The following is a 57,671-nucleotide window of genomic DNA, read 5'->3' as shown; positions in this document are numbered from 1 at the left end:
GGACGCGACGATCAACGAGCTTCCCATCGACGCGCCTGGCCACGTGCCATGGTGGTCACACCCTGACGTGAAGCTGCTCAACATCATGATCCACGTCCTTCAGGAGACCACCCGGCATGCCGGCCACGCTGACATCCTGCGTGAGCAGCTCGACGGCCGGACCGGGCTGAGGGCTGAATACGAGGAAGAGATCGACACGGCGGCCCGCGCGACACACCGCGCGAAGATCGAGCGGGCTGCGCAGGCAGCGGCCGGCGGCGCGGGCCATGCCGGCCTATCTGCCCCACACGGCGCAGTCGAGACTACGCCCTGATCAGCCCGATCACCGGCGCCCTGGCTGGCTGATCGACATGCTCGCGTTCACCTGCCTGCGCCTGCAAACCGTCGCAAAACCCGACCCAGCCCGCGACGGCGGACGGAAGTGCGGTCAAAACTCGCGGAGATTGATCAAGAGCCGAACCGATCAATGGATGGTTTGATGTTCCCCGGGGCTTGACAAACCGTTGCCGCCTCCCACACCGCGACCAGGCGCTGATCGTGGTGCTCCCCGTCATCACCCGGCCCGAACAGGTAACGCAGTACCTCACGGACACTCGTGCTGCGAGGCTGCACTCGGGGGATCACGTCGACGCCCGCTTCAACAGCCCATGCAACCGCTCGGCGATCGCGTCGAGCCGCTCGACACCAGCCACACCGGCCGTGACGTCACCCAGAGCCGGATCCCCAGACGTGCTGGTCGCCACCTGCAGGGCGCGGACCACGGCCGCCCGGGCGGTGAACACCTCACGCTGAACCGCTGCCAACTCCGCCCGCGTCGCACCCGCACCGCAACCGGACACATGAGCCCGAGCAGCAGCGACCGCCGCCTCCCCGGCGTACCCGGTCGGTCTCAGCCCGGAACGAGCGGCAGCCGCCGCGATGTCGCGCCACTCCTCGCTCGTCAGCCGAACATGCACACGGTATGGCCGACCGGACGTCCGTTCCCGGTTCCGAGCAACCGGCCGCACCACCCCTACATCCATCGAGGAGTCGACAGTCATGCCACGGCATCTTTCACTCCGTCGATGCCCGCCTCGCGTTACCAACTCGGCACGTACGGGTGAATCCGCAACCTAGATCCGGACTCTGCAAGATCATCCGCAAGGTAAGTCCGGACTCCGCAAGGTTGGCGCGGACGCGACAAACGATACGACCCTTTTGGGCTGGGCGCAGCGGCGAAAATCAATTAGAATGTGTGTACTAAAACGGCTTCTGAACTGGGAGGACAGCCGTGCCAGAGTCCGTCGCCACCGCGCCCACTGCCACCCCCCTCCCCTACGCCACCCTGCTCGCCTTCACCCGTTACGTCGACCGCACCGGCCCGGCCAAGGCGACGTTCGTCGGCGGCCTGCGCAAGCAACGTGCGAGCCGCTCCGGCTTCAACCCGCACGGGCAACTCGTCAAGGCGCTCAAGACCGACATCGCGTTCCGGACCGGTGGCCGCCACCTGGCCGAGATCGCCGGAGTGGTCAAGCCGCGCTGGCGCCCGCTCTACGAGGCGCTCGTTCCGGGCTCGGTGAGCTACCTGCACTCGCTCGGCGACCTGTCGACGGTCGAGCTGGCCCAGACCCACGACGCGCTCGGGATGGTCGGCGACCTGCCGGTGAAGGTCAACCCGCACCTCGGGCTACGTTACGACGACGGCCGGCGGGAGGCCGTCCGGCTGCACTTCGACGAGCAGCCGCCGAGCCAGGAGGCACTGCTGGCCACCCTGCACCTGATGGGCCGGCAGATGGACCAGGTGCTGCCCGGCGCCGAGCCGGTGCTGGTCGACATACGCCGGGGCGTCGCGCACCACCGTGACCCCGCCGTCCGCCCCGACCAGGTCGAACGCTGGCTGGCCGGTGAGGCGGCAGCCTTCACCGCCATCTGGTCCACCGCCGCCTGATGAAATAGCGCGATCTCTCCCCGGCGCAGGTGCCCCGGCCGGGGCACCTGCGATCCGGTCAGGTGGTCAGGGACCAACCGTCCAGGCGACCGGTGTACGGGGAGGCCGCGTCCTGCACGCGTAGCCGCCAGGTGCCGTTGCGGGGCTCGGTCGACAGGTTCACCAGGTAGGTCTCGTTGATCGGTGAGGCGCCGACGACCCGGTTGCGCAGCAGGTAGGAGCTACCGTCCGGGGCGACCAGTCGCAGTACCAGGTCGCCGACCCGGCCGTGCGAGATCCGCACCGCGACCGCGCTGGTCGTCGAGGCGTTGCCCGTGCAGCCGGCGAGCGCGATCGGGCTCTGCACCGTACCGAGGTCCGGGATGGCCACGGCGGTGGCGTTGCCGCCGGCGCAGGCCGTCGGCGTACCGGCGGTCAGGTTCAGCGTCCAGGTGTCGAGCTGGCCGACGTCCGCCGGGGCCATGTCCTGCACCCGCAGCCGCCACCGGCCGTTCGCCGTCTCGCTGGACAGGTCGACCCGGAAGGTCTGGTCGATGTTGTCCTCACCGCCGCCGGTCCGGTTGTGCAGCACGTACGCGCTGCCGTCCGGCGCCAGCAGGCTGACCACCAGGTCGGAGCGGAACGTGTGCAGGATCCGTACCCGCACGGTGCTCGACGCCGACGCCCGGCCCGGACAGCCGGAGATGGTCACCCCGCTCTCCACGGTCGACAGGTCCGGGATCGCCACGTCGGTGTTGTTGGTGCCGGTGCAGCCGACCGGGTTGCTGACGGTCAGCGTGTACCGGGCGGTCCGGGTGGCGTACGGGCCGGTGCCGGTGACCGTCACCGGGTAGCTGCCGGGCACCGCCGCCGAGCCGACCCGGATCGTCAGCACCGACGACCGGCCGGCGACGACGGAGGCCGGGCTGAACGTGGCGGTGACACCCCTGGGCAGTCCGGCGGCGGTCAGCGCGACGGTCTGGGCCGAACCGGCGGTGATCCGGATGGCCACCGTCGCGGTGACCGCGCCGCCCGGGCCGGTCGAGCCGCTGGCCGGGGTGACGGTGAGCGCGAAGTCGTGGGTGGGCGGCCGTACGTCGGCGACGTAGAGCAGTACGTTCGGCGAGCCGGGGCCGGGATTGGTGACCAGCCCGGGGGTGCCGTGGTTGACCAGGGCGTCGCGCACCTGCTGCGGGGTGTACGACGGGTTCTGCGCCAGCACGAGCGCGGCGGCACCGGCCACGTGTGGCGAGGCCATCGAGGTGCCGTCCGCCGCCCCGCTGGAGGTGTCGCTGGCGATGGTCGACGAGACGATCGCCACCCCGGGAGCGAAGATGTCGACGCAGGGGCCGTAGTTGGAGAAGGTCGCTCTGGCGTCGCTGCGGCCGGGGCCACCCTGGATTCCGCCGGTGGCCGCCACGGTGATCGCGGTGGGAACGCTGGCCGGTGAGCCACCGCAGGCGTCGACGTTCTCGTTGCCGGCCGCGACGGCGTAGCTGACGCCGTCGGCGATCGAGTTCGCCACCGCCGCGTTGGCGGCGCTGTTGGCCGGACCGCCGAGGCTCATGTTCGCCACCGCGCGCTCGCCGGGGTCGTGGTCGCCGGTGACCCAGTCGACGCCGGCGATCACCTGTGCGTAGGTGCCGCTGCCGGTGCAGTCCAGCACCCGTACCGCGACCAGGGTCACGTCCTTGGCGACCCCGTACTCGGCGCCGCCGACGGTGCCGGCGACGTGGGTGCCGTGCCCCTGGCAGTCGGTGGCGGGCCCGCCGTCGATCGCGTCGAAGCCGGAGACCGCCCGGCCACCGAAGGTGCGGTGGGTGAGCCGGATCCCGGTGTCGATGACGTAGACCCGGACTCCGCTGCCGGTGCTCGGGTAGGTGTAGCTGTTGTCCAGCGCCAGTGGGCGCTGGTCGATCCGGTCGAGGCCCCAGGAGGGGGTCGGGGTCTGCGTACCGGTGAGCCGGACCCGGTGGTTCTGTTCGACGTATGCCACCGAGGGGTCGGTGGCGAGCCGCCGGGCCGCCTCGGCGGAGCCGGTGAACTCGAAGCCACGCAGCGCGTGCCGGTAGGTGCGGGCCACCTTTCCGCCGGCCCGGGCGGCGAGTACGCCGGCCCGGTCGGTCACCGAGGCGGCGCTGACGGAGGCGTCGTCGAGTACCACCAGATAGCTTCCGCTGACGGCGGTGGCGCCGCCGGCGTGCCGGATCGTGCCGCCGGCCGGTGCCGCGGTCGCCGGTGCCGGCACTGCCGCCGTGCCGACCAGGCCGGCGGTGACCGCGACGGCCAGTCCGGCGGCGAGTCGGCCCGCCCGCCGCTGACCTGTTGTGCTGGCAATTCTCATCGCCATTCTTCTCCCCTCCTGCCGATGGCCGGGGCCCGCGCGACGGTGCCGCGACGCCGACCCGGAAAACGGCTAACGGGACACTACGAGGGGTACTTGAATCCTGGCGGACAGTAACCGACAGCAGGTCAGTCGGCATCTGGACCTGGTACGGCCGTTACCTGCGGAGGGTCGGGGCTATCGGCGGAGGGTGAGGATCAGGTCGGCGACCAGCGCGGTCCAGCCGGTCTGGTGCCAGGCGCCCAACCCGGCCCCGTTGTCGCCGTGGAAATACTCCGGGAAGGCGATCAGGTCCTTCCAGTCCGGATGGGTCTGGAACAGTTCGGCGATCCCGTAGATCGGGCGGCGGCCCCAGTCGTCCGGTACGAAGAGCGCGATCAGCCGGGCGGAGAGGTCGTCGGCGATCTCGGTCAGGGTGTGCTTACTGCCGGACCGGGTCGGATACTCGACCAGCAGGTCGTCGCCGAAGAACGCCGCGTGGTCCCGGAGCGCGGAGATCAGCATGAAGTTGGTCGGCATCCAGATCGGGCCACGCCAGTTGGAGTTGCCGCCGAAGAGCCCGGAGGTCGACTCGGCCGGCTCGTAGCCGACGGTGAACTCCTGGCCGCCCAACTCCACCGCGAACGGCTTCGCCAGATGCCGCTTGGAGAGCGTACGCAGGCCGTACGGGGAGAGGAACTCCTCCTCGTCCAGCATCCGGGCGAGCAGTCGGACCACCTGGTCCGGGCCGACCATCGAGAGCAGCCGCTGCTGCCGCCCGTCGCCGCCGAGCCGGCGACCGCCGATCACCCGGGCGTACTCCGGCTTGTTGGCCAGGAACCAGCGCAGCCGGGCGGTCAGCTCGGGCAGCCGGTTCAGGGTGACCGTGGTCAGCCGGGTGATCGCGGCCAGCGGCAGCAGCCCCACCACCGAACGCACCTTCAACGGCCGGCTGGTGCCGTCCGGCAGCCGCAGCACGTCGTAGAAGAAGCAGTCCTCCTCGTCCCAGAGCCCCTGGTCGTACGCTGCCGCCGCGATGTACGCGAAGTGCTCGAAGAACTTCGTCGCGATGTCGGAGTAGGTCGGGTCGTGTACCGCCAGGATCAGCGCCATGTCGAGCAGGTTGAGCGCGTACATGGCCATCCAGCCGGTACCGTCGGACTGCTCCAGCACCCCGGCCAGCGGCAGCGCGGCCGACCGGTCGAACGGGCCGACGTTGTCGAGCCCGAGAAAGCCGCCCTCGAAGACGTTGTTGCCGCCGATGTCCTTGCGGTTGACCCACCAGGTGAAGTTCAGCAGCAACTTGTGCATCATCCGGGCCAGGAAGTCGAAGTCCCGGCCACCGTCGATCTCGAAGACCTTCAGCGCCGCCCAGGCGTGCACCGGCGGGTTCACGTCGCCGAACGCCCACTCGTACGCCGGGATCTGCCCGTTCGGGTGCAGATACCACTCGCGGAGCAGCAACAGCAGTTGCGCCTTGGCGAACCCGGGGTCCACCCGGGCGATGGTGACGCAGTGGAACGCCAGGTCCCAGGCGGCGTACCAGGGATATTCCCAGGGGTCCGGCATCGAGATGACGTCGAAGCTGTTCATGTGCCGCCAGGAGCTGTTCCGGCCGTGCCGGTGCCCGTCCGGCGGCGGTACGGCGGCCGGGTCGCCGGTCAGCCACTGCTGCACGTCGAAGTGGTAGAACTGCTTGCCCCACATCAGTCCGGCGATCGCCTGCCGGGCCACCGACGCCTCCTCGCGGGACGCGCCGTCCGGGATCAGCCGGCCGAAGAACTCGTCCGCCTCGGCGTGCCGGGCCGCCAGCACGGCGTCGTGCTCCGCCCCGAGGTCGAGCGGCGGCGCGGGCTCGCTGGCCGGCGGCGGGGCGGTCCGGGTGAGCCGGAGCCTGATCGTCGCCTCGCCCCGGGCCGGCACATCCAGCACGTAGTGCAGTGCCCCCTTGGTGCCCTCGCCGGCCGGGTTGACCGAGTCGGCGCCGTTCACCACGTGGTCGTTGATGCCGTCCTTCGGGTACGCGCTGCGCCCCGGCAGCCCCCACAGCCGCTCGGTGTTCGTCTCGTTGTCGCAGACCAACGCGGTCGGCTCGCCGTCACCCTCCAGCACGAGCTGGCCGAGTACCCAGTGCTCGCCGACCAGCCGACCCGGGGTGCCGTGCAGCTTCGGCACCTGGTCCCGGCCGGGCAGCCCCCAGGACCAGGTGTTCCGGAACCAGAGCGTGGGCAGCACGTGCAGGGTGGCCGGTTCGTCCCCCCGGTTCGCCACGGTGATCGAGACGCACATGTCGGTCGGGGACGCCTTGGCGTAGTCGACGGTCACCGCCCAGTACCGGTCGTCGTCGAAGATCCCGGTGTCGACCAGCTCGTACTCCGGCTCGTCCCGGCCGCGTGCGGCGTTGACCGCGACCAGCTCGTCGTAGGGGAAGGCGGCCTGCGGATAGTGGTAGCGCCAGCGCATGAAGGAGTGCGTGGGCGTGGAGTCCAGGTACCACCAGTAGTCCTTGACGTCCTCGCCGTGGTTGCCGCCGTCGCCGCCGAGGCCGAACATCCGCTCCTTGAGGATCGGGTCCGCGCCGTTCCACAGCGCCAGGCCGAAGCAGAAGGTCTGCCACTCGTCGCAGATCCCGGCCATCCCGTCCTCGTTCCACCGGTAGGTCCGGGACCGGGCGTGGTCGTGCGGGAAGTAGTCCCAGGCGGTGCCGTGCTCGCTGTAGTCCTCCCGGACGGTGCCCCAGGCCCGCTCGGCGAGGTAGGGTCCCCAGGCCCGCCACGGCTCCTCGCCAGCGTCGGCCTCGGCCAGCCGAGCGCGCTCCGGATCCACCTCGGCACGCTCCGGATCCAACCCGGTACGCTCCGCGTCCCGCCCGTCGTCCATTCGACTCCCGCCCGCCATCCGACCGATCCCCCACGGTCATCCTTCCGATCATTGTGATCGGTCCCGGCGCGGACGGCCAAGGATCGCGGCGACCGTCACCACCGCCCGTGTGCGCCCTGTCACCTCCAGCGGGCATCATGGGCGCCATGCTGCCGATCGAGTTCGGGCCGCGGGTCTGCGGTCACCTGGAGGCCGGCGTCGACCGGGAGTGGCTGGTCCCGGACGGCCTGGGCGGATACGCGATGGGCACGGTGAGCGGGCTGCGTACCCGGCGCTACCACGGGCTGCTGATGGTGGCCGGGGACACCCCGGGCGCCCGCCGGCTCGGGCTGGTCAGCCTGGACCCGGAGCTGATCCTGCCCTCCGGCGCGACGGTCCGGCTCGGCGCACACGAGTGGCGCTCCGGCGACGTCGACCCGCGCGGCTTCGAGCTGCTGGAGCGCTTCGACCTGGTCGACGGGCTGCCGCGCTGGCGGTGGCGGATCGGCGACCTGGTGCTGGAGCGGGAGCTGGCGATGGCGTACGGCCGTTCCTGCCTGGCGGTCCGGCACCGGCTGGTGGCCGGCGGCCCGGCCCGGCTCGGCCTGGCGGCCGTGCTGACCTGGCGGGACGGCCACGGCGAGCGGCGGGCGGACGGGCCGGCACCGAAGGTCGAGCCGGCGGCCGGCGGAGCGGTGGTCGAGGACGCGTTCCGCCTGGCCGGGCCGGAGTGGGTGGCCGAGGGCCGGTGGTGGCACGGGGTGCACCACCGGGAGGAGGCGGCCCGGGGGCTCACCCCGGACGAGGACCTCTGGTATGCGGGCCGGTTCACCGGCACGCTCGACCGGCCCGGGGAGAGCGTCTCGGTGCTCGCCTGGGCCGGCGACCTGGCCGCCGAGCCGCCGCCGGCCGACGAGGTGATCGAGGCGGCCCGCCGGCGCAACCGCCGGGTGGTGGCGGCCGGCAGGCCGGCGGACGCGGTGGCGGCGACCCTGACCCTGGCCGCCGACGCCTTCGTGGTCGGCACCGACACCGGGCCGGACGTGGTGGCCGGCTATCCGTGGTTCGGCGCCTGGTCCCGGGACACGATGATCGGGTACGAGGGGCTGTTCCTCGGTACCGGCCGGGCGGACGAGGGGCGGGAACTGCTCCGGGCGTACGCGGGGACGCTGTCGGAGGGGATGTTGGCGAACACCGCCGACACGGGGCGGGTGGAGTACAACACCGTGGACGGGACGCTCTGGTTCCTGCACGCCGTGGCCCGGCACGTGGCGGTCGCCGACGACACCGACCTGGCCGCCGAGCTGCTGCCGGCGCTGCGCGCGGTGCTCGACGCCCACCTGCGGGGCACCCGGTACGGCATCGTGGCCGACCCGGCCGACGGGCTGCTCACCCAGGGCTGCCCCGGGGAGGCGCTGACCTGGATGGACGCCCGGGTGGACGGCGAACCGGTGACCCAGCGGGTCGGCAAGCCGGTCGAGGTGAACGCGCTCTGGGTCAACGGGCTGGCGGCGGTCGTCGAGCTGGCCGGGCTGCTCGGCGAGGACGCCGGGGCCGCCCCGGCCGCACACCGGAAGGCCCGGGCGGCGTTCCGGCGCCGCTTCCCGGCCCCGAGCGGCTGGCTCTACGACGTGGTCGACGCCCCGCCGCCGGCCTATCCGCGCGGGGCCGGCGACCGGCACGACGACGACCTGCTCCGGCCCAACCAGCTCCTCGGCTGGTCGCTGCCGTACGCGCCGCTCGACCCCGATCCGGCGATACTGCGGCGGATCGGCGCGGCCCTGCTCACCCCGCTCGGCCCGCGCAGTCTCGCCCCGGAGAGCCCCGGCTACGTCGAGCGGCACCGGGGCGGCCCCGCCGAACGGGACTCCGGCTACCACCAGGGCACCGTCTGGCCCTGGCTGATCGGCCCGTACGCCGACGCCTGCCGCCGGGCCGGGCTGCCCGTGGACGAACTGTTCGCCGGGCTGGAGGCGCACCTGCCGGAGTACGGGCTCGGCTCGGTGAGCGAGACCGCCGACGCCGTACCGCCGCACGGCGCGACCGGGGCACCGTTCCAGGCGTGGTCGGTGGCGGAACTTCTGCGGGCACGACGGAACTGACCGGGCGGCGGAGCTTCTACGGGCACGGCGGAACTGACCGGGTGGCGGAACTGACCGGGCGGCGTTACACGCCCGCAACGGCCACGTCTTCGCCGGTTTTCCCACCGCCGGCAGTATTGGGCCTAACCCAATGACGCGTAGGCACCCGTAAGGGGTGTCTCTACGCGGCTGCGTGGGAATCAATTCAAAGGGGGCTGGGCCATGTCACCGAACGCCGAGGTCGTCAACTTCCCCGCGGCCCGCCCGCTGAAGGTGCTCATCCTCTCCTGGGAGTACCCGCCGGTGCTGGTCGGCGGGCTCGGCCGGCACGTACACGCGCTGGCCACCGCGCTGGCCACCGCCGGGCACCAGGTGACCGTGGTGACCCGGCACGGCGAGGGCGCCCCGGTGGAGGCGTACGTCGACGGGGTGCACGTGCTGCGCGCCCCCGAGGACCCGGTCGGCTTCCCGCTGGCCACCCCGAGCCTGCTGGCCTGGACGATGGCGTTCAACCACACGCTGACCCGGACGGCGTTGCGGGCCGCCCGGACCGGCGACTACGACGTGATCCACGCACACGACTGGCTGGTCGCGCACACCGCGATCAACCTCGCCGACCACCTGGACATCCCGCTGGTCACCACGATCCACGCCACCGAGGCGGGCCGGCACCAGGGCTGGTTGCCGGACGAGATGAACCGGACCATCCACTCGGTCGAGCACTGGCTCGGCCACGAGTCGCACCGGGTGATCACCTGCTCCGGCTACATGCGCGACCAGGTGAACGCGCTGTTCGGGCTGCCGGCCGGGCACGTCGAGGTGGTGCCGAACGGGGTCGACGACCGGGCCTGGTCGGCCCAGCCCCGGGCGGTGGCCGCCGCCCGCAAGCGGTACGCCGGGGCCGGGCCGCTGGTCGGGTTCGCCGGCCGGCTGGTCTACGAGAAGGGCGTACAGCACCTGGTGCACGCCGTACCGAGGCTGCGGGAGCGGCACCCGGAGGTGCGGGTGGTGATCGCCGGGGACGGGCCGTACAAGCAGGAGTTGCAGGACCAGGCGCGGCGGCTCGGGCTGGAGCAGAGCGTACGGTTCGCCGGGTTCATGACCGAGCGGCAGTTGCCGGCGGTGCTGGCCGCCACCGACGCCACGGTGGTGCCGAGCCTCTACGAGCCGTTCGGGATGGTCGCCCTGGAGGCGGCTGCCGCCGGGGCACCGCTGGCGGTCGCCGCCACCGGTGGACTGGCCGAGATCGTCGAGCCGGGGGTCACCGGGGTCACCTTCCCGCACAGCGATCCGGACGCGCTGGCCGGCGCGGTCGACTCGCTCCTCGGCGACGAGGTCTTCGCCCGCCGGGTGGCTCGGACGGCCCGCACCATGGTCACCGAGCGGTACGGCTGGACCAGCATCGCCGCCCGTACCGCCGCCGTCTACGCCAGCGCGGCGAACGCCGGCCCAACGCCACGGATCCGGGCCGGGGGCGGGGCGGGGCGGATCGTCGTACCCCAGGGGAACCTGCTGGCCCTCGACGGCGCCGCCTGCTGACCCGCGTCGGCACCGCGCTGCCCCGCGTCGGCACCGCGCTGCCCCGCGTCGGCACCGCCGGACCTGCCGTCGGTGGGTCCGGCCTCAGCGGTTCGGTGAATTTCGCTCCGATCAATGTTCCGAGCAGTGCCTATGCGGCGAGAGTTGATGCGGGAGGCACTGTCCGCTCGCTATCGTGTACGGCGGGTAGCAGAGAGGGACGCCGCCGGTGCACCAGGGACGGATCGCCGATCGTTACCTGCTGCTGCACACCATCGGCATCGGTGGGATGGGGCGGGTCTGGCTGGCCCACGACGAGATGCTGGCCCGCCCGGTCGCGGTCAAGCAGGTGGTGCCGCCGGACTGGATGACCCCGGACGAGCGCGACGAGCTGCGCTACCGGACGCTACGCGAGGCGCGCACCGCCGCCCGGCTCAACCACCCCAACGTGGTCCGGGTCTACGACGTGGTGCACGACGACGCCTCCCCGTGGATCGTGATGGAGTACGTGCCGTCCCGCTCGGTCCAGCAGGTGCTGGAGGCGGACGGGCCGCTGTCGCCGGTGCGTACCGCCGAGGTCGGGTTGGCGGTGCTGGCCGCGCTGCGCGCCGCGCACTCCTCGGGGGTACTGCACCGGGACGTCAAGCCGCACAACGTGCTGATCGCCGAGGACGACGGCCGAGTGGTGCTCACCGACTTCGGGCTGGCCACCGTGGACGGCGGGGACGGCGCGCTGACCCGGGACGGCGTGGTGCTCGGCTCACCGCAGTACGTCTCGCCGGAGCGGGCCGCGGACGGCTCCTCCACCGTCGAGTCCGACCTCTGGTCCCTGGGCGCCACTCTGTACGCCGCGGTGGAGGGCCGGTCGCCGTACCGCCGACCGACCACAATGGCCACCCTGACCGCGCTGGCGGTGGCGCCACCGGACCCGACCCGGCTGGCCGGCCCGCTCCGCCCGGTGCTGTCCGGGCTGCTCCGCCGCGATCCCCGGCAGCGGCTCACCGCCGACGAGGTCGAACGTCTGCTCCGCCGGATCACCGATCCGCCGCCCCGGTCCGGCCGGCACCCGTTCGCGCTGGCCCGCAGCCTCGCCCGCCGGCCACCGACCCTGCCGGTCACCGGCCCGCCAGCCCCGGAGGAGGCTCCGGCCGATCCGCCGGCCGAGCCCCCACGGCCGAGCCGTCGACGGCCGCCCAACCAACGCCCGCAGCCCGACGAGCGACCGCAGCCGAACCAGCGCACCGCCCGGGACCAGTCGCCGCGATCGAAAGGGTGGGGCCGGCCGGACCAGCCCGCCGCACCGGACCGGCCGACCGCACCGGCCGAGCCGACGGGTACCGCCGGTCCGGCCGACCCCGCCGCCCGGGGTGGCCCACCGGGGCCGGCCGGTGCGGGCGGCCCGGAGCGGGACCGGGCGGGGCGGCAGCCGCATCGGGTGTGGGGTGCGCGTCGCGGCCCGGGGCGGCAGCCGGGCCCCGACCGGCCGAAAGCGGCGGGAGGGAACCGTCGGTGGGGTCCCGGCGGGCGGGTCTGGCGGATCGGGGTCACCGTGCTGGCCCTGACCCTGCTGGCCGGTCTCGGCACCGGGTTGACGCTGCGGGCCACGCAGGTGGGCGAGGGCCCGCCCGAGGCGTCGGACAGCCGGCCGACCGCCCAGGTGACGGCGGCGTTCCCGTGTGCTCCGCCGCCGGAGCGGACCGTGCCGGTGACCGCCGCGCCGCGCCCGCCGGACGAACGATTCGGGCTCATCGACAACTGGACCTGGTACACCGACGCGTCCGGGTTCCGGATCGCCGTGCCGATCGGCTGGCACCGCTACACCGACGGCCGGGTGGTCTGCTTCCGTGAGCCGGTCGCCGGCACCGCGCGGCTGCTCAGCATCGATCCGAGCACTCCGGCCACCCGGGACGGCGAGCGGTACTGGCTCGCGGAGGAGCGGCGGCTGACCGACGCGGGTCTGCTGGCCGGGTACGAGCAGGTCGGGATCGGGCCGCTGGACATCCGGGCCGGCGGGGCGATCTGGGAGTGCCGGTGGACCAATGCGCGCGGCGATCGGGTGCAGGCCGCCCGGATGCTGATCAACACCTCGGCCGGCCGGGCGTACACCGTCTCCTGGTTGACCCGGGAGTTCGACTGGGGCGTCAACCAGAGCTACCTGCGGATGGTGCAGACCAGCTTCCGGCCGGTCGACTGAGCCGGGGTCGTACCCCCGGGCCCGGCGACACGCCGGAGTCCACTTGCCGATACGGCAGAACGGTGCCGCCGTGCCGCCTCCGGAGTTGGCCCGCGCGTCGGTCCGCATCCCGGCTGACCTGGCCGGAAACCCGAGTCGGGTACGTGTTTGACCACACCGGAACGACCCGGTGGAGTGGACCGTGACATCGGCGACAGCACTGTGGATCAAACGGTGATTGCCTCGCGATCCCCTGTTTGGCACAGTGTCGCCAGCCGTGTGGGATGTAACCCCGGGGGAGGATGCACGACGATGATGGGACCATCCCATGCACTGTCCGGTGCCGCGGTCTGGTTGGCCGGGTCCTGGGGCCTGAACTTCTTCGCCGACTACGAGCAGTCGCCGCTGGCGATCGCGGTCGGTACGGCGGTCTGCGCGGGCGGGGCGCTCTTCCCCGACCTCGACATGTCCGGCAAGGTCACGAAGAACCAGGGCGGTGCGACCGTCGCCCGTACCTTCGGCGTGGTGTCGCTATTCTTCGCCGAGGTGATGGAGAAGATCTCCCTCGGCGTCTACCACGCCACCAAACTGAGCAAGGATCCGCACCGGAACAACGGCCACCGGACCCTGACCCACACGCTGCCGTTCACCTTCCTGGTCGGCTGGGGCACCACCGCGCTCTGCACCGCGTACGGCAAGTGGGCCGTGATCGGCATCCTCTTCTTCATGATCGGTCTGGCGCTGCGCGGGCTCTTCGACGAGTGGGCGAAGCGGGCCGGCTGGGTGATCGTGACGCTGGTGTCGGCGGCGGCGGCATACTTCACCTTCCTGCACCTGCCTGGCGACCGGGGCTACCCGATGCTGGGGCTGGCGGTCGGGGTCGGCTGCTTCGTGCACATCATGGGCGACATCATCACCAGCAACGGGGTGCCGATCCTCTGGCCAGTGCCGATCAAGCGGCGCATGTGGATGATGATCGGCATCCCGAACAAGATCGCCGTCAAGGTGGGCGGCAAGGTGGAGACGATCGTGCTGCGTGGCGCCTTCACGGTGGTCTCGATCCTCTCCGCACTCGGCCTGGCCGCCCCCTCGGTACTCCGACGGTTCAACATCGAGATCTGAGCCGCCGACGCCCGGTCCTGGCTCCATCTCTGGAGCCGGGGCCGGTCACGTTTTTTGCGGTCGGGCGGTCGGTCGGGTGGTCGGGTCACCCGGAGACCTCAGAGCGCCGGGGCGAGTCCCACCAGGCGTGCGCTCTCGTCCCAGAGCCGATCGCACCGCGCGACGTCGGTGGTGTGCGGCGCGGTGCTGACCTGCCGGCGCTTGACGAAGAAGCTCCCGCTGATCCCCTCGACGTCCGGTGTGGTCGCCAGCCACACCGGCGTGTCCGCTCCCGCGTCGGGCCCGGGTGTCCCGGGACTCGACCCCAACAGCGTGCTGAAGACCCTGAGGGTGCCGCGCGCGGTGCCCTTGCCGAGCCCGGTGTCCTTGATGATGCCCGGATGCACGCCGTTCACCGTGATGCGTGTTCCCGCCAGCCTGCGGGCGAGCGCGTACCCGAACATCGCGTTCATGTTCTTGGTCCGTCCGTACGCGACGAACGGGCGGAAGCTGGGAAGCGGGCCCAGCCCACGTCCCGTCCGGCTGCCCAGGTCGTCCAGGTCGACCGGCACCCTGGCGAGCCCGCCGGGATCCGCGCCCACCACGACGAACCGGGCCGCCCGCCGGCCGATGGGCCGTACCAGGGACCGCAACAGCAGGTACGGCGCGAGGTGGTTCGTGGCCAGGAACCGGGGGATCCCTTCCGACGTGACCTCCCGGACCTCCGCGATCACGGCGGCGTTGCTGATCACCACGTCCGGCAGGGGTTCCCGGCCGAGCCGCTTCGCCAGCTCCCGCACCTCCGCGAGCAGAGACAGGTCCGCTCGTTCGAGCAGCAGGTCGGCATCTGGCACGGCGGCGGCGATCCGCGCTCGCGTCCGGTCCAGACGCTCGTCGCTGCGACCGACCAGCACCACCGTCATGCCCGCCGCCGCCAGCCGGCGGGCTATCGCCTCCCCGATGCCGTTGGTCGCCCCGGTCACCACGGCCCGTTTCCCTCGATGTGACACCCGTGCTCCTCGTCCACCTGTCCCGGTCGTCCCACGACCGGCCATCCTGACCGCCGGTCGGCCGACTCGGCCAACCAGGTTGACGTTGTCAACCTAGCCCGTCAGGTTGACAGCGTCAACCACGACTAGCATGGTCCGGTGCCCCCTGGTACCCGTGACGCCCTGGTCGACGTGGCCGCCCGCCTCCTCGACGAGGGTGGCGTGCCAGCCGTCACGCTCCGCGAGGTCGGGCGCCTGGCGGGGGTGTCGCACAACGCCCCGTACAAGCACTTCGCCAGCAAGGAGGCGCTGCTCGCGGCGATCGCCGCCCGGGAACTCGCCCGACAGGGCGCGGCCCTCGGCGCGACGATGGAACGCGAGCGGTCGCCGGAGGCCGTCCTGCGGGCGACCCTGCGCCACTACGTCGCCTGGGCCCTCGACCATCCCGCGCGCTTCAAGCTGACCTTCGGCAGGTGGTCGATCGAATCCGAGGAACTCGACACCGCCGCCCACGACGCACAGACGCTGCTGGTCCAGCTCGTCACCAGCGCTCAAGAGGCCGGCGCACTGCCACCCGGCGACCCGGTACGCCTGGCGTCGCTGCTGCGCGCCCTCGCGCACGGCGCGGCCGACCTCGCCTCCACGGGCCACCTGGCATCCGGGGGCAAGGGGCACGCCGGCCCCGAGGAACTGATCGACGACCTGCTCGGCTACCTGCGCGGCGCGGCGGCACACCAGGCGGGATAGCGCGGCCGATGGTGAGCGTGACGGTCTCGGTCTGCTTCCGAGCTGGGACGGGGACGGTCAGACCGCGACCCGCTGGGCCGGGACCGGGACGGTCAGACGGCGACCCGCTGGGCCGGGACCGGGACGGTCAGCCCCCAGGCGACGAGCAGTTCCGGGGTGTTCGCCCGGCTGCCGTCCGCCACCGTGTCACAGGCGATGTCGACGATCTCGTCCTTGTGGGCCATCAGGTAGGGCCGGGCGCCGACGTCAGCGTTGGCCAGCGCGGCGATCCCGGGCCAGTGCCGGCGGCCGAAGAGCATCGGATAGCCGCGCAACCCCTCGTAGGTGGCGCAGACCAGGGCCTCCGGGTAGGGCAGCGCCGCCACCCGGCGTACCGCCGCCTCGGTCAGCCCCGGCATGTCCACCGGGACCACCACCACCGCCTCGATCCGGCGGTCCGGTACGGCGTCCAGGCCGAGCCGGATCGACGAGCCGATCCCGGTACCCCAGGAGCGGTTCACCACCACCGTCGACCCGGAGAGGTCGGCGGTGGCCCGTACCTGGTCGGCCGCGGCCCCGAGGACCACGACCAGCGGCCCACAGCCCGCCGCGCGCATCGTGTCGAGTACCTGGTTCACCAGGGGTCGCTCCCCCTGGTGCAGCAACGCCTCCGGGCCGCCGATCCGGCGTCCCCCGCCCGCGGCGATGATCATTCCTGCGATCCGACTCAGCGCCGTCACCTTCCGCCGGTCGCGCGACCCCCGCCGCGCGCACACCGGTCCCAACGAGCGGAAGCCATCCAGGTATCGGCACTAATCGGACCAATTCGCAGCTATGCCGCATTTGCGTAACAGTCCACCACCGAGACGTCGAGCGGGAACCGTACCGGAGTCTCGCCGAAGAGCAGCCGCCCGGCCTGCGCCGCCGCCTCGTGCACCAGGGCGGTCACCTGGTCGGCCCACTCCGCCGGGCAGTGCACCAGCACCTCGTCGTGCTGGAAGAAGACCAGCTCGGGACGGCCCGCCCCGACCTCGCCGCCGAGCCCGGTCAACCCGTTGCGCAGCCCGGCGAGCAGCGTCAGCGCCCACTCCGCCGCCGTCGCCTGGATGACGAAGTTGCGGGTGAACCGGCCCCGGGCCCGAGCGGCGGCCCGGGCTCGCGGCCCGAACGGGTCGACGGCGGCCGACTCCACCACCGGCCCCTCGCCCTCCTCGGACTCCCGCACCGAGACCGAGCCGGGTGGACAGGTCCGCCCCAGCCAGGACCGGACCAGCCCGCCGCCCTCGCCGGTCCGGGCCGCCGACTCCACGTATTCAAAGGCGGTCGGATAGCTACGGCGCAGTACCGCCAGCGCGGGGATCGCCTCGCCGCCGGTCTGGCCGTACATCGCGCCGAGCAGGGCCAGCTTGGCCCGGGCCCGGTCACCGCCGAAGCTATCCCCGGCCAACGCGGCGTAGAGGTCACCCGCGCCACCGGCGGCGGCGAGCCGGGCGTCCCCGGAGACCGCCGCCAGCACCCTCGGCTCCAACTGGCCGGCGTCGGCGACCACGAACCGCCAGCCCGGATCGGCCAGCACCGCCCGCCGGACCACCTTCGGGATCTGCAACGCGCCGCCGCCCCGGGTCGCCCACCGCCCGGAGACCACCCCGGCCGGGACGTACTCCGGACGGAACCGGCCGTCCCGGACCCAGGCGTCCCGCCAGGCCCAGCCGTGCGCCGTCCAGATCCGGTAGAGCTCCTTGTATTCCAGGATCAGCGGGACCGCCGGGTGGTCGATTCCGCGCAGCACCCAGGCCCGGGTGCTGGGCAGGTCGTGCCCGGCCCGGCCGAAGGCGCGGAGCAGCTCGGCCGGCGACTCGGCGTGCAGGTGGCGTACCCCGAAGGCGGCGGCGATCCGCGCGGACAGCTCCGCCAGCTTGCGCGGCGGCCCGCCCACCGGCGACGGCTCGCCGAGCAGGTCGACCAGGAGCGCGTCGTGCACGTCGGCCCGCCACGGCAGCCCGGCCGCGCCCATCTCGGCGGCGATCAGCGCACCGGCCGACTCGGCCGCGACCAGCAGCCGGAACCGCCCCGGATGCGCCGTCGCCGCGATCCGGGCCTGCTGGTCGGCGTGGACCCGGACCAACGCGTCGAGGCCGAGCGGCGGCGGCCCCGGCTGCACGTCGAAGAGCGCGGCCTGACCGTCGCCGGGCGGTGCGGCGGCCCGGGGCGGCGGATCGGCCGGCACCGGCGCACCGGTCAGCCGGGCCCACGCGGCGGCCAGGCCGCGCGGCTCGCCCCAGCGCCCGTCCTGGCCGAGCAGCAGCGCCTCGGTCAGCTCGACGTCGTGGCAGCGCTCCACCCGGTGACCCTGGCGCAGCAGCCGGGGATAGCTCGCGGCGGTGGAGGCCCAGACCCAGCGCGGCCGGCCGGCCCGCTCCCGGGCCGCGACCGCCGCGCCGAGGTCGGCGACCCGCTCGCTCGCTCCGGCAGGGCGCCCGTCCGGATGCAACGGCTGGAGCAGACCTCCGTCGCCGTCCTCGTCCCCGATCACCGCCACCAGCACGTCGACGATTCTGCCCGCACCGACCGACACTCCGGCCGGCTACTCCGCCGGCCGGTCACCGTCGTCGCGCAGCCGGGCGTGCAGGTGTACGTCGTGCCAGCCGTCCGCGTGCCGCCACGCCCGGCGCAGGGTGCCCTCGACCTCGTACCCGAGTTTGCCGGCCACCCGGCAGGAGGCGCGGTTCACCGTCGAGTGCCGCAGGTCCAGCCGGTGCAGTCCGAGCCCCTCGAAGACCCACGCCTGTACCGCCCGAACCGCCCGGACGGCGACGCCCCGGCCACGGGCCGCCGGCAACACCCAGTACGACAGTTCGGCTGACGCCTGGTCCAGCCGGATCTCGCGGAGCCCGACCTGGCCGACCGGCTCGCCGGTCCGCTCCGCCACCACGGCCCAGCTCGCGTCGGTCTCCGCCGCCCAGCGGGCCGGCCACTGCGTCGTCCACTCCCGCCCCTCGCCGTCGCTCTCCATCCGGCGCAGGTGCCACCGCTGGATCTCCGGACACTCGAACGCGGCCCGCACGGTGGCGGCGTCGCCCACCCGCCACGGCCGCAGCGTCAGCCCGCCACTGGCGCTGAGCCGGGGTTGGCGGATCGCGCGCAGCGAGTCGGTCGGCAGGACCGGCGGCACCAGCATGGCCATCCGTCCATCATGGCCGAACACCGCCGTCGGCCGGACGGCAGCCCGAGGTCGGCGTATTAGCCGCACTGAGTGTCCGGCCAGCGGGCAAGTAGGCGAAAAAATCCGACCGTACGGCCCTACTTGACTCTCGGACCAGACTCACGGCGCGGGTACGCCCTACGAAGCTCATCGACGGTTATATATTGTCGGCAGTCAATGTCGAAGGTCGATGCCACGAATGTGCTGAGTCGCTGGCGACCCAGCAGGGCAATGCCGCCTCCACCGTCCAGGCTTCGACGTCGTTTGGGGAGAACAGTACATGAACGAAGATCAGGATGGCTGGCTGCGGGCTCGATGGCGGCGCTTCCGGAGAACCGTCATCGCCACGACGGCGACCTCCAGCGGGCTCGCCGCGCTCGTCCTCGGAGTCACGGTGGGCACCGCTGCCGCCGGCGTCGGTCCGGTCGAGCGCGGCTCGCTGAGCGTCTCGTTCGCCGCCCCGGCGGTTTCCAGCGTCGCCGCGGGTTACGCACACACCTGTGCGATCGGGGCCGACGCGACACTCTGGTGCTGGGGCGGCAACTCCAGCGGCCAACTCGGCGACGGCAGCACCACGAACCGGAACACCCCGGTACGGATCGGCGACGCCACCACCTGGGCCAGCCTCGACGCCGGCACCAGCTACACCTGTGCGGTGCGGACGGACGGATCGCTCTGGTGCTGGGGCCGAAACACCAGCGGCCAACTCGGCGACGGCACCACCACGAACCGGAACACCCCGGTACGGATCGGCGACGCCACCACCTGGGCCAGCGTCAGCGCCGCCGACAGTCACACCTGCGCCGTCCGGACCGACGGCACCCTGTGGTGCTGGGGCACCAACCGCAACGGGCAACTGGGGGTCGGCGGCTCCCTCGCCAGCACGACCACCCCGGTCAGGGTCGACACGGCGACCACCTGGGCGAGCGTCACGACCGGCTACGCACACTCCTGCGCCGTCCGCACCAACGGCACCCTGTGGTGCTGGGGTGACAGTTCCAGCGGACAGCTCGGGGTCGGCACCCTGAGCTACCGGGCGACTCCGGCGCAGGTCGGTACCGCGACCACCTGGACCGGTGTGACCGCCGGGTACACCTTCACCTGCGCGGTCCGCGCCGACGGGACCCTGTGGTGCTGGGGTGAGAACGGGTACGGACAGTTGGGTGTCACCGGCCCCTACCGGACCACACCGGTCCAGGTCGGCACCACTACAAGCTGGACCAGGGTCAACACGAGCAACGACTCGCCGTGCGCGGTCCGTACCGACGGCACCCTGTGGTGCTGGGGCAACAACACGGCCGGACAGCTCGGCGACGGCACCACCACCCACCGGTACGCCCCCACCCGGGTTGGCGACGCCACCAGCTGGGCAAGCGGCATCGTCGGCAGCTATCACAGCTGCGCGATCCGCACCGACGGCAGCCTGTGGTGCTGGGGCAACAACGCGGCGGGGCAGCTCGGCGACGGCACCACCACCCAGCGGTCCACTCCGGCGCAACTGACCCTGCCGGGCTGACCACCACCACCAAGCGGGCCCCGATCTCCTCGTGAGAGATCGGGGCCCGCCCTGGGAGAGCCACCCGGCTGGATGCGTGCCCGGCCGGGAGTGTCGCGGCCCGGTCGGCCGGGCTACTTGACCGCGCCGGCGGTGAGGCCGGACTGGATCTGCCGTTGGAAGATCGCGTAGACCAGGATCATCGGCAGGATCGCCATGGTCAGCGCGGCGAACAGCCCGGACCAGTCCGCCTCGTAGCCGGCGTTGACCGAGATGTCCGCGATGCCCTGGGTGAGCACCCACTTGTCCTCGGCGTTGGAGAGCAGCACCAGCGGCAACTGGTACTGCGACCACTGCCCGATGATGTTGAAGATGCCGACGCTGATCAGGCCCGGTTTGGCCATCGGCATCATCACCTGGAAGAAGAGCCGGGTGTGCGAGCAGCCGTCGATCATCCCCGCCTCGGCCACCGAGGTCGGCAACGTCTTGAAGAACGCGGCCAGGAAGAAGACCGTGAACGGCAGCGAGTACGCGATGTAGACCAGTACCAGCCCGGTGTGCGTGTTGAGCAGGCCGAGGTTGTCCACCACGAAGAAGAGCGGCACCAGGGCGAGGAAGACCGGGAAGGCCAGCCCGGAGACGAACAGGTAGTAGATCAGCCGGTTGCCGACGAACTTGTAGCGGGCCAGCACGTACGCGGCCATCGAGCCCAGCAGCATGGTGCCGAAGACGCCGCAGGAGACCACGATCACGCTGTTGAGGAAGAACTTGCCGACCCGGGCCTGTGTCCAGGCGCGGCCCCAGTTCTCCCAACGCAGCTCGGCCGGGAGCGTCCACGGGCTGCTGAAGATCTCCGAGGTGTTCTTGAACGAGGCCAGGAAGGTCCAGAGGATCGGGACGACCACGATCACCGCCCAGACCACCAGGGCGACGTGGCCCAGGCTGGACAGCAGTCGTACCTCGGACCTCTTGCGGTCCCGGCCCTTGCCGGCCGCGGCGGTCGGCTTGTGTTCCCCCGGCCTGGTCACCGGGCGCTCGGTCTGTGTCGACATCTGGGGTCCCATCTAGTACTCGATGCTCTCCCGCTTGGACACCCGCAGCATCAGCGCCGCGAACGTGATGGTCAGGAAGAACAGCGCCACCCCCATCGCCGAGGCGTAGCCGGCCCGGCCGTAGGTGAAGGCGTTGCGGTAGATCTCCATCGCGAGCACCGTGGTGGCCCCGTCCGGGCCACCGCTGTCGATGGAGAGCACCGCGACGATGGCGAAACAGTCGAACGCCGCGATGCCCAGATAGACCCAGGCCACCTGGAGGGTGTCCCAGAGCAGCGGCAGGGTGACCCGGAAGAAGAGCGTGACCCTGGTGGCCCCGTCGATCTCGGCCGCCTCGTAGATCTCGGTCGGGATCGACGCCATGCCGGCCGAGAAGAGCACCACGTAGAAGCCGACGCTCTGCCAGACCAGCACCGCGATGATCGACCAGAGCGCGAGGTTCGGGTTGATCATGAAGAAGATCGGCTCCAGCCCGAGCTTCGTCAGTACGCCGTTGATCAACCCGGACTCGTCCGGCCGGTAGATCATCTGGAACAGTACGGCGATGACCGCCACCGCCAGGACCTGCGGGAAGAAGAACACCACCCGGTAGAAGGCGGATCCCCGTACCCCGACCCGCTTCCCGCCCTTGCTGCCGCCGCCGACGTTCAGCAGGAACGCGAAGAACAGCGCGATGGCGATGGTGATCAGCGGCAGGGCGAGCAGGATTATCCCGTGGTGCTGGACCGCCTTCCAGAAGGCCGTGTCGTTGAACAGCCGCTGGAAGTTCTCGAACCCGATCCACTCCGGCGTGCCGATGCCCCGCCAGTTCGTCATCGCGAGCTGGAACGCCTGGGCGTACGGCGCGATCACGAAGACCGAGTAGAGCGTGACCGGCAGGATGAGAAAGCCGATCACGAACGGGTACTTGCCCTGCCGCATGATCACTCCACTCCGGTCAATCAGCGCGAGAACTTGGCGACGCTGCTGTCGGCCTTGATGGCGTCCGCGCGCTTCTGGATCCGCTCGGCCCACTGCTCGGCGCTGGCACGGCCGAACATCAGCTCGTTGGTCGCCGTCCGGGCCTCAGTGTCCAGCTCCTTGTACCAGTTGTCGAACATCATGTTGAAGACGTTCGCCCCGGCCGCCTTCAGCGCCGCCTGCGAGCTGGCCACGCCCGGCGGGAACGAGTAGCCCTCGCTGCCGGCCGGCACCACGGTGGCCGCCCCGACGGTCTCGGTGAAGCCCCGGGTACCCGCCTTGGAGAGCATCTGCCGCATGTACTCCATGCCGCCGCGCGGGTTCTTGCTCTTGGCCGAGACGAAGTACCCCTCGCCACCGGCCGCCCGGATCGCACCGGCCGGCAACTTGTCCCCGGCGGTCAGGCTCGGCACCGGCATGAGCTGGTACTCGAAGCCGGCCGGCGTGTCCTTCTTCTGCTCGTTCTCCAGCCAGTCACCACTGGGGTAGAAGGCGAGCTTGTACTGGTTCTGCCGCAACTGCACGTCGGTGTGCTTGAGGCCCTCGTAGCTCTTGTCGCCGTACTTGGCGCCGATCTCGGCCCACGCCTTGGCGGACTGGAGGATCGCGTCGGCCTTCCAGGCGTTCGGCTCCAGGTTGTCGATGCTCTTCAGCACGTCCGGACCGCCGACCTTGGCGGCCTGGGTCAGGATCACGTTCCACATGTAGTAGGCCGCGTTCGCCCCGGCGTACCCGAACGGGGTGATGCCCTTGGCCTTGATCTGGTCGCAGAGCGCGGTGAACTGCTCCCAGGTGGTCGGCACGGTCCAGCCGTTGTCCTTGAAGAGCTTGCCGGAATACCAGATGCCGTAGACGGTCGAGACGTAGTAGAGCACGAACGGCTTGCGGCCACCGTCCTTGGTGGTGAACATGCCCTGCTCGATGACGCCGGGGATGACGGTGTCCCGGACCTTCTTGTTCGGGTCGTCGACCGACGGCGCGTCCCAGAGCTCGGTCAGGTCCTGGAGCTGGTTGTCGTTGACCAGGGCACCGAAGTCGAGGAACTTCTCGCCCGAGTTGTTGACGAACTCCGGCGGGTCACCGGCGGTGAACCGCGGCTGGAGCACCGTGGAGACCGCCTGGGTCGCCTGGTGCTTGATCTCGGCGTTCGGGAACGCCGTCTTGTAGAGCTTCTCGTGCACGTCGGTGGCGTACTTCTCGCCGTAGCCGCCGTTGAAGATGATCACCTCCAGCGCGGCGTCCTCCTTGACGCCGAGCGGGTTGGTGGCGCTCTTCGCCCCGGTCTCCTGCTCGGTGTTGCCCTCGTCGTCACCGCCGGTGGCGCAGGCGCCGAGCAGTCCGGCGGCCGGGGTGACGAGCAGCCCGGCGGCGGCGGCCCGGCGCAGCACCGTACGGCGGCTGGTGCCCAGCGCCGCCGGCAGGTCCGGCCCGGTCATGGTCGACGGATCTACGCGGTCCGACGTGTGGTCGGGGGTTGCGGACATCTTCATCTCCTCAGTTGAGAATCGGGTCGGGCCAGCCGGACGACTCCGGATGACCGGGACCTGCCAGCGGTTACTCGCCCCCCGCGGGGAGCGATCGGGCCGGGGGTAACCAGCGGATACCTCCGCCCCGACGGGTCGGTGTCGAATGCGTGTCACGGCCGCGCCTCCTTGGTCGCCTTGTGCCCGCCCACCGCCCGGGCCGTCCGCTGGAACGCGGCGTGGGCCCGGTCGTGGGTGCGTTGGGCGACGGCGATGTAGAGCAGGTCGAGCACGACGAGTTGCGGATGCCGGGCGGAGAGCGCGTCCGGCCGGAAGGTGGTCGCCTGGCTGGCGGTGAGCAGCACGATGTCGGCCAGTTCGGCCAGCGGCGACCGGGTGAACCCGGTCAGCGCCATCGTGGTGGCGCCGTGGCTGCCCGCCTCGGCGAGGGTCTCGATGGTCTCGCGGGTCTGGCCGGTGTGCGAGATGCCCAGGGCGACGTCGCCCTTGCGGAGCAGCGCGGCCCCGGCCAACCCCTCGTGTACGTCGTTCCAGGCCCACGCCGCCACGCCGATGCGGTGCAGGCTGAACTGCATCTCCTCGCCGACCAGCGCACTGCCGCTGGCGCCGAAGATGTTCACCCGGGCGGCTCCGGCGATCGCCTCGGCGGCCCGTTCGACCTCGGCCAGGTCCAGCAGCGCGGCGGTGTCGTGCATGGCCTGGGTGTCCGCCGCGATGATCTGGCCGAGTACCCGCTCCAGCGGGTCGGTCGGCTGGATCTCCCGGCCAATGTCGACGGTCCAGCCGGCGGTGTGCGCCCGGCCGGTCTCGGCGGCGATGCCGAGCCGGAGGTCGGCGTAGCCCTCGAACCCCAGCGCCCGGCAGAACCGGGTGACGGTGGCCGGGGACGTACCGCTGCGCTCCGCCAGCTCGACGATGGTGGCCCGGGCGGCGGCGGACGGGTCGCTGAGCACCTGCTCGGCCACCCGCTGTAGGGCACCGGTGAACTCGGTGAGCCGGGACCGGACCCGGACCAGCACGCTGTCCGCTGGTGAGAGCCCGGCGGCGGCCCGGCGGTCGGGCTCGGCGTCGACCACCGCGGTCCCCGCGATGGTGTCCGCCTCCTGCTCGACCATGGGCGCACCTTTCGGAAAAGGAAGTTAACTGTTAGTGGTAAAAGTTCTTACTAAGAGCCCCTCCTTGTCAAGACGATGGGTGAAGTTTTCAAACTGTTACCTGGGTCGGCCTGTTGCCGGACGATCGATGCTTGCCCCGGAGCGCCGCACCGAGCAGCATGGACGCCGATCGACGGACGCGTGGGAGGTGGTTGCCGGTCATGTCCGACGGCATGGTGGTGGGACTCGACATCGGCGGCACCTCGACCCGGGCCACAGTGGTCTCGCTGGCCGGCGAACGCCTCGGCGCCGGGCAGAGCGGCGGCGGCAACCCGACCAGCCACGGCGCCGACCGGGCCGCCGAACAGCTCCGGCTGGCGCTGGCCGGCGCCCTCGCCGGGCTCGATCCGGGACTGGTCCGAGCCGGCACCATCGGGCTGGCCGGAGCGGGTCGACTGCTCGCCGATCCGGCCGGCCGGGCCGCCTTCGACCGGACCTGGCACGAGGTCGGGCTGCGCTGCCGGTACGACATCCTCGGCGACGCCCTCGTCGCGTACGCCTCGGGGACCGCCGAGCCGGACGGCACCATCCTGATCGCCGGCACCGGTGCCATCGCCGCCGAGGTACGCGACATGGCGCTGGACCGGGTCGCCGACGGGCACGGCTGGCTGCTCGGCGACGCGGGCAGCGGCTTCTGGCTCGGTCGGGAGGCCGTCCGGCGGGCCCTTGCCGACCTCGACCGGCACCTGCCACCAGGCCCGCTCAGCACCCTCGTACTCACCGAGCTGCTCGGCTCGGCGGAGGTCGCCGCCCGCCCCCGGGACACCGTGGACACCCTGGTGCAGACGGTGACCCGACGGCCCCCCGTCGAGCTGGCCGCGCTCGCCCCGCTGGTGATCCGGGCCGACCGGGACGGTGACCCGGCCGCCGCCGCGATCCTCGCCGAGGCCGCCCGGCTGGTCGCCGCCAACGTGGACCGGATCCGGCCGACGGACGCGCGCACCCCGATCGTGCTCGGCGGCGGACTGCTCACCGGCGACACCCCGCTGGCCGACGCCGTACGCCCGGCTCTGGCCGCACGCTGGCCGGACGCGCCGGTGTACGGGGCCGGGGACGGTGCGCTCGGCGCCGCCTGGCTGGCCGCCCGGACGCTGCCCGAGCTGACCGACCCGGCCGAACTGCACCGCCGACTGCTCGGCAGGCTCGACAGCTGATGTCGGTGCAGTCTGTCGATTCGAGGCTCCTATCGCTACTCAGCTCAGGCAACGCGTTCCAGATCGCCTTCGATGGCCGGCTCACCCCGGCCAACCACTGACCAACTCAACAACCAAGATCAGCCGTTAACGTGACACTCCCCGGCCAGCACAGCCGGTGCAGAGTCCCACGACGGCCGCAAGCGTGCCGTGCCCAGCGGTGGGCGGGAGTGGTTTGTTAGCTCACTCGTAGTGGTAGCGTCGCCCGCTCCGCCGGTTCGGTACCGCGGCCGGTCCCGACGGAGCCGCAAGCCCTACTTCAACTGACCGGCGGTCAGCCCGGACTGGATCTGGCGCTGGAACAGCACGTAGACGGCCAGCACCGGCAGCATCCCGAGGGTGAGTCCGGCGAACAACCCGCTGAAGTCGCCCTGGTAGCCCTGGCTGACCGCCAGCGCCGCAAGGCCCTGGGCAAGCACCCATTTCGACTCGTCCCCCTGCATCAGCACCTGCGGCAGGATGAACTGGTTCCACTGGCTGAGGAAGTTGAAGATCCCCACGCTGACCAGGCCCGGCCGGGCCATCGGCAGCATCACCCGGAAGAAGAGCCGGAAGTGCCCGCAGCCGTCGATCAGCGCCGCCTCGGCGACCGAGGTCGGCAGGGTCCGGAAGAACGCGGAGAGGAAGAAGACCGTGAACGGCAGCGAGTAGGCGGCGTAGACCAGGATCAGCCCGACCCAGTGGTTGAAGAGCCCGGCGTTGCGGACCACGAAGAAGAGCGGCACCAGGGCCAGGAAGACCGGGAACATCATGCCGCCGACGAACAGGTAGTAGAACACCTGCCGGAACCGGAACTCGTAGCGGGCGAAGACGTACGCGGCGGTGGCGCCGAAGAGCATGGTCAGGGTCAGCGAACCGGCCACCACGATCGCACTGTTCAGGAAGTACTGCCCGATCCGGGCCTCGGTCCAGGCCCGCGCCCAGTTCTCGAAGCGCAGCGCGCCGGGCAGTCCCCACGGGTCGCTGAGGATCTCGCCGTCGCTCTTGAACGAGCTGATGAAGACCCAGAGCAGCGGCAGGGTGGTCAGCAGCGCCCAGATCAGCAGGAAGCCGTGCGAGAAGACGTTCACCACGCCCCACTCGCGGCGGGGTGCCCGGTCGCCGGTACCGGGCCGGCCCTCGGCGCCGGTGGCGGGCGGAGCCGACGCGGGGGTGTCGACGGTCGTCACGAGTACTCGATTCGGTCCCGGCGGCTGGCGCGCAGGGCCAGTACCGCCACCGACAGGGTCAGGAAGAACATCACCACGCCGATCGCCGAGGCGTACCCGAACTTGGTCTCGCTGCCGAACGCCGTGTTGTACATCCGCAGGCCGATCACGTCCGACGAGTGGTTGGGCCCGCCGTCGGTCATCTGCTGGATCAGGATGAAGCCGTCCAGCGCGGCGATGGCCAGGTAGATCCAGGCGACCTGCACGGTGTCCCAGAGCAGCGGGATGGTGACCCTGGTCAGCGTGGTCCACCGGGAGGCGCCGTCGAGCATCACCGCCTCGTAGATGTCCTTCGGGATGGCCTGCATCGCCGCGCCGAAGAGCACCACGTAGAAGCCGACGTTGCTCCAGATCATCACCGCCAGCACCGCCCAGAAGGCCGTACGCGGATCGCCGAGCCAGGTCGGCGCGGGCAGCCCGATGCCGCGCAGCGTGGCGTTGAGCAGCCCGTTGTTGGGGTGGTAGACCTCCTTCCAGAGCAGCGCGATGATCACCACGGAGAGCACCTGCGGGAAGAAGTAGACCAGCTTGTAGGCGCCGGAGCCGCGCACCCCGACCACCCCGGCGGTGCCGCGCCGGCCGCCCATGTTGAGCATGCTGGCGAAGAAGAGCCCCAGCCCGATGGTCAGCACCGGGAGCAGCACCAGCAGGATCGCGTTGTTCCTGACCGCGTTCCAGAGCGCGCCGTCGCGCAGCAGGTTGCCGAAGTTCTCCAGCCCGACATAGTCAGCACTGGCCGAGTAGCCCAGCCAGTTGGTGGTGGAGATCTGGAACGCCTGGAGGTACGGCGAGAGCACGAAGATGCCGTACAGCAGCAGCGGCGGCACCAGGAAGGTGATGATCAGCGGATACTTGCCATGTTTCACGGGACCGAATCCTGCCCACTCCACGCGGGGGACCTGTCCCCGCGACAATCGCGCCCGGAGGCCGGCCGGTGCCGGCCGACCCCCGCGACGACAACCGACCTACTGGCGCTTGTACTTCTTGATGCTGCTGTCCCCGGCGATCTGGTCGGCGCCCTTCTGGCACTGGTCCAGGAACTCGGCCGGGGTGGTCCGGCCGCTGAAGAACTCGCCGCAGGCCGCGTCGACCAGCTCGCGCTCCAGTTTGCGGTAGTAGTTGTTGTAGACCCAGTTGAAGCCGTTGCTGCCGGAGGCGTCCAGCGCCTTGACCACGCTGGTCAGCCCGACCGGCAGCTCGGCACCCTGGGTGGCGCCGACCACCACGGACAGGCTGGAGACCTTCTTGGTGAAGTCCTGGGCACCCTTCATCGAGAGCATGGTGCGCAGGTATTCCAGGCCGCCGGCCCGGTTCTTGGCCTTGGCCGGCACCATGAACGGCTCGCTGGCGGTGCCGCGCATCGCCTCGAACGGCAGCTTGTCGCCGGGGCCAAGGCTGGGGGTCGGCGCGACGGTCATGTTGAAGCCGGCCGGGGTGACCTTGGCCTGCTCGCTCTCCAGCCAGGAGCCGCAGGAGATGAAGGCGGCCTTGCCCCGGCACCACTCGGTCTGCGACTGCACGTGGTCCAGGCCGGGGCTGCCCGGCATGATGAAGCCGTCCTTGACGATCTGGTACCAGGCGTCCGCCGCCGCCTTCATCGCGTCGGACTTCCAGGCGTTCGGCTCCAGGTTGTCGATCGCCTTCGCCACGTCCTGGCCGCCCAGCTTGACCGCCATCGAGATCACCGGCCAGCTCATGTAGCGGGGGTGCTTGCCGGCGTACGTCCAGGGGGCGATGCCGGCCGCCTTGATCTGCCGGCACAGCGCGATGTGGTCGTCCCAGGTCTTGCCGTACTGCCAGCCGCGGTCGGTGAAGAGCTTGGTGGAGTACCAGATGCCGTACGCGGTGTACGCGTAGCTGAGCACCAGGAACTTGCCGTCGTACGACCCGACGTCGACCACGCCCGGCAGCAGGGTGTCCCGGACCTTCTTGCCCGGGATGTCGAGGCTGGGCGCGTCGAGCAGCTCGCCGAGGTCGGCCAGGGCGTCCTGCGATACCAGGCCGTTGAAGTCGATCTGACCAGCGCCGGAGTTGTTCACCACGTCCGGCGGGGTGCCGTCGACGAACCGGGGCTGTAGCGTCTTGTTGATCTCCTGCGTCGCGGAGTGCTTGATCGTCGCCTTTGGATATTTCTCGGTGTACATCGCCTCGTGGGCTTTGGCATACTCCTCACCAAAACCACCATTGAAGATGACCACCTCGAGCGGCGCGTCCTCCTTGACGCCGAGTGGGTTCTGCTCACTCTTCGTGCCTTCGAGCGACTCGCCGCCGCTGTTGTCGTCGTCGCCGCCGAGGGCGCAACCGGTCAACAGGCCGGTGGCGGGGACGGCCAGCAGGCTGGCCGCAGCGGTACGACGGAGGATGTCACGCCTCTTCATAGCTTCTCCTCGGATCCGGTCCAGGTGGACGCCGCATCCGGTTGGAGCGGCGCCCGCCGACGAGGCTCGGGGGGTCATCGGGTCGGTGGCGCTGGCGGTGCTGGTCGACGGGTGTGGCCGCCGGCCGGGGTGCTGCTGGTGCGACAGGTGGGAACGCTCGGCGTACTGGTGCTTGTCTTCACTTAACACAAAGTTACTGAAGGATTCTTACGGAAGAGGGTGCCGGCAGCAAGCCCCGGCGGCCGAACCGTTACGGACCGGCAATCCACCCGGGTTGTCGCATAGCGCGTCGGCGGCCCCCACGGAGTAGATAACCTGGCCACATGCGCCGCCTGCGGGAGATCGCGGGCCGCACGCCCGCCCAGCGGGAGCGCTACGTCGACCTGCTCCGCGCGGTGGCGATCACCCTGGTGGTGCTCGGGCACTGGCTGATCGCCGTCCTCGACGACGACGCGGGGCGGCTGCGCGGCCACAACGCGCTGGAGGACATCACCTGGGCCCGGCCCGGCACCTGGTTCTTCCAGGTCATGCCGCTGTTCTTCCTGGTCGGCGGCTACGCCAACGCCGCCTCGCTGGCCAGCCACCGACGCCAGGGCGGCGACGCCGGTGGCTGGCTGGCCGACCGCAGCGGGCGACTGATCCGGCCCACCACCGTGCTGCTGGTGCTGCTCGCCCTCGCCGCGCTGGGCGCCCGGCTGCTCGGCGCCGGCCCGAGCCAGGTCCGCGAGGTCGTCTGGTACGCGACGGTGCCGCTCTGGTTCCTCTCCGCGTACCTCTTCGTGGTGCTGCTGACCCCGGTGACGTACGCCCTGCACGAGCGCTTCGGCCTGGTCGTGCCGGTGGTACTGCTCGGGCTGACCGCCCTCGGGGACCTGGCCCGACTGCTCGGCGAGGGCCGGTACGGGTACGGCAACTTCCTCTTCGGCTGGCTCGCAATGCACCAGGTCGGGTTCGCCTGGCGTACCGGGAGCCTGCCGATGCGTCCCCGGGTGGGCGTACCGCTGCTGGCGGTCGGGCTGACCACGCTGCTGCTGCTCACCCTGGTCGGCCCGTACCCGGCCAGCATGATCAACCAGCCGGGCCAGCGGATCCAGAACATGTCCCCGCCGAGTCTGGCCCTGCTCGCCCTGGCCACCGCGCAACTCGGACTGATCATGCTGCTCCGCGCCCCGGTCGAGCGGTGGCTGCACCGGACCCGCCCCTGGATGCTGGTCGTCGCGGTGAACTCGGTGGTGCTGACCATCTTCCTCTGGCACCTCACCGCCGTGATCCTGCTGGCCGGCGCGCTGGACTCGCTCGGTGCGCTGCCCGCCCCGCCGGTCGGCGGCACCGCCTGGTGGCTCTGGCGGATCCCCTGGGTGATCATGCTGGCCGTGGTGTTGGCGGTACTGGTCGCCGTCTTCGGCCGGATCGAGCGGCGCGGCTCCCGCCGTCCCGCCACCCGGCCCCGCGCTCTGCCGGCGGCACTGTGCCGTACGCTCGCCGCGCCACTGCCCCGGCTGCTGCTCGTCGTACTCGGCTTCGCCGCGACCGTGGTCGGGCTGTTCAGCAACAACGTCGCCCCGAAGAGCGGCGAGTACCTGTTCGGCCTGCCCACCGGCGCGCTGGTCGCGTACCTCGGCGGAGCGGGCCTGCTCCGGCTGCTCCGCTCGGTACCCGACCAGCGCGCCGGCTGATCCGACAACGCCAACCGCGTCGACCGACCGGATCGGCGGCTGACCTTCGCCGACCTGGACAGCAGAGGCGTTAAACCATCCGCATAACGCCTCTGCTGTCCAGGTCAGTACCACGTTCCTCGGCCCGATCCGGAGCCGTCAGGCGGCGGCGGTGGCCACGGCCTCGGTCAGGATTCCCAGCGCCTCCCGGGCCTCCTCCTCGGTCAGGGTCAGCGGCGGGCCCATCCGCAGCACGTTGCCGTAGAGGCCGCCCTTGCCGACCAGCAGGCCGCCCCGCCGGCACTCCTCGAAGACCCGGGCGGTCGCCGCCGGGTCGGGCTCGGTGGTGCCGGGCCGGACGAACTCGACGCCGAGCATCAGCCCCCGCCCGCGTACCGCGCCGACGATCGCGTGCCGGTCGGCCAGCTCGCGCAGCCCGGCGAGGAGTATCGCGCCGACCCGGGCGGCGTTGGCCTGGAGGTCGTGCTCCAGCAGGTAGTCCAGCACGGCGTTGCCGGCCGCCGTCGAGATCGGGTTGCCGCCGAAGGTGGAGAACGAGACCGCGTGCACCTCGTTCAGCACCTCGGCCCGGCCCACCACCCCGGCCAGGGCGAAACCGTTGCCGATGCCCTTGGCGAAGGTGAGCAGGTCCGGGGTGACCCCGTGCGCCTGGTAGCCCCAGAAGTGCTCCCCGGTACGCCCCCAGCCGGTCTGCACCTCGTCCGAGATGAGCAGGATGCCGGACTCGTCGAGTACCTTCTTGAAGGCGCCGAAGAGCCCGTCCGGCGGGGCCACGAACCCGCCCACCCCCTGGATCGGCTCGGCGATCAGGCAGGCCACGTCCCCGCTGGTCTGGGTGGCCAGCACCTCGCGCAGGTCGTCGACGGCGGCGTCGACGTACTCGTCCGGGTCGAGCCGGGACAGCAGGCCGCGCAGCCGGTCGGCGGAGTGCAGCCAGCTCACCTGGAGCGGGTTGAGGCTGCTCGCCGACCAGCTCCGGTGCCCGGTGATCCCCATCGCCGCGTACGACCGGCCGTGGTAGCTGTTCCGCACCGCCAGGATCTGGTTCGACCGCCGGTGGTTGGTGGCGACCAGCAGCGCCGCCTCGTTCGCCTCGGTGCCGGAGTTGGTGAAGAAGACCCGGGCGTCCGAGATGCCGGAGAGCGCGGCGATCTTCTCGGCCAGCTCGACCTGCTGCCGGATCAGGTAGAGCGTCGAGGTGTGCACCACGCCGGTGGAGAGCTGGCGCCGCACCGCCTCGTTCACCTCGGCGATGTCGTAGCCGAGCATGTTCGTCAGCACGCCGCCGAAGAAGTCCAGGTAGCTGCGCCCCTGCGCGTCGGTGACCCGGCGACCGGAGCCGGCGACGATCTCGATCGGCTCGGCGTAGTACAGCGGCATCCAGGACGGCATAACGGCCCGGTGCCGCGCCAGCAGCTCGTCGGTGGTCATGGTTCTTCACACCCCTCAGCCAGGTACGCGGACCCCTGCACGCTCCCACCGCACGGGGACACCGGGCAACTGCCACCCTGTCGGGCACCGGGGGCCGGAGATTGACATGCCGTCAACCCGGGCGGACTACTATTGCCTGTGCCCAACGGACAGCTCCGGCGGATGGACGCCTTCGCCTTTCCGGCCCACTCCTTCGACCCGGCCACCGGGGAGGCCGCCCTCGAATACGCGCTGACCGGCCCGGACGGCGAGCTGCGGTTCACCGAGCGGATCACCTTCCCCCAGCCGGAGACACCGCCGTCGCCGGAGGCCCTGGAGACCTTCGGCCGGGTGCTGGAGCTGCTGCACCTGGTCGCCGGGGTGAGCTACTACAAGGCCGCCGCACCGCACCGGCTGGTCCTGCCGGCGCCGCTGGGCGCCGACGCCGCCGCGCTGGTCACCGCCGTCTACACCTCGGGTCTCGCCGAGTACGCCTACCGCAACGACCTGCCGTACGTGCTGGAGCTGAGCCCCGAGGTGCCGCCGGGGCGGGTCGCCGAGCCGGCCGGGTGGGACAACTCGGAGCGCCGGCCGCTCTCCACGGTGGGTGGCGGCAAGGACTCCATCGTCAGCCTGGAGGCGCTGCGCCGGGCCGGCTTCGACCCGGTGCCGTTCTCGGTCAACCCCAACCACATCATCGTCAGCGTCAACGACGCCTCCGGGCTCACCCCGCTGGCCGCCCGGCGCCGGCTCGACCCGGCGCTGATCGAGCTGAACGCCGCCGGGGCGCGCAACGGGCACATCCCGGTCACCGCGATCAACTCGCTGATCGCGGTCGGCACCGCCGTACTGCACGGACTCGGTCCGGTGGTGATGTCGAACGAGCGCTCCGCCTCCGACCCGAACCTGGTCTGGCAGGGCGTCGAGGTGAACCACCAGTGGTCCAAGGGGGTCGAGGCGGAGCGGCTGCTCCGGGCGGCGCTGGCCGGACACGCCGGGCTGACCGAGCCGTACTTCTCGCTGCTGCGGCAACTCTCCGAGCTGCACATCGCCCGGCTCTTCGCCCAGTTCAGCCGCTACGACGACGTGGTGACGAGCTGCAACGCCGCGTTCAAACTGAGCGACCCCAGCGACCGGTGGTGCGGGAACTGCCCGAAGTGCCGGTTCATCTTCCTGGCCCTGGCCCCGTTCATGCCCCGGGCCCGGCTGGTGCAGATCTTCGGCACCGACCTGCTGGCCGACCCGGCCCAGGCTCCCGGCTATCTCGAACTGCTCGGCATCGACGCGCACAAGCCGTTCGAGTGCGTCGGCGAGGTCGAGGAGTCGGTGGTGGCGCTCGGCCTGGTCGCCGAGCACCCGGACTGGCGGGGCGCGGCCGTGGTCCGTACCCTGCTCGACGCCATTCCGGCCGAAGCCTGGACGGCCGCCAACGCCACCGACGTGTTCACCCCGGCCGGCCCGCACTTCGTCCCCCCGGCGTACGCCAAGGCGCTGACCGCGATCTCCTGACCCGGATGCCGGTCGGGCGGTTCAGCCGTCCCGGACGGCGTCCAGGGCGAGCAGGGCGACGTGCAGCGACAGGCAGTCGTCCACCGAGTCCAGGTCGACCCGGAGGATCCGGGAGATCCGGGCCAGCCGCTCGTAGAAGGCCGGCCGGGACAGGTGCGCCTTCGCGGCGGCGGCCGACTTGTTCCGGCCGCTCTCCAGATAGCCGCGCAGGGTGCCGAGCAACTGCTCACGGGGATGCTCGGCGTCGTGGGTCAGCAGCGGCCCGAGTTCGCGTTCGACGAAGGTCTGCAACCTCGGCTCGTCCCGGAGCAGGTGCAGCAGCCCGGCCAGCCCGACCTGGGGCAACCGGTAGACCGGCAGGTCCCGTCGACCCCGGCGGGCGGCGTCGGCGACCTGGCGGGCCTCGATCAGCGAGCGCCGGGCCTCCCGTACGGTGCCCACGCCCGAGCCGGCCGCCACGATCACCGCGCCCGGTGCACCCCGGACGCCCCCGGGGGCGGTGTCCAGGCGTACCCGGTCCAGGGCCGCCGCGAAGGCGGCCAGCGCGGCCTCCTCGGTCCCGGCGTCCCGCAACGCCAGCACGGCACCGACCGCCTGGTCGTCCAGGGTGCTGGCCAGCCCGCTCAGCTCGGCGTCCCGGAGCGCCTGGCTGACCGCCTCGGCCAGGTCCCGCAGCCGGGCCTGCCCGGCCGGGCCGCCCGCCGCCGCACCCGCGCCCGCCTCGTCGGCGCGGTACCGGACCACGACCCCGACCAGGTGCCGACGATCCAGCGGTACGCCGAGGGCGCGAGCCCGCAACGCCACCTCGTCGACCGGCCGGGTGTGGTCGAGCAGCGCGGTGAGCAGGGTGCGGTGGATCTGCCGCTCCAGCCCCTCGGCGTCCCGCCGGATCAGTCGGCCCAGCGCCAGGGTGGAGGCGGCCCGCTCGATCAGGATCGTCAACCGGGTCGACGGCCCGCCCGGCGCGGCGGCCGGCAACTCACCGGTCGGCCAGCGCAGCAGCAGCCGTCCCCAGTCCTGCCCCCGGGCACCGACCGTGGTGTAGAGCCAGCCGGCATCCGGGTCGTAGCCGGTCCGGCCGGTCGGGCGGATCCGCCGGGAGTGCTGCTCCCAGCCCCGGAGCAGCAGCTCGGCGCTCTCCCCCGCCGGTTCGTACGCCAGCACCTGCCGGGAGAGGTTCTCCAGGATCACCGGGCAGCCGGCCAGTACGGCGGCCTGCCGGACCACCTCGGCCGGCTCGGCGCCCTCGACGGAGAGTTCGGTGAACCGCTGGTGGATCTCCTCCGTCGCCCGCAGCTCGGCGAGCTGGGCATCGACGATCAGCCCGTGCACCGCCTCGGTGATCCGGACGAACGGCGTGACCCGGCACAGCTCGACCAGCGGCAGGTTGCGGCGCTCGGCCGCCGCGACCATCGCCCGGGGTACCGCCGTCGGATAGCGCCGGCCCAGCTCGACCAGGAGTCCGGAGACCCCGACGTCGGCCAGCTCGCCGATGAAGGCGCGCAGCCCGGCGTCGTCGCCGGGCAGGCCGATGCCGGTGGTGAGCACCAGTTCTCCGCCGCTGAGCAGGGCGGCGATGTCCGGGACCTCGGCGGCGTGCACCCACCGTACGAGCCGGTCCAGCCCGGCCGTGCCGGCGACCACCCGGGGGCCGCCGTGCCGGACCGGGTCGAGGGCCAGTACCTCACGCACGGTAGGAAACACGGGCTCGACGGTACCGCCCGGTTGAACCGCCGCCCCTCCTCCTCGGCCACCCGCCCCGGTGTCCGGCTCACCGGGAGTGTTCGGCCGGCCGGTGCGGGTCGAACGCTCCCGGCTCAGCCAGCCGGCGGCTGTCACAGGACGCTGGGCCGGCCCCGGTCGACGATGTGCAACGGCACGTCCCGCTCGACGCGCTCCAGTACGGCAGCCGCGTTGCCGCCCCTGGCCGCCCCGTACTCCGGCTCGGTCAACGCCACGACCTGGAGGAAGGTCACCCGGCCGTGCGGGGTGTCCAGTACGCCCAACTGCGGGTCGACGGCGAACGCGAGTGCCGCGAGTTCGGTGGGCGAGTCCGCCTCCTGGTCCGGCCCGTCGTTGAACGTCCCCGGGGCGCAGTGGATCGTGTGGCCGGGAGCGAACGGCCGCTCCGCCAGGACATACCTGGCCAGTTGCTGCAACAGCACGGCCGCCCACTTCGGCGGTGCCTCGTCGGACGGGCGACGGGCCAACCGGATGCTGAACTCGATCCCCCAGCCCGACTCCTCCGGGTCGTCGGTCACCTTCTCGTAGAGTTCGGACATCCCGAAGCTCACCAGGTGCCAGTGCGGTCGCGGCTCGTCCGGCGCGTAGATCTGGATCGCGTCCAACGGATCCGGACCACCGGCCGAGTACGGCACGTCGGGCGCGAAGGTGCCCACCGGTTCGGTGTCGCCGTAGAGATCGTGCAACGCCACCTCGATCGCCGCCCAGCCGAGCGCCACGTCGGTGGAGATGGAGAACTCGGCGCCTTCCGGCAGGTCCTTCACCTGTCCGTGGATCTGGCCGGCGACGTTGACGCCGACCACGAAGTCGAGGGCGTGGATGTTGTCGAGCGTGACCGGACCACCGGCGACCGGCGGGTGCTTGAAGTCGTAGATCTGCTTGGCGGCGGGGACGATGCCGGCACGCTCGGCTTCCTGTGCCAGCCCGGCCATCAGGTACCGCTGCTGGCCCTCCGGCGTGTCCAGCTCCGCCCGTAGCTCCTCGACGTCGTCCCAGCACCGGGTCAGCGTGCCGTGCAGGATGCTGAGGAACCAGCAGCCGTCGTCGGACCGGAGGAAGACGTCCCCGAACGGGGAGGCGAAGAGTGGCACCTTGTCTGCTATATCGGCCCACTCCCACGCGTCCAGGGCACTCGCGTACTGCTCCGGCGAAAACTCTCGAATCAGATTCACGCGGGGATCCAACCACAGCCCTGCGACGGTGTGGCGCCGCGAGCCACTCGGGTGGAGGGCTGCCGCGCCCGCATCACAGCGGGTCGTCGCGGCCCAGCTCCCAGAACGCCACCGCTGCGGCGGCGGCCACGTTCAGCGAGTCCACGCCACGGCGCATCGGGATCGCCACCCGTACGTCGCTGGCGCTCTGCGCCGCACCGGTCAGCCCGGCGCCCTCGGCCCCGAACAGCAGCGCCGCACGGGCCCGCTGTGCCGGTTCGAGCCGCTGGATCGGCACCGCGTCGGCCGCCGGAGTGAGTGCGAGCACGGTGAAGCCGGCCTCGCGTACCTGGACCAGTCCGGCCGGCCAGGTCTCGAACTTCGCGTACGGCACCGCGAAGACCTCACCCATGCTGACCCGTACGCTGCGCCGGTAGAGCGGGTCGGCACAGGTGGGCGAGAGCAGCACGGCGTCCACCCCGAGCGCGGCGGCGCCCCGGAAGATCGCGCCGAGGTTGGTGTGGTTGTTGACGTCCTCCAGCACCACCACCCGGCGGGCGTCCCGGAGCACCTGCGACACGGTCGGCAGCTCACGACGGTGGAACGAGCCGAGTACGCCCCGGTGCACGTGGAAGCCGGTGGCCCGCTCCAGCACGGCCGGGCTGGCCGCGTAGACGGGTGCGTCGCCGGTCTCCAGGCCACCGAGCTGGTCGACCCGTTTCGCGTCGACCAGGAAGGAGCGCGGCCGGTAGCCGGCCCGGACCGCCCGGCGCAGCACGAGTTCGCCCTCGGCGATGAAGAGCCCGTTCGGCGGCTCCCACCGGGTACGCAGCTCGACGTCGGTGAGCGCCCGGTAGTCGGCGATCCGGGGGTCCTCCGGGTCGGTGATCACTTCGGCGGGCACGGTGGTCGGTGCGTCGGACACCCCACCGATTCTTCCCGGTCCCCGCGCCGCCACTCCCCCGGCCCCGGCAGGTGGCACCGCGCGGAACAAAACGGATAGTCCGATAGGGACGGGACAGGTCTGGTCAGGACGGGGTGGGGCCGGGTGTGGCGGGGCCGAGCCCGCCACCCGCCGGCGCGACACCGAGGCCGCTGCCGCCGGAGACGCTCGCCGCCACCGCGCCGGAGGTAACCGGGCGGGTCAGCCCGGCCCGGCCGACCGCGGGTACCAGCCGCCGGGCCCGCCAGGCGATCCCGATCCCGGCGGCGAGCACGAACATCGCGCCGAGGGCGTGCAGTGCCGAGGCCAGCATCCCGCCGACGCCGAGCAGCGGAGCCGCGATCATCAGCAGTACGCCATCGGACTGGCTGAACACTCCGGACCGGTACAGCGCCAGACCGGTCAGCCACCAGCCGACGGAGTAGAGCACCCCGCCGCTGACGGCGATGACCTGGCCCGCCCTGCCGAACTCCGCCGAGGGGTCCGGCAGCCCGCCGAACGGGAGTACCAGCATCGTCCCGGCGACCGCGACCAGCAGGCCGGCCGTACCGACGCCTCGGGTCCGGGTGGTGACCAGCAGGCTGGCCAGCGCCATCAGGGCGAGCAGGCCGAGCCAGAGCGCACCGATCCAGCCGAGCAGGTGGGCCGGACGCGGCTGGGTGAGGAACGGTGCGTCGCCGGCACCGACCAGGGTCACCGAACCGTACACAATGGCATAACCGGGCAGTGACCAGACGGCGAGCCGGGCCAGCCGGCGCAGCGACCAGGCCCAGGTCGCGTCGCTGGCCGGTTCGCTGGTGCCACGCTCCACCACGAACGGCAGGAAACCGAAGCCGCCGTACGGCCAGCGCCCGGAGACCGGATCCGGTACGCCACCGACGCCCGGTCCGGCGCCGGCTGTCCGCTTCGATGCCGTCGGTGTCGTCAGGAGCGTGGGATCACGCTTGGGGTTCGAGGGGTGGTTTTCCGCTTTCGAGGGGTGGATCACGCGCGTCACCTCGCTCAACGTGCTGCCGGGCGGGCACGGGCGCGATCCGCTTCGACGCCCCGCTCCTTCACACCACCCGTCGCTAGACCGATCGTGTCAGGAGTCGGGTCGCCGCGCGGACGCTTTGCGGGAATAGGCCGGCGAGAGAGACCAGCGGCAGGTCAGCCCCGCTCGGACTGCCTATCCACAGTGGAATCGTCGAGCAGGCTGGCCGGCGAGACCGGTTCCGGCGCCGGCAACTCCCCGGTCGCGGGCCGGGAGGTCACCTGCGCCTCGGCGGCGCGTACCTCGGCGTTGACCTCCTGGGCCGCTACGGCGGCGGCCCGGGCCGCCTCCGCCGCCTCGCGCTCGACCGCACCGGCGTCGACCGTGGCGTGCGGTTCGTCCCCGGCGGCCTGGCTCAGCCCGCCGAGCGCCCCGCCGAGCCCCTCCAGCGCCTTGGTCAGCTCGGCCGGCACGATCCAGACCTTGTTCGCCTGCCCGTTGGCGATCTGCGGCAGCGCCTGGAGGTATTGGTACGCCAGCACCTTCTGACTCGGGTTGGCCTGGTGGATCGCGTCGAAGACGGTACGGATCGCCTTGGCCTGACCCTCCGCCTGGAGGATCCGGGCCTGCCGGTCACCGTCGGCGCGGAGCACCGCGGCCTGCTTCTCACCCTCGGCGGAGAGGATCTGCGACTGCTTGTGCCCCTCGGCGTTGAGGATCGCGGCCCGGCGGTCCCGCTCGGCGCGCATCTGCTTCTCCATCGAGTCACGGATGCTCGGCGGCGGCTCGATGGCCTTGATCTCCACCCGGGTCACCTTGATGCCCCACCGTCCGGTCGTCTCGTCGAGTACGCCGGAGAGGTGCCGGTTGATCTCCTCGCGGCTGGTCAGCGCCCGCTCCAGGTCGAGCGAGCCGATGACGTTCCGCAGGGTGGTGACGGTCAACTGCTCGATGGCCTGGAGGAAGTTCGAGATCTCGTAGGTCGCCTTCACCGAGTCGACGACCTTGAAGTAGAGCACCGTGTCGATCGAGACGACCAGGTTGTCCGAGGTGATCACGGGCTGCGGCGGGAAGCTGACCACCTGCTCCCGCATGTCGACCTTGGTGCGTACCGCGTCGATGAAGGGGACCAGCAGGTTGAGGCCGGGGTTGAGGGTGCGCTTGTAGCGGCCCAGCCGCTCGACCACGTCCTCCCGCTGCTGCGGCACGATCCGTACCGCCCGGATCAGGGTCACCACCGTGATCAGTGCCACGGCGGCCAACAGCAGGCCGATCACCGTTTCCACGTCGTGCTCACCTCTTTTTATCTGGTTGCTCGTCAATTGTGAACTCGTCCCGCCAGACCAGGGCGGTCACGCCTTTGACCTCGATCACCCGCACCCGGGTGCCGGGCTCGATCACCTGGGTGGCGTCGTATGAGCGGGCGGTCCAGATCTCCCCGTCGATCTTGACCACGCCGGTGTTCGCGTCCACCTGCTCCAGGACCAGGGCGCTGCTCCCGGTGATCGCCCGCACCCCGAACGGCTGCTCGTCACCGGAGAGTTCGGCCGTGCGGTGCCGCTTGATGACGGGGCGGGCGACGGCCACGGTCAGCGCCGAGACTGCGGCGAAGACCACCGCCTGGAGGGCCAGCGGGGCGCCGAGGGCCGCCGCGCCGGCCGCGGCGAACGCCCCGACCCCGAACATGACCAGGAAGAGGGTGGTCGTGAAGATCTCCGCGACGACCAGCACGACGCCCAATACGATCCACAGGAGCGGCTCCACACCTCATCCTGGCACGCTCGCGCACGTAGCGGCGACCCGCTATCGACGTACATAAGATCTCGGATGCCGGGATCCGGCGATCGGCGTCATCCGGTCAACCGGCCGGGTCCGGTTCCGTCCCGGCCGGTCCGGTTCGGATAATTCAGTCCGGTTCCCGTTCCCGAGTCCGAGGAGGCAGCCCGTGGCCCCCCTGTCGCCGGAGTCCGGCCTACTGCCGGAGACCACCCGCCGGATCGACGCGCTCGTCGCCCAGGCCCAGGCCACCGGCCGGGCACCCTCGCTGATCCTCGGGGTGCTCCGCGCTCCGGCCGCCGCCGATCCCGGCCCGGGCGGCGGGCTCGTGCACGTCGCCACGGCCGGCGAGACCCCGCCGCCGGATCCGGACATCCAGTACCGGATCGGCTCCATCACCAAGACGATGACCGCGGTCCTGTTGCTGCGCCAGCGCGACGAGGGGCTGCTCGACCTGGACGATCCGCTGGACCGGTACCTGCCCGGCAACCCGCTCGGCGCCGTCCGGCTGCGTCAACTCCTCGGCCACGCCGCCGGCCTGCAACGCGAACCGGACGGCGAGTGGTGGGAACGCTCCGCCGGTGCCGGTCTGGACACCCTGCTGGCCGGGCTGACCAGCGAGAAGCTGGCCTTCCCGGCCCACCGCACCTTCCACTACTCCAATCTGGCGTACGGACTGCTCGGGGCGGTGCTGGAACGGGTCACCGGGGAGTCGTGGTGGAAACTCGTCCGGTCCCGGCTGCTCGATCCACTGGGGATGGTCCGCACCTCCTACCAGCCGACCGACCCGTACGCCCTCGGTTACGTCGTACATCCCTGGCACGGCACGCTGCGCGAGGAGCCGCGTACCGACACCGGGGCGATGGCGCCGGCCGGGCAACTCTGGGCCAGCCTGGCCGACCTGGCCCGGTGGGCCGGCTTCCTCGCCGAGCCGGATCCGGAGATCCTCGCCCCGGAGACCCTGGCCGAGATGTGCGTCCCGGTGGCAATGGCCGATCTGGACTCCTGGACCGCCGGCTACGGGCTCGGCGTGGAACTGCACCGGGTCGGCGACCGGGTCTACGCCGGACACGGCGGTTCGATGCCCGGCTACGTGGCCACGCTCTCGGTACACCGGCCGTCCGGCACCGGCGTGGTCGGCTTCGCCAACGCGTACGGGCTGCGCGCCGGCTCGCTGCCGGTGCTCGGCCGGCAGGTGCTCACCGCGGTACTCGACGCCGAACCCGCGCCGGTCCGGCCCTGGCGTCCGGCGACCGCCCCGCCGGCCGCGGAGGTCGCCGAGTTGACCGGTCGCTGGTGGTGGATGGGCCGGGAGTTCGAGGTGGCCTGGGAGCCGACCGCCGAGGAACTGGTGGTCACTCAACTGCCGGTCGGTGCCGTCCCGCACTGGCGGTTCGGCCGGGACGGCACCGGCCGCTGGCGGGGCCGCTCCGGCATGAACAACGGTGAGATCCTCGCCGTCCGGCGCGACCCGACCGGTGCGGCCACGGCCCTCGACATCGCCACCTTCGTCTTCACCCGCGACCCCGACCGCCTCGACTGAACCGGTGGCGGAGCCGCCCCGATCCGGGGTCCTCGGCGAGCGGGGGCGGCGGGTCAGGGCGCGGACGGGACCGTGACGAAGTCGATGAGTCGTTCCATCGCGTTGATCAGCGGTGTCTCCACGTCGTGGAAGCTGTCGACCCGGCCGAGGATGCGCCGCCACATCTCGGCCGGCTCGGCCACCCCGAGGGCGGCACAGACGCCCTCCTTCCACGGCCGTCCCGGCGGCACCACCGGCCACGCCCGGATGCCGAGCGCCGACGGCTTCACGGCCTGCCAGACGTCGACGTACGGGTGGCCGGTGACGAGCACGTCCGGCGAGGTGACCGCCGCGACGATCCGGCTCTCCTTCGAGCCGGGCACCAGATGGTCGACAAGCACACCCAACCGCCGCCCCGGGCCCGGGCCGAACTCGCGGACCCGCTCGGCGAGCGCGTCGATGCCGTCCAGCGGCTCCACCACCACGCCCTCGATCCGCAGGTCGTCGCCCCAGATCCGTTCCACCAACGCCGCGTCGTGCACGCCCTCCACCCAGATCCGGCTGGCCTTGGCCACCTGGGCGGGCCGCCCGGGCACCGCGACCGATCCGGAGGCGGTCCGCCGACGCGGCGCCGGTGCCGCCGAGGGTGCTGCCGGGCGGCGCAGCGTCACCGGCTGCCCGTCGAGCAGGAACGCCGCCGGCAGCAGCGGGAAGTTCCGGCGCCGGCCGTGCCGGTCCTCCAGCACCACCGCACCGGACTCGAAACCCACCACCGCGCCACAGAACCCCGAGTCGGCGTCCTCCACCACCAGGTCGGGCTCGGCCGGCACCTCGGGTGTCACCTTGCGCCGCCGCCAGTCCCCGGCGAGCACGTCGTCGCCGTACATCCTCCCCATGGGAGGCGACGCTAACCGTTCACGGCCGGCCGGTCGGCGTTGACGCGCCGCCGGGCCGGCACCCGAGACAGCCGACACGAAGAGCACGTACCCTAGCCGCATGTCCCCCGCAACGGGCGCGGCGACTCTCGTGGCGCGCCGGTCCAGCCGTTTCGTGGCCTGGGTACGCGCTTGGCGCGCCGGGCTGGTGCCGTACGACGAGATCGCCGACGAGATCGCCGGTGGCGAGGAGCACCTCGTCGCCGACGCACCCGGCGCCTGGACCGACATCCCGCTGCGCGACGCGCTCTCCGCCTTCTCCAAGCTCTCGCCCGACGAGATCCGGCTGGTGCTGCCCGCACCCGGCGATCCGCGCGGGCTGCCCGGACCCGGCCCGTTCGCCTCGGCGGCCCTGCTGGCCGGCGAGGCGGTGGTGGCCCGGGGCCTCGGCGTGATTCCGGAGGTACGCACGCACACCAGCGGGTCCGGCATGACGTTCGAGACCGTGCTGTGGCGGGTACACCCGTTGCCGGAGACCGCTCCGGCCGCCTCTATCGGCAGTCCCGGCGCGGCCGAGGCCGAGGCCGAGCTGGCGGTGGCGCTCGCCGAGGCGACGGCGGCGCTGACCCGGCTCGACGTCGCGCAGTGGCGCCCGGAACTGGCCGGTGCGCTGGCCGCGCTGCGCCGCCCGGACAGCGGGATGGACCTGCCGCCCGGCTTCGATCCGCGCTCGCGCCGGCTGTTCGCCCGGGCCAGCGTGCTGGACCAGGTGCTCGCGCTGGCCGAGCACGCCGCACCCGGCGGTTCGGTCAACGGTTACGAGGCACAGCAGCGCGACGCCGCGCTGCGCCCGCTCACCGCCGCCTGTCGCCGGGCGGTCGTGGCCGCCTGCAACGCCCCGCTCTCGGCCTGACGTCGCCGCCGTCTGATCCGCCGAGTTATCTGACGCCGCCGTCCGTTCCGGCGAGCAGTCGCCGGAACTGTGCCGCCGCGACCCCGCCGACGGCCGTCCCCGGCGCGCAGACCGACCGCCCCGAACGAGCCGCTCCAGAGCCGCTCCGGACCGAGCCGCTCCGGGTCAGATCTCGTCGATCAGGTCGGCGACCGAGGAGACGATCCGGGACGGCAGGTACGGATAGCGTTCGGCCTCGGCCCGGGTGCTGATCCCGGTCAGCACCAGTACGGTCTGCAACCCCGCCTCCAGCCCGCAGAGGATGTCGGTGTCCATCCGGTCACCGATCATCGCGGTCGTCTCGGAGTGCGCGTCGATGGTGTTCAGCGCCGAGCGCATCATCATCGGGTTCGGCTTGCCGACGAAGTACGGCTCCACCCCGGTCGCCTTCGAGATCATCGCCGCCACCGAGCCGGCGGCCGGCAGCGCACCCTCGGCGGACGGGCCGGTCGGGTCCGGGTTGGTGCAGATGAACCGGGCCCCGCCGTCGATCAGCCGGACCGCCTTGGTGATCGCCTCGAAGCTGTACGTCCGGGTCTCGCCCAGCACCACGTAGTCGGGCGCGAAGTCGGTCAGCACGTACCCGACGGTGTGCATCGCGGTGGTCAGCCCGGCCTCCCCGATCACGTACGCCGTACCGCCGGGGCGCTGGTCGGCCAGGAACTGTGCGGTGGCCAGCGCGGCGGTCCAGATCGCGTGTTCGGGGACGTCGAAGCCCATCCGGTTCAGCCGGGCCTGGAGGTCCCGGGCGGTGTAGATCGAGTTGTTGGTCAGGATCAGGAACGGCTTGCCCGAGGCGCGCAGCGCCCGGACGAACTCGGGCGCGCCCGGCACCGGCTGCCCCTCGTGTACCAGTACCCCGTCCATGTCGGTGAGCCAGCTCTCCACCGGCTTCCGGTCACTCATGCCGACACTCCAGGCCGGCTGCTCTCGTTCATGGCTCTCCTAGGGGGTGGGGTCAGGGGCGCCGGGCCGGCTGGCAGCAGCCGGCCGGACAGGTGTCCCAGGCGGGCAGCGTACCCAGCCGGCGTCGCGCGGCCGTGTCGGCCGGGTTAAGCCGCTCGGTCACCAACTCCCGGACCATCGCCACGAACCTCCGGTCGGTGCCCGGGGTACCGGCCCGGACGAAGTCGAGGCCGAGCTGCTTGGCGGTCGCCGCCGCCTCGGTGTCGAGGTCCCAGACCACCTCCAGGTGGTCGGAGACGAAGCCGATCGGGCTGACCACCACCGAGGTGACCCCGTCGGCCGCGAGCGCCCGCAGGTGGTCGTTGACGTCCGGCTCCAGCCACGGCACCTGGGGCGGGCCGGAGCGGCTCTGCCAGACCAGGTCGTACGGCAGGCCGGGGGCGGCCCGCTCGGCCACCAGCGCGGCGGCCTCGCGGAGCTGCGCCTCGTACCGGCCGCCCTGGGGGCCGGCGGAAGCGGCCATCGAGACCGGGATCGAGTGGGCGGTGAAGACCAGCCGGGTACTGTCCCGCCGAGCCGGGTCGAGGGTGGCCAGCGCGTTCGCCACCGCGTCGGCGTGCGGCTCGACGAATCCGGGATGGTCCCAGTACTGCCGCAGCTTCTCGATCCGGGGCGCGTCCGGGCCCACCGCCGCCCGGGCGGTCGAGATGTCCTCCAGGTATTGCCGGCAGGAGGAGTAGCCGCCGTAGGCGCTGGTCACGAAGCCGAGCGCGGAGGTGATCCCGTCGTCGCGCAACTGGGCCACGGTGTCGGCGAGCATCGGGTGCCAGTTGCGGTTGCCCCAGTGCACCGGGAGGTCGAGCCCGTGCGCGGCGAAGTCGGCGCGGATCGCGGCGAGCAGGTCCCGGCACTGCTGGTTGATCGGCGACACGCCGCCGAAGTGCTGGTAGTGCTCGGCGACCTCGGCCAGCCGGTCCGGCGGCACGTTCCGTCCCCGGGTGACGTTGGCCAGGAACGGCAGGACGTCCTCGGGCCGTTCCGGGCCACCGAACGAGATCAGCACAACCGCGTCGTACGACATGGCACCATTGTTCCCGCCCCGGCCGGGCCGACCGGAACGGCCCCGTCCGCCAGCGGCGCCGGCCGGACGGGACCTTCCTCACATCGCGGCGCCGAGCGCGTGGTAGCCGCCGTCGACGTGCACGATCTCACCGGTGGTGGCCGGGAACCAGTCGGAGAGCAGCGCCAGGCAGGCCCGCGCGGCCGGCTCCTGGTCGGTCAGCGTCCAGCCCAGCGGGGCCCGCTCGGCCCAGGCGTCCTCGAACTGCTGGAAGCCCGGGATCGACTTCGCCGCCATGGTGCGCAGCGGCCCGGCCGAGACCAGGTTGCTGCGGATCCCCTTCGGGCCGAGGTGCAGCGCCAGGTAGCGGGAGGCGGACTCCAGGCCGGCCTTGGCCACGCCCATCCAGTCGTACACCGGCCAGGCCTTGGTGGCGTCGAAGGTGAGCCCGACCACCGCGCCGCCCGCGCTCATCAGCGGCAGCGCGGCCACCGCGAGCGACTTGTAGGAGTACGTCGAGACGTGAACCGCGGTCGCCACGTCCTCCCACGGCGCGTCCAGGAAGCCGCCGCCGAGGCAGCTCTGCGGCGCGAAGCCGATCGAGTGCACCACCCCGTCCAGCCCGTCGACGTGCTCGCGGACCCGGTCCGCCAGGCTGGCCAACTGCTCGGCGTCGGTGACGTCCAGCTCGATCACCGGCGCGGGCTCGGGCAGCCGCCTGGCGATCCGCTCGACCAGCGACATCCGGCCGAAGCCGGTGAGTACCACCGTCGCACCGTTCTCCTGGGCGAGCTTCGCGACCGAGAACGCGATCGACTGGTCGGTGATGACACCGGTGACGAGCAGCCGCTTGCCGGCCAGCAGTCCAGACACGTGAAGATCCTCCATACCCTCGTGGTCCCCCGCGTCCCGTGGCCGGTCCGGGTCCGTCCCGGCCGATCACGGCGCCTGGGCGATTGTGCCAGTCAGAGCCCGGACCCGGGCCGGTCAGCGCCGCGAATCCGGGCCGGTCAGTGCCCCGGGCCCGGGGCGTTCAGTGCCGCGTGCCCGGACTGGTCGGTGCCCCATTCCCTGGCCGGTCAGTGGCCCATGCCGAGGCCGCCGTCGACCGGGACGACCGCCCCGGAGACGTAGCCGGCGGCGTCGGAGGCCAGCCAGGTCACCACCCCGGCCACCTCGTCCGGGCTGGCCATCCGGCCGGCCGGGATGGACTTGCGGATCTCCGCCTTGCGCTCCTCGGGGAGTACCGCCGTCATGTCGGTGTCGATGAACCCGGGCGCGACCACGTTGGCGGTGATGTTGCGGCTGCCCAGCTCCCGGGTGATCGACCGGGCCACCCCGACCAGGCCGGCCTTGCTCGCCGCGTAGTTCACCTGGCCGGCACCGCCGGAGAGGCCGACCACCGAGGAGACGAAGACCATCCGCCCCCAGCGGGCCCGGAGCATCTTGCCGGAGGCCCGCTTGGCGCACCGGAACGCGCCGGTCAGGTTGGCGTCGAGGACCCGGGTGAACTGCTCCTCGGACATCCGCAGCAGCAGCGTGTCGTCGGTGATCCCGGCGTTGCAGACCAGCACCTCGACCGGGCCCAGCTCCGCCTCGACGGCCGAGAACGCCTCGTCGACCTGGCCGCTGTCGGTGATGTCACACCGGACCCCGAAGAGGTCGGCCGGCGGGTTGCTGCCCCGGTGGGTGACCGCCACCCGGTCGCCCTGCTTGGCGAAGGCCTGCGCGATGGCGAGGCCGATACCCCGGTTGCCTCCGGTCACCAGCACGGTTCGGGCCACGGGTGTCCTCCTCACGGACGGTACGGACGTGCGGGTTGGAGACTAGGCGCTACCGGCAGGTAATCCGTAACCCGGGTGGCGTGCTACCCGGGTACTACCCGGGGGATCGTGCCACGGGGTGACGACGGGGAGGTCCTGGCACCCGTACCCTGCCGCTGATGGAGAACGGCACCACTGCGGTCCTGCGCGTCGGACGGGACGACCTGCGCCGACTGTTGCTCGGGGCGGACTATCCGCCGTCCCCGCCGACCGGCCCGCCCGGCAGGTGGCGGCGGCGGTGGCGCCGGATCCAGCAGTTCATCGCGCCGGTGCTGGTCTTCGCCCTGGTCGGGATAACCATCGCCAGCGTGCAGTACCTGACCGACACCCGGGGCATGCCCGAGCCGCTGGCGGTGCTGATCGGCGTTCTCGGGACCCTGCCGGCGGTGCTGGCCCCGTACCGTCCCCTGCTCGCCTGGCGGATCGGCTACCCCCTGCTCTACCTCGGCGTGGTCGACGCGCTGCCGCGCGAGTCCTGGCCGTGGAGCCCGGTCCAGATCATCGCCTTCCTCTTCGTTCTCCTGCTGCTGGCCGCCCGGACCAGCCTGGGGATCGCCACCTGGGCGGGGCTGCTCAGCGTGCTGCCGGCGTACCTGTTCGTGTCGAACAGGGCGAACGCGCACGGGGTCGCGATCCTCTTCCTGGCGATCCTGATCGTCGGCGACCAGGTGCGGCGGCGCCGGCAGAGCCAGCGAGCCCTGGCCGAGCAGGCCGAGCGGAGCGAGCTGGAGCAGGCCCGCCGGGCGGTGCTGGAGGAACGGACCCGGATCGCCCGGGAGATGCACGACGTCGTCGCGCACCACATGTCCATGATCGCCGTGCAGGCGGAGACCGCGCCGTACCGGCTGACCGGGCTGGCCGAGCCGACCCGGGCCGAGTTCGCCGCGATCGCCACGGCGGCCCGGGGAGCGCTGACCGACATGCGCCGGGTGCTCGGCGTACTCCGCAGCGAGTCGGCGGCACCGGAGACCGCGCCGCAGCCGGGGCTGGGCGACGTACCGGAGCTGGTCGAGGCGGCCCGCCGGGCCGGCATGGCGGTGACGGTCGCCGCCGGCCCGGGGCCGCCGGAGGGCCGGCCGGTACCGGAGGCGGTCGGGCTGGCCGCGTACCGGATCATCCAGGAAGCCCTGGCCAACGCGGCCCGACACGCGCCCGGGACGGCCGTGCGGGTCTCCGTGGACGCGGACGACCGGGCGCTGATCGTCGGCATCTGGAACGACCCGGCCGCCACGCCCGGGCCCGGCGCCGGCCAGCCGGGGGACGCCGCCGGCCCCGCCGGGCACGGACTGACCGGGATGCGGGAGCGGGTCCGGCTGCTCGGCGGCCGGCTGCGGGCCGGCCCGACCGACGACCAGGGGTACGCGGTCACCGCGCACCTGCCCTATGATCCGGAGCCGACCGACCGGTGAACCTTGCTCGACCTGGACCGCGCGGCCTGCGCGCCCCGACCTCCACCTGCGGCCACGACCGGTCGGATGGTTCGGTGCGGACGGTCCGGGGCGAGCCCGACGGAGGTACGACCCGATGATCCGGGTGTTGATCGCCGACGACCAGGCGATGGTCCGGCAGGGCTTCGGGGCGCTGCTGGCGGCCCAGCCCGACCTGCTGGTGGTCGGCGACGCGGCGAACGGCGCCGAGGCGGTCACCGCGGCCCGGCGGCTCGACCCGGACGTGGTGCTGATGGACGTCCGGATGCCGGTGCTGGACGGCCTGGCCGCGACCCGGCAGCTCCTCGGCGACCGGCCGGAGACGGCCCGGCCCCGGGTGCTCATCCTGACCACGTTCGACCTCGACGACTACGTCTACGAGGCGCTGCGGGCCGGCGCCAGCGGCTTCCTGCTCAAGGACGCCCCGGCCGCCGACCTGGTGCACGCGGTCCGGGTGGTCGCGGCCGGGGACGCGCTGCTCGCCCCGGCGGTGACCCGCCGGCTGATCGCCGAGTTCGCCGCCCGGCCCGGTCGGGACCGGCCTCGGCCGGTCAGCCTGGCCGGGCTCACCCCCCGGGAGACCGAGGTGCTGCGGCTGATCGCCCGGGGCCGCTCCAACGGCGAGATCGCCGCCGAGCTGGTGGTCGCCGAACAGACCGTGAAGACCCACGTCGGGCGGATCCTGAGCAAACTCGACCTGCGCGACCGGGCCCAGGCGGTCGTGGTCGCCTACGAGTCCGGACTGGTCGCGGCCGGCGACTAACTCCCCGGTCTCCCCGCGCCGGCTTCTCTGGTCTCCCCGCGCCGGCTTTTCTGGTCTCCCCGGGCCGGCGACGGTACGCCTCCGGGCGGCGGTCGGCGGGCTGGCGGCACCGGTCGGGTGGTTCCCTGGTAGCCCTCCCCTAGTCCCCGGGTAGCTCGCCGGAAGCCGTCCCGTGGCGTGACGCGGCGACCCCCTCCGAGCACGCATTCTCTGCTCCGAAGGCGATCGGAGGGAGATCGGGATGGGGTGGCGACCGGCGGTACGGGGGGCGGTGGCCGGGCTGCTCGCGCTGGGGCTGATGGTGCCGCCGCCGGCCGGGGCGAGCGAGGTGGCGGTGGCGCGGGCCGGGTTCGTCGAGGCGTACCCGCCGGTGGCGGCGGCGATGCGGGCGGCCGGTGCGCCGTACGCCGACTGGGTGGCCGCCGGACGCTCCTTCCTGGCGTTCGACCCGCACGGCGACGGGCTGGCCGTGGAGGTACTCGGCGACCTCGGCAGCGCCGACCGGATCGCGGTACTGGTGCCCGGGGTGGACAGCACCCTGCGGGACTTCGACCGGGGCCTGGGCGGGGTACGCCGACGCGCCCCGGCCGCACAGGCCCGCGCGCTGTACGACGAGATCCGGGCCACCCGGCCCGGTGCCCGGGTGGCGGTGCTGGCCTGGCTCGGCTACGACCCGCCGAACGGGCTGGGCCGGGCGGCGGCCCGCTCGGAGCACGCCCGGGCCGGGGCGGACGCCATGGTCGAGCTGACCCGGACGCTGACCCGGCACCGCCCCGACGCGACGGTGACGCTCGTCGGGCACAGCTACGGCGCGCTGGTGGTCGGGCTGGCCGCGCCGGAGGTGCCGCCACAGGTGACCGACCTGGTGACGCTGGCCGGGATCGGGATGGGCGTGGACCGGGCGGCCGACCTGGGCACCGGCGCCCGGGTCTGGGCCGCCGAGGCGCCGGACGACTGGATCCGCCGGCTGCCCCCGGTGCGGGTGTTCGGCTTCGGGCACGGCGTCCGGCCGGCCAGCCCGGAGTTCGGCGCCCGGCCGCTGCCGGTGGACGGGGTGACCGGGCACGACGGCTACCTGGTGCCGGGCAGCGCGACGCTGCACGCGACCGCCCTGGTCACGCTCGGCGCGACCCGGCCGACCAGTGGGACGGCGGTGACGCCCCGATGAGCGTCCTCGAACGACGGCGGATCGACCGCCCGGCACCGCCCCGGCACCGTACTCCGCCGGACGGTGCCGGCCGGGACCGGGGGATCGACGGGCTGCGGGCGTACGCGATCGGCGGGGTGGTGTTCGGGCACTGGCTGGTCACCGCCCTGGTACTCGGCTCGGACGGCGCGCTGCACACCGCCAGTCCGCTGGCCTCGATGCCGGCGCTGACGCCGGTGACCTGGCTGTTCCAGACGCTCGGGCTGTTCTTCTTCGTCAGCGGTTACGCCTCGGCCCGGTCGCTCCGCTCGGCCACCGCCCGGGGGCTCGATCCGGCCCGGTGGCTGGGTCGGCGGCTCGGTCGACTGGGCCGGCCGGTGTTGCTGCTGCTCGGCGGCTGGCTGGCGGTACTGGCGGTGGCGGCCCTGCTCGGCACTCCGGCGGGTACCCTGCGGACCGCCGCCACGCTGGTGGTCAGTCCACTGTGGTTCCTGCTGCCGCTGGTACTGCTGATCGCGTCGACCGCACCGCTGGCCCGGGCACTGGACCGGTACGGTCCGGTCCGGCTGGCCGTACCCGCCGTGGCGTTGGTCACGTTGAGCGACCTGGCCGGGCGGATCGGCGAGGCGTCGGGCTGGCCGGTGTCGCTGCCCGGGGACGGGGGGTGGCGGGTACCGGTGGCGGTGCTGGCCGGTTGGCTGCTGCCGTACCTGCTCGGGATGGCCCTCGCCGACGGCCGGCTCGGCGGCCGGCGGACCGCCGTCGGGTTGCTGCTCGGCGGTGCCGCCGGGATGGCGGTGCTGGGCTGGGCGGGCTATCCGCTGAGCGCGGTCGGGGTGCCCGGGGACGGGATGTCCAACCTCGACCCACCGTCGCTGTTCGCGGTCTGCCTGGCACTCGCCCAGGTCGGCGTGGCGCTGCTGGTCCGGCCGGTGTTGGGCCGAGCGCTGGCCCGGCCGAACCGGTGGGCTCCGGTGAACCGGCTCAACGCCGTGGCGATCAGCGTCTACCTGTGGCACCAGAGCACCCTGCTCGGGGTGACCGCGCTGGCCGCGCTCGCCGCCCGGCTGGCCGGCACCGGCGCGGTACCCGGACTGCACACCGCACCGGACGGACCCGGTTGGGTGGCCGCCCGGCTGGCCTGGCTGCCGCTGCTGCTCCTGGTGCTGTCCGTACTGGTCGGGCGGGCCGGCGGCGACCGGCGACGGAGATCCGGAGGGGTCCAGGGCAGCCTTGACCGGCCCGGACGGTGACCGGCGAGACCCTGTTCCGCGCCGGCTCGGGTCGGAGAGCCGACACCGGAGGCCCGGATGGCCGACTGCGGCCACCGGGCCTGCCGGGTGTACGATGACTCGCGTTCCAGGTCCGGTCGACAGATGGAGGTGATCGCTGTGCGAAATAGCGATCCTCCCAGTCGTGGCCGGGTCCTTGGTCAGTCCGCCTGAGCCGTGACGTCTCCCGCCGACTGACCCAGTTCCGCTCCACACCGCACCCCGAGCCGCTCCGGCATCTGCCGGCGCGCCGGCCCGGCTGTGCGTATCCGATGGCTGTCGCCGAGCCGAGGTGTGTGGAGCCGCCCGGCCACGACTTCGTGTGCGCGTCCACTGATTCCCGAGACACCCCGCCCGGCCCTGCGCCGGACCCGGCGCGTCTCCAGTCGCCACCCGGAGAGCAGAATCATGCAGCGTTACGTCGCCCCGCTGGGCTTCACCCTCGCCGCCGCCTGGGTCGTGCTGGTCTTCATCCTGGTCCGCGCGACCCCGTGACGACCGCCGCGACGAACGCGGAGCCCGCCAGACCGGCGCCTCCGCAGGGTCGTCCGTCCAGCAGTCCATCCAGCAGTCCGTCCGCACGTACCCGGCCGGGCCGGTAACCGGCACCGACCGGGTACGTCCACACGCCCGTCCCGCCCCCGTCACACCAGGCGGGACGTCCAGAGCAGGCTCAGTCCCGCCGCGCAGAGCGCGAAGAGCAGCGCGATCCCGGCGTACCACTGGGTGATCTCCCGGGCCTCGGTGCGGAACCCGATCGAGCTGCCCATGTCCTGGTAGACCTGCTTCAGCTCACTGACCGAGGCCGCCTCGTAGAAGAAGCCCTGGGTCGTCTCGGCCAACTCGGCCAGGGCCAGCCGGTCGACCGGTACCCGCTGCACCTGGCCGCCGATGTCGACCTGGCCGGAGTCGGTGCCGAACGCAATGGTCGAGACCGGCACGTTCGCCGCCTGCGCCGCCGCGCCGGCCTCCTCGACCGAGCGGCCCGAGGTGCGGTAGCCGTCGGAGAGCAGCACGATCCGGGCCGGCGGGATGCCCTGGGCGCCGTCCGCCGGCACCGACCGGATCGCCTCCAGGCAGGTGAAGACCGCCTCGCCGGTCGCGGTCGCCTCGGCCAGCACCAGCCCGTCGATCGCCTGGGTGACCGCCGGACGGTCCTTGCCGGGCGGCACCAGCACGTTGGCGGACTTGGCGAAGGCGACCAGCCCGAGGTTGTAGGTCGGCGGCAGCTCCCCGACGAACTGCTTCGCCGCCTCCTGGGCCGCCTCCAGCCGGTTCGGCGCCACGTCGTCGGCCTCCATCGACAGCGACACGTCGATCGCCAGCATGATGGTGGCCCGCTCCAGCGGCTCCTTGGTGTCGACCGCCGGCCGGGCCATCCCGGTGGCCAGCACCAGCAGGCTGAGCAGCATCACCCCGGCCGCCGCGTGCCGGCGCCAGCCGATCCCCTTCGGCGCCAGGCTGCGCAGCAGCTCGACGTTGGTGAACCGCATCGCGTACGTGCGGCGGTGCAACTGCCGCCAGACGTACGCCCCGGCGAGCAGCAGCACCGGCAGCACGGCCAGCAGCCACCACGGTTGCAGAAAACGGATCATCGTGTCGTCCCCCGGGTACGGGCGTGCCGCTGCGCTGCGACGAAGCGCACCATGTCCAGCAGCCAGTCGGAGTCGGTACGCAGCCGCAGGTGTGCCGCCCCGGCGGCCCGCAGCTCGTGGGCGATGGCACCGCGCTGGGCAGCCGCCGCGGCGGCGTAACGGCGCCGCAGCCGTGGGTCGGCGGTCTGCACCTCGTGCAGCTCACCGGTCTCGGGGTCGACGACGGGCAGCACCCCGACGTCCGGCAGCTCCAGTTCACGCGGGTCGACCACCTCGACGGCGAGCACCTCGTGCCGGACCCCGAGCTTGCGTACCGGGCGTCCCCACTGCGCTGGCGGGGCCAGGAAGTCGGAGATCACCACGGCCATCCCACGGCGCCGGGGCGGGCGGTTGAGCGCGTCCACCAGCAGGCCGAGGTCGGTACGCCCCGGTCGGGTCGGCGTGCCGGCGATGGTCCGGAGCAGCCCCTGCGCCTCCTTCCGACCCGGCCGGGCCGGCAGCCTCAGCACCCCCGGTGGCGTGGCCGACGATCCGGTCCCGCCGTCCCGGGGCGGGCCGGTGCCGATCACCGCGCCGATCCGGTTGCCGCCGCGCACGGTCAGGTGGGTGATCGCCGCCGCCGCCGCGATCACGAGTTCGCGCTTCAGCCAGCGGCCGGTGCCGAAGTCGAGGCTGGCCGAGAGGTCCACCGCCAGCCAGGTCTCCAGTTCCCGGTCGACCACCGTACGCCGGACGTGCGGCACGGTCGTCCGGGCCGTCACCGGCCAGTCCATCCGGCGTACGTCGTCGCCGGGGCGGTATTCCCGGGACTCCCCCGCCTCGGTACCCGGCCCGGGGAGCAGTCCGAGGTAGTCGCCCTGGAGCAGCCCGTCGAGTTTGCGGGTGACCAGCAACTGCAACCGGGAGAGTACGGCCTCGGCCCGGGCCGGGTTGGCGTCGGTCGCCGACATCATGCCGGCGGGCGGCCGGGCCACGCCGGGCCGCTCGCCGGTATTCCGGACGCCGGCCCGAGGGCGGCTCCGGGACCGTTCGGCGGGGCGGGGGTGGCGTTCTGCCGGGGCGCGACCGAGGGCAGCGGGATGGTGGACATCACCCGGTCGACGACGTGGTCGGCGGGGATGTTGTCGGCCAGCGCGTCGTAGCTGAGCACCAGCCGGTGCCGGAGGATGTCCGGGGCGATGTCCTGGACGTCCTGCGGCAGCGCGTAGTCCCGGCCGCGCATCAGGGCGAGCGCCCGGGTGGCCCGGACGATGCCGAGCGAGGCGCGCGGGCTGGCGCCGTACTGGATGAGCTGGGCCACGTCCGGCATCCCGTGCTCGGCCGGGGCGCGGGTCGCCAGCACCAGGCGTACGGCGTAGTCGACCAGGGCGTTGTGCACGAAGACCTGGTCGGCCTTCTGTTGCAGCCCGACGAGTTCGAGCGGGGTGAAGACCGACGACGGCTCGGGGGCGCTGACCCCCATCCGGTAGACGATCTCGCGCTCCTCGGCGTCGGTGGGATAGCCGACGATGATCTTCATGAGGAAGCGGTCCCGCTGTGCCTCGGGCAGCGGATAGACACCCTCCTGCTCGATCGGGTTCTGGGTGGCCATCACCAGGAACGGGTGTGGCACCCGGTGGGTCTGCCCGCCGATCGACACCTGCTGCTCGGACATCACCTCCAGCAGCGCCGACTGCACCTTGGCCGGCGCCCGGTTGATCTCGTCGGCGAGAAGGAAGTTCACGAAGACCGGGCCGAGTTCGACGTCGAACTTCTCGCTCGACTGCCGGTAGATCCGGGTGCCGACGATGTCCGCGGGGACCAGGTCCGGAGTGAACTGCACCCGGGCGAAGGTACCGCCGACCACCCGGGCCAGGGTCTCCACCGCGAGCGTCTTGGCCACCCCCGGTACCCCCTCGAGCAGGCAGTGCCCCCGGGCCAGCAGGGCGACGAACATCCGCTCGACCATCCGGTCCTGCCCGACGATGACCCGCTTGACCTCGAAGAGGGCTCGTTCCAGCATGGTGGCGTCCTCGGCCGGGGTGCTGCCCACGGTGGGGACGGCACCGCCGACGTCGGGCGGGGTCGGGGTGTCGGGCGTCGTCGGCTGGGCCACCGGTCCTCCACAGCGGGGTCAGGGAATCAGGGGTCGGCGCGGGCCGACGCCCCCAAGCCTCGCACGCCCGGCTGAGAGACCGCGAAGGGAGAACCGGATTTGCGGCTCCATCCCGCGCATTTGCGCCTCCGGGAGGCGCGCAATCCGCGAAACGGTCGATGGTGGGTAGACATAGAGGGGTTTTCTCTGTGTACGATGCAGCGAATCGCCGGGCGGCTCCCCCCGTGGCCGCCCGGCGATCTCTTCCTCCGGGTCCCACCACCGGCGCCGTAGACTCGCCGCCGTGAGTGACGGGCTTCCAGCCGCCAGCAGTTCCCCGCCGGCCGACAATCCACCCCGGATCTGCTCCGCCAAGGGCTGTCGTGCAGCGGCCGTCTGGGCGTTGCGCTGGAACAATCCCCGGCTGCACACCCCGGAGCGGCGCAAGACCTGGCTCGCCTGTGCCGAGCACCGGCAGTCGCTCGGCGACTTCCTCGGCGCGCGCGGGTTCCTTCGCGAGGTAACACCCGCCGAGGGATCGCCTACGCTCGACACGTGAACGAGCGAGGCGGCGACCGGAGCGAGCACGGCGCGGACGACCGGAGCGAGCACGGCGGAGACAGCCGCGGCGAAGACGGCCGGAGCGAGCACGGCGGAGAGTCGACCGGCGAGCCGGCGGGCGGGCGGTCCACGGCCGGGCCGACCGACCCGCTGGAACCATGGCCGGAGACCGTACGCTGGCAGCCCGTCTCCTCGGACCTGATAAAGGTCGAGGCGCTGCGGCTCGGGATCGGCATGCTGGCCCTCGCCGCCGGTGCCGGAATCGGTCTCGCGTTCACCGGTCACTGGTTCTTCGGCCTCGCGCTCGGCGCGGTGGTCGTGCTGACCCTCTGGCGGCTGGCGGTGATCGTCCGGGCCGTCCGCGCCTGGGGGTACGCCGAACGCGACCACGACCTGCTGGTCCGGCACGGCCTGCTGGTCCGCCGGCTGTCGATCGTGCCGTACGCCCGGATGCAGTTCGTCGACGTCACCGCCGGGCCGCTGGAGCGGGCCTTCGACCTGGCCACCGTGCAACTACACACCGCCGCCGCCGCGAGCGACGCCCGGGTGCCGGGCCTGCGTCCGGCCGAGGCGTCCCGACTGCGCGACCGGCTCACCGCACTCGGCGAGGACAGGGCGGAGGGTCTTTGACTTCGTCCCCGCTCTAAAGGACGGGGATTCCCTGGGTCGCCCCAGAGGTTTCCTGTTTCTCCGCCGATCGCAGAAGGGAGGA

49 protein-coding genes (1 of these 49 running past the window's edge) are annotated in these 57,671 nt (G+C 72.3%); 20 read left to right on the top strand and 29 right to left on the bottom strand.

Annotated features, from left to right (window positions below):
• Nucleotides 1-313, top strand: the 3' portion of a protein-coding gene (locus Pma05_RS24220) for a DinB family protein (RefSeq protein WP_203859758.1). Its footprint begins 311 nt before the window's first position; only the last 313 of its 624 coding nucleotides appear in the window; its start codon lies off the left edge, out of view; the stop codon is at nt 311-313.
• 307 nt (nt 314-620) lie between these two features.
• Here the strand turns inward: Pma05_RS24220 and Pma05_RS42730 are convergent, their stop codons facing one another.
• Nucleotides 621-803, bottom strand: a complete 183-nt coding sequence (locus Pma05_RS42730; RefSeq protein WP_239312991.1) for a hypothetical protein — start codon at nt 801-803, stop codon at nt 621-623.
• A gap of 467 nt (nt 804-1,270) precedes the next feature.
• On the opposite strand from Pma05_RS42730, the gene Pma05_RS24210 reads away from it, so the two are divergent.
• A complete protein-coding gene (locus Pma05_RS24210) occupies nt 1,271-1,927 on the top strand; it encodes a hypothetical protein (RefSeq protein WP_203859757.1) in 657 nt (218 codons plus the stop codon).
• A 58-nt stretch (nt 1,928-1,985) separates the two neighbouring features.
• On the opposite strand, the gene Pma05_RS24205 is transcribed toward Pma05_RS24210, so the two are convergent.
• Complete coding sequence (locus tag Pma05_RS24205; RefSeq protein WP_203859756.1) at nt 1,986-4,250, bottom strand: S8 family serine peptidase; 2,265 nt, start codon at nt 4,248-4,250, stop codon at nt 1,986-1,988.
• A gap of 177 nt (nt 4,251-4,427) precedes the next feature.
• On the bottom strand, nt 4,428-7,109 hold the full coding sequence (locus tag Pma05_RS24200) for an MGH1-like glycoside hydrolase domain-containing protein (RefSeq protein WP_239313014.1): 2,682 nt from the start codon (nt 7,107-7,109) through the stop codon (nt 4,428-4,430).
• Between the two features lie 146 nt (nt 7,110-7,255).
• Between Pma05_RS24200 and Pma05_RS24195 the strand changes: the two genes are divergently transcribed.
• The 4 genes from Pma05_RS24195 (at nt 7,256) to Pma05_RS24180 (ending at nt 13,982) form a co-directional block, all read left to right on the top strand.
• On the top strand, nt 7,256-9,190 hold the full coding sequence (locus Pma05_RS24195) for an amylo-alpha-1,6-glucosidase (protein ID WP_203859755.1): 1,935 nt from the start codon (nt 7,256-7,258) through the stop codon (nt 9,188-9,190).
• A 201-nt stretch (nt 9,191-9,391) separates the two neighbouring features.
• Nucleotides 9,392-10,708, top strand: a complete 1,317-nt coding sequence (locus Pma05_RS24190; protein ID WP_203859754.1) for a glycosyltransferase family 4 protein — start codon at nt 9,392-9,394, stop codon at nt 10,706-10,708.
• Between the two features lie 208 nt (nt 10,709-10,916).
• Nucleotides 10,917-12,881 carry a serine/threonine-protein kinase gene (locus Pma05_RS42725; RefSeq protein WP_239312990.1) on the top strand — a complete coding sequence of 655 codons (1,965 nt, stop codon included), beginning with the start codon at nt 10,917-10,919 and terminating at the stop codon, nt 12,879-12,881.
• Between the two features lie 291 nt (nt 12,882-13,172).
• Nucleotides 13,173-13,982, top strand: a complete 810-nt coding sequence (locus Pma05_RS24180; RefSeq protein WP_203859753.1) for a metal-dependent hydrolase — start codon at nt 13,173-13,175, stop codon at nt 13,980-13,982.
• A 98-nt stretch (nt 13,983-14,080) separates the two neighbouring features.
• Here the strand turns inward: Pma05_RS24180 and Pma05_RS24175 are convergent, their stop codons facing one another.
• A complete protein-coding gene (locus Pma05_RS24175) occupies nt 14,081-14,971 on the bottom strand; it encodes an SDR family NAD(P)-dependent oxidoreductase (RefSeq protein ID WP_203859752.1) in 891 nt (296 codons plus the stop codon).
• Nucleotides 14,972-15,109: 138 nt separating this feature from the next.
• On the opposite strand from Pma05_RS24175, the gene Pma05_RS24170 reads away from it, so the two are divergent.
• Nucleotides 15,110-15,697 (top strand): TetR/AcrR family transcriptional regulator, encoded by a 588-nt coding sequence (locus Pma05_RS24170; protein ID WP_203859751.1) that lies wholly within the window; start codon nt 15,110-15,112, stop codon nt 15,695-15,697.
• A 92-nt stretch (nt 15,698-15,789) separates the two neighbouring features.
• Here Pma05_RS24170 and Pma05_RS24165 read toward each other — a convergent pair whose 3' ends face one another.
• From Pma05_RS24165 to Pma05_RS24155, 3 genes are all read right to left on the bottom strand, one after another.
• Nucleotides 15,790-16,389 (bottom strand): nucleotidyltransferase family protein, encoded by a 600-nt coding sequence (locus Pma05_RS24165; protein WP_203859750.1) that lies wholly within the window; start codon nt 16,387-16,389, stop codon nt 15,790-15,792.
• A 119-nt stretch (nt 16,390-16,508) separates the two neighbouring features.
• The gene (locus tag Pma05_RS24160; protein WP_203859749.1) at nt 16,509-18,251 is read right to left on the bottom strand and encodes a bifunctional 3'-5' exonuclease/DNA polymerase; all 1,743 of its coding nucleotides are present in this window, start codon (nt 18,249-18,251) and stop codon (nt 16,509-16,511) included.
• A gap of 9 nt (nt 18,252-18,260) precedes the next feature.
• Nucleotides 18,261-18,860: a GNAT family N-acetyltransferase gene (locus tag Pma05_RS24155; protein ID WP_203859748.1), complete on the bottom strand. Its 600-nt coding sequence runs from the start codon at nt 18,858-18,860 to the stop codon at nt 18,261-18,263.
• 298 nt (nt 18,861-19,158) lie between these two features.
• Between Pma05_RS24155 and Pma05_RS24150 the strand changes: the two genes are divergently transcribed.
• The gene (locus tag Pma05_RS24150; protein ID WP_203859747.1) at nt 19,159-20,394 is read left to right on the top strand and encodes an RCC1 domain-containing protein; all 1,236 of its coding nucleotides are present in this window, start codon (nt 19,159-19,161) and stop codon (nt 20,392-20,394) included.
• A gap of 113 nt (nt 20,395-20,507) precedes the next feature.
• On the opposite strand, the gene Pma05_RS24145 is transcribed toward Pma05_RS24150, so the two are convergent.
• The 4 genes from Pma05_RS24145 to Pma05_RS24130 form a co-directional block, all read right to left on the bottom strand.
• The gene (locus tag Pma05_RS24145) at nt 20,508-21,425 is read right to left on the bottom strand and encodes a carbohydrate ABC transporter permease (RefSeq protein WP_203859746.1); all 918 of its coding nucleotides are present in this window, start codon (nt 21,423-21,425) and stop codon (nt 20,508-20,510) included.
• 12 nt (nt 21,426-21,437) lie between these two features.
• Complete coding sequence (locus Pma05_RS24140) at nt 21,438-22,346, bottom strand: carbohydrate ABC transporter permease (RefSeq protein WP_203859745.1); 909 nt, start codon at nt 22,344-22,346, stop codon at nt 21,438-21,440.
• 20 nt (nt 22,347-22,366) lie between these two features.
• Entirely contained in the window at nt 22,367-23,869 is a 1,503-nt protein-coding gene (gene ngcE / locus Pma05_RS24135; RefSeq protein ID WP_307836883.1) for an N-acetylglucosamine/diacetylchitobiose ABC transporter substrate-binding protein, read from the bottom strand.
• Nucleotides 23,870-24,021: 152 nt separating this feature from the next.
• Nucleotides 24,022-24,984 (bottom strand): MurR/RpiR family transcriptional regulator, encoded by a 963-nt coding sequence (locus Pma05_RS24130; RefSeq protein WP_203859744.1) that lies wholly within the window; start codon nt 24,982-24,984, stop codon nt 24,022-24,024.
• Nucleotides 24,985-25,184: 200 nt separating this feature from the next.
• Here Pma05_RS24130 and Pma05_RS24125 point away from each other — a divergent pair, with 200 nt between their 5' ends.
• A complete protein-coding gene (locus tag Pma05_RS24125) occupies nt 25,185-26,177 on the top strand; it encodes an N-acetylglucosamine kinase (RefSeq protein WP_203859743.1) in 993 nt (330 codons plus the stop codon).
• A gap of 293 nt (nt 26,178-26,470) precedes the next feature.
• Here Pma05_RS24125 and Pma05_RS24120 read toward each other — a convergent pair whose 3' ends face one another.
• The 3 genes from Pma05_RS24120 to ngcE (Pma05_RS24110) form a co-directional block, all read right to left on the bottom strand.
• The gene (locus Pma05_RS24120) at nt 26,471-27,385 is read right to left on the bottom strand and encodes a carbohydrate ABC transporter permease (RefSeq protein ID WP_203859742.1); all 915 of its coding nucleotides are present in this window, start codon (nt 27,383-27,385) and stop codon (nt 26,471-26,473) included.
• Entirely contained in the window at nt 27,382-28,290 is a 909-nt protein-coding gene (locus Pma05_RS24115; protein WP_203859741.1) for a carbohydrate ABC transporter permease, read from the bottom strand. Before Pma05_RS24115 ends, Pma05_RS24120 begins: the two co-directional genes overlap by 4 nt.
• Before the next feature lie 99 nt (nt 28,291-28,389).
• Entirely contained in the window at nt 28,390-29,802 is a 1,413-nt protein-coding gene (gene ngcE, locus Pma05_RS24110; RefSeq protein ID WP_203859740.1) for an N-acetylglucosamine/diacetylchitobiose ABC transporter substrate-binding protein, read from the bottom strand.
• 323 nt (nt 29,803-30,125) lie between these two features.
• Between ngcE (Pma05_RS24110) and Pma05_RS24105 the strand changes: the two genes are divergently transcribed.
• Nucleotides 30,126-31,478, top strand: coding sequence for an acyltransferase family protein (locus Pma05_RS24105; RefSeq protein ID WP_203859739.1), 1,353 nt, complete (start codon nt 30,126-30,128; stop codon nt 31,476-31,478).
• 138 nt (nt 31,479-31,616) lie between these two features.
• Here Pma05_RS24105 and Pma05_RS24100 read toward each other — a convergent pair whose 3' ends face one another.
• Nucleotides 31,617-32,909: an aspartate aminotransferase family protein gene (locus tag Pma05_RS24100; RefSeq protein ID WP_203859738.1), complete on the bottom strand. Its 1,293-nt coding sequence runs from the start codon at nt 32,907-32,909 to the stop codon at nt 31,617-31,619.
• A gap of 138 nt (nt 32,910-33,047) precedes the next feature.
• Here Pma05_RS24100 and Pma05_RS24095 point away from each other — a divergent pair, with 138 nt between their 5' ends.
• On the top strand, nt 33,048-34,397 hold the full coding sequence (locus Pma05_RS24095; RefSeq protein WP_203859822.1) for a MurL-like N-terminal domain-containing: 1,350 nt from the start codon (nt 33,048-33,050) through the stop codon (nt 34,395-34,397).
• Between the two features lie 21 nt (nt 34,398-34,418).
• Here the strand turns inward: Pma05_RS24095 and Pma05_RS24090 are convergent, their stop codons facing one another.
• From Pma05_RS24090 to Pma05_RS24065, 6 genes are all read right to left on the bottom strand, one after another.
• A complete protein-coding gene (locus tag Pma05_RS24090; protein ID WP_203859737.1) occupies nt 34,419-36,101 on the bottom strand; it encodes a PucR family transcriptional regulator in 1,683 nt (560 codons plus the stop codon).
• 131 nt (nt 36,102-36,232) lie between these two features.
• Nucleotides 36,233-37,312, bottom strand: coding sequence for a suppressor of fused domain protein (locus tag Pma05_RS24085; RefSeq protein ID WP_203859736.1), 1,080 nt, complete (start codon nt 37,310-37,312; stop codon nt 36,233-36,235).
• A gap of 73 nt (nt 37,313-37,385) precedes the next feature.
• Nucleotides 37,386-38,216, bottom strand: a complete 831-nt coding sequence (locus Pma05_RS24080) for a TrmH family RNA methyltransferase (protein WP_372441544.1) — start codon at nt 38,214-38,216, stop codon at nt 37,386-37,388.
• 103 nt (nt 38,217-38,319) lie between these two features.
• The gene (locus tag Pma05_RS24075; RefSeq protein ID WP_203859735.1) at nt 38,320-39,222 is read right to left on the bottom strand and encodes a hypothetical protein; all 903 of its coding nucleotides are present in this window, start codon (nt 39,220-39,222) and stop codon (nt 38,320-38,322) included.
• Nucleotides 39,223-39,383: 161 nt separating this feature from the next.
• The gene (locus Pma05_RS24070) at nt 39,384-40,493 is read right to left on the bottom strand and encodes an SPFH domain-containing protein (RefSeq protein ID WP_203859734.1); all 1,110 of its coding nucleotides are present in this window, start codon (nt 40,491-40,493) and stop codon (nt 39,384-39,386) included.
• A gap of 7 nt (nt 40,494-40,500) precedes the next feature.
• Nucleotides 40,501-40,971, bottom strand: a complete 471-nt coding sequence (locus Pma05_RS24065) for an NfeD family protein (protein ID WP_203859733.1) — start codon at nt 40,969-40,971, stop codon at nt 40,501-40,503.
• A gap of 190 nt (nt 40,972-41,161) precedes the next feature.
• Between Pma05_RS24065 and Pma05_RS24060 the strand changes: the two genes are divergently transcribed.
• Nucleotides 41,162-42,526 (top strand): serine hydrolase domain-containing protein, encoded by a 1,365-nt coding sequence (locus Pma05_RS24060; protein WP_203859820.1) that lies wholly within the window; start codon nt 41,162-41,164, stop codon nt 42,524-42,526.
• Between the two features lie 53 nt (nt 42,527-42,579).
• Here Pma05_RS24060 and Pma05_RS24055 read toward each other — a convergent pair whose 3' ends face one another.
• Complete coding sequence (locus tag Pma05_RS24055; RefSeq protein WP_203859732.1) at nt 42,580-43,401, bottom strand: DUF3097 domain-containing protein; 822 nt, start codon at nt 43,399-43,401, stop codon at nt 42,580-42,582.
• 100 nt (nt 43,402-43,501) lie between these two features.
• Between Pma05_RS24055 and Pma05_RS24050 the strand changes: the two genes are divergently transcribed.
• The gene (locus tag Pma05_RS24050) at nt 43,502-44,293 is read left to right on the top strand and encodes an Rv1486c family protein (protein WP_203859731.1); all 792 of its coding nucleotides are present in this window, start codon (nt 43,502-43,504) and stop codon (nt 44,291-44,293) included.
• Between the two features lie 165 nt (nt 44,294-44,458).
• Here the strand turns inward: Pma05_RS24050 and Pma05_RS24045 are convergent, their stop codons facing one another.
• From Pma05_RS24045 to fabG, 4 genes are all read right to left on the bottom strand, one after another.
• Nucleotides 44,459-45,238 carry an HAD-IIA family hydrolase gene (locus Pma05_RS24045; protein ID WP_203859730.1) on the bottom strand — a complete coding sequence of 260 codons (780 nt, stop codon included), beginning with the start codon at nt 45,236-45,238 and terminating at the stop codon, nt 44,459-44,461.
• Nucleotides 45,239-45,290: 52 nt separating this feature from the next.
• The gene (locus tag Pma05_RS24040) at nt 45,291-46,319 is read right to left on the bottom strand and encodes a ferrochelatase (protein ID WP_203859729.1); all 1,029 of its coding nucleotides are present in this window, start codon (nt 46,317-46,319) and stop codon (nt 45,291-45,293) included.
• A gap of 78 nt (nt 46,320-46,397) precedes the next feature.
• Entirely contained in the window at nt 46,398-47,171 is a 774-nt protein-coding gene (gene fabI / locus Pma05_RS24035) for an enoyl-ACP reductase FabI (RefSeq protein WP_203859728.1), read from the bottom strand.
• Nucleotides 47,172-47,377: 206 nt separating this feature from the next.
• Nucleotides 47,378-48,082 carry a 3-oxoacyl-ACP reductase FabG gene (gene fabG / locus Pma05_RS24030; protein ID WP_203859727.1) on the bottom strand — a complete coding sequence of 235 codons (705 nt, stop codon included), beginning with the start codon at nt 48,080-48,082 and terminating at the stop codon, nt 47,378-47,380.
• 158 nt (nt 48,083-48,240) lie between these two features.
• Here fabG and Pma05_RS24025 point away from each other — a divergent pair, with 158 nt between their 5' ends.
• The 5 genes from Pma05_RS24025 (at nt 48,241) to Pma05_RS24005 (ending at nt 53,224) form a co-directional block, all read left to right on the top strand.
• Nucleotides 48,241-49,530 carry a sensor histidine kinase gene (locus tag Pma05_RS24025; RefSeq protein ID WP_203859726.1) on the top strand — a complete coding sequence of 430 codons (1,290 nt, stop codon included), beginning with the start codon at nt 48,241-48,243 and terminating at the stop codon, nt 49,528-49,530.
• Nucleotides 49,531-49,645: 115 nt separating this feature from the next.
• Nucleotides 49,646-50,311, top strand: a complete 666-nt coding sequence (locus Pma05_RS24020; protein ID WP_203859725.1) for a response regulator — start codon at nt 49,646-49,648, stop codon at nt 50,309-50,311.
• A 241-nt stretch (nt 50,312-50,552) separates the two neighbouring features.
• Nucleotides 50,553-51,479, top strand: a complete 927-nt coding sequence (locus Pma05_RS24015; RefSeq protein ID WP_203859724.1) for an alpha/beta hydrolase — start codon at nt 50,553-50,555, stop codon at nt 51,477-51,479.
• The gene (locus Pma05_RS24010; protein ID WP_203859723.1) at nt 51,476-52,711 is read left to right on the top strand and encodes an acyltransferase family protein; all 1,236 of its coding nucleotides are present in this window, start codon (nt 51,476-51,478) and stop codon (nt 52,709-52,711) included. The genes Pma05_RS24015 and Pma05_RS24010 overlap by 4 nt, the downstream gene beginning before the upstream one ends.
• A 312-nt stretch (nt 52,712-53,023) precedes the next feature.
• Entirely contained in the window at nt 53,024-53,224 is a 201-nt protein-coding gene (locus tag Pma05_RS24005) for a hypothetical protein (RefSeq protein ID WP_203859722.1), read from the top strand.
• Between the two features lie 149 nt (nt 53,225-53,373).
• On the opposite strand, the gene Pma05_RS24000 is transcribed toward Pma05_RS24005, so the two are convergent.
• From Pma05_RS24000 to Pma05_RS23990, 3 genes are read right to left on the bottom strand one after another with little or no spacing between them, the layout of a single operon-like run.
• Nucleotides 53,374-54,324, bottom strand: coding sequence for a VWA domain-containing protein (locus Pma05_RS24000; protein ID WP_203859721.1), 951 nt, complete (start codon nt 54,322-54,324; stop codon nt 53,374-53,376).
• Complete coding sequence (locus Pma05_RS23995) at nt 54,321-55,277, bottom strand: DUF58 domain-containing protein (protein ID WP_203859819.1); 957 nt, start codon at nt 55,275-55,277, stop codon at nt 54,321-54,323. Before Pma05_RS23995 ends, Pma05_RS24000 begins: the two co-directional genes overlap by 4 nt.
• Complete coding sequence (locus tag Pma05_RS23990) at nt 55,274-56,419, bottom strand: AAA family ATPase (RefSeq protein WP_203859720.1); 1,146 nt, start codon at nt 56,417-56,419, stop codon at nt 55,274-55,276. The genes Pma05_RS23995 and Pma05_RS23990 overlap by 4 nt, the downstream gene beginning before the upstream one ends.
• A 283-nt stretch (nt 56,420-56,702) precedes the next feature.
• On the opposite strand from Pma05_RS23990, the gene Pma05_RS23985 reads away from it, so the two are divergent.
• The gene (locus tag Pma05_RS23985; protein ID WP_239312988.1) at nt 56,703-56,957 is read left to right on the top strand and encodes a hypothetical protein; all 255 of its coding nucleotides are present in this window, start codon (nt 56,703-56,705) and stop codon (nt 56,955-56,957) included.
• A 152-nt stretch (nt 56,958-57,109) separates the two neighbouring features.
• Nucleotides 57,110-57,589, top strand: coding sequence for a PH domain-containing protein (locus Pma05_RS23980; protein WP_239313010.1), 480 nt, complete (start codon nt 57,110-57,112; stop codon nt 57,587-57,589).
• The last annotated feature ends 82 nt before the right edge of the window (nt 57,590-57,671 follow it).

The organism is Plantactinospora mayteni (assembly GCF_016862935.1).
GTDB classification, from domain to species: Bacteria; Actinomycetota; Actinomycetes; order Mycobacteriales; family Micromonosporaceae; genus Plantactinospora; species Plantactinospora mayteni.
Note: the sequence above shows the minus strand (reverse complement) of the source record. Positions and strands in the feature narration are given on the sequence as shown.

What these genes read in the sequence shown, in the direction of transcription:
- Pma05_RS24205 (WP_203859756.1), bottom strand. Translation starts at nt 4,250, where the DNA reads ATGAGAATTGCCAGCACAACAGGTCAGCGGCGGGCGGGCCGACTCGCC.
- Pma05_RS24200 (WP_239313014.1), bottom strand. Translation starts at nt 7,109, where the DNA reads ATGGACGACGGGCGGGACGCGGAGCGTACCGGGTTGGATCCGGAGCGT.
- Pma05_RS24195 (WP_203859755.1), top strand. Translation starts at nt 7,256, where the DNA reads ATGCTGCCGATCGAGTTCGGGCCGCGGGTCTGCGGTCACCTGGAGGCC.
- Pma05_RS24190 (WP_203859754.1), top strand. Translation starts at nt 9,392, where the DNA reads ATGTCACCGAACGCCGAGGTCGTCAACTTCCCCGCGGCCCGCCCGCTG.
- Pma05_RS24180 (WP_203859753.1), top strand. Translation starts at nt 13,173, where the DNA reads ATGATGGGACCATCCCATGCACTGTCCGGTGCCGCGGTCTGGTTGGCC.
- Pma05_RS24165 (WP_203859750.1), bottom strand. Translation starts at nt 16,389, where the DNA reads ATGATCATCGCCGCGGGCGGGGGACGCCGGATCGGCGGCCCGGAGGCG.
- Pma05_RS24155 (WP_203859748.1), bottom strand. Translation starts at nt 18,860, where the DNA reads ATGGCCATGCTGGTGCCGCCGGTCCTGCCGACCGACTCGCTGCGCGCG.
- Pma05_RS24150 (WP_203859747.1), top strand. Translation starts at nt 19,159, where the DNA reads ATGAACGAAGATCAGGATGGCTGGCTGCGGGCTCGATGGCGGCGCTTC.
- Pma05_RS24145 (WP_203859746.1), bottom strand. Translation starts at nt 21,425, where the DNA reads ATGTCGACACAGACCGAGCGCCCGGTGACCAGGCCGGGGGAACACAAG.
- Pma05_RS24140 (WP_203859745.1), bottom strand. Translation starts at nt 22,346, where the DNA reads ATGCGGCAGGGCAAGTACCCGTTCGTGATCGGCTTTCTCATCCTGCCG.
- ngcE (WP_307836883.1), bottom strand. Translation starts at nt 23,869, where the DNA reads ATGTCCGCAACCCCCGACCACACGTCGGACCGCGTAGATCCGTCGACC.
- Pma05_RS24130 (WP_203859744.1), bottom strand. Translation starts at nt 24,984, where the DNA reads ATGGTCGAGCAGGAGGCGGACACCATCGCGGGGACCGCGGTGGTCGAC.
- Pma05_RS24125 (WP_203859743.1), top strand. Translation starts at nt 25,185, where the DNA reads ATGTCCGACGGCATGGTGGTGGGACTCGACATCGGCGGCACCTCGACC.
- ngcE (WP_203859740.1), bottom strand. Translation starts at nt 29,802, where the DNA reads ATGAAGAGGCGTGACATCCTCCGTCGTACCGCTGCGGCCAGCCTGCTG.
- Pma05_RS24105 (WP_203859739.1), top strand. Translation starts at nt 30,126, where the DNA reads ATGCGCCGCCTGCGGGAGATCGCGGGCCGCACGCCCGCCCAGCGGGAG.
- Pma05_RS24100 (WP_203859738.1), bottom strand. Translation starts at nt 32,909, where the DNA reads ATGACCACCGACGAGCTGCTGGCGCGGCACCGGGCCGTTATGCCGTCC.
- Pma05_RS24055 (WP_203859732.1), bottom strand. Translation starts at nt 43,401, where the DNA reads ATGGGGAGGATGTACGGCGACGACGTGCTCGCCGGGGACTGGCGGCGG.
- Pma05_RS24050 (WP_203859731.1), top strand. Translation starts at nt 43,502, where the DNA reads ATGTCCCCCGCAACGGGCGCGGCGACTCTCGTGGCGCGCCGGTCCAGC.
- Pma05_RS24045 (WP_203859730.1), bottom strand. Translation starts at nt 45,238, where the DNA reads ATGAGTGACCGGAAGCCGGTGGAGAGCTGGCTCACCGACATGGACGGG.
- Pma05_RS24040 (WP_203859729.1), bottom strand. Translation starts at nt 46,319, where the DNA reads ATGTCGTACGACGCGGTTGTGCTGATCTCGTTCGGTGGCCCGGAACGG.
- Pma05_RS24025 (WP_203859726.1), top strand. Translation starts at nt 48,241, where the DNA reads ATGGAGAACGGCACCACTGCGGTCCTGCGCGTCGGACGGGACGACCTG.
- Pma05_RS24020 (WP_203859725.1), top strand. Translation starts at nt 49,646, where the DNA reads ATGATCCGGGTGTTGATCGCCGACGACCAGGCGATGGTCCGGCAGGGC.
- Pma05_RS24015 (WP_203859724.1), top strand. Translation starts at nt 50,553, where the DNA reads ATGGGGTGGCGACCGGCGGTACGGGGGGCGGTGGCCGGGCTGCTCGCG.
- Pma05_RS24010 (WP_203859723.1), top strand. Translation starts at nt 51,476, where the DNA reads ATGAGCGTCCTCGAACGACGGCGGATCGACCGCCCGGCACCGCCCCGG.
- Pma05_RS24000 (WP_203859721.1), bottom strand. Translation starts at nt 54,324, where the DNA reads ATGATCCGTTTTCTGCAACCGTGGTGGCTGCTGGCCGTGCTGCCGGTG.
- Pma05_RS23995 (WP_203859819.1), bottom strand. Translation starts at nt 55,277, where the DNA reads ATGATGTCGGCGACCGACGCCAACCCGGCCCGGGCCGAGGCCGTACTC.